Below are 57,671 nucleotides of genomic sequence, written 5' to 3' on the forward strand. Positions count from 1 at the left end.
CCCACCGCCCGCCCGCGCCCGCCCGCGGCCGGGGCGGCCCCCCCCCGCCCCCCCCCCCCCCCCGCCCCCCCCCCCCCACTACAGGGCGGGGCGGCCTGTTCAGGGAGCCTGCCGCGGGAACTTCAGCTCGCCACGCGCGCTGCCCATGCGGAACGGAATCGAGCGCAGCACCAGCCCGGTATTGGCCTGCACCACGAAATGCAGGTGCGGGCCACTGCTGTGGCCGGTGTTGCCGGACAGGGCGATCACTTGCCCGGCAGTCACGCTCTGCCCGGGGCGGACCTTGGCGCTGCCGGCTTGCAGATGTGCATACAGGGCCATGCTGCCGTCGCTGTGCAGTATGCGCAGCAGGCTGCCCTGCTCGCGGCTGTCGACCACCTGCATGACCCGACCATCCCGTGCGGCCGACACCGGGTTGCCTTCGGGCAGGGGGAAGTCCACCGCGTACAGGTTCTGCGCATCGGTGTGGCTGTAGTGCCCGGCGAAGGCCTGGCTGACCCGAACGTTGGCGCTCTGCAGTGGCAACAGATAGAGATGATCCTCCGGCCGCGCTGCCGGGTCGCCAGGAAACGCGTCCAGGGCCAGGCGCAGTGGATTGCCGTCATCTGCCAGCCATAACAGGCTGCGCTTCTCACCTGCGGCGAGCACGGTAGCGGCCGGTACCCGACTGTCGCCGTGCAGTCGGACCTGTACCGGACCAGCGGTCAGGTTGCTGACCACGGCGCTGCGTCCACCTGCGCGTGCCTGTAGCTGCAGGCTGGCGAAGGCGTCCGAGCTGGACGTCGCAGGCGCCGGTGTCGATGCAGCAGGCAGCCCCCACGCATCACGCCAGCGGCTGCTCGGGCTGGCTTCGACGTCGCTGGCGCACAGTAGCGCCAGTGACAGCAGTACAGGAATGGTGCGGGGCACAGTGAGGGGTCCTTGATGCAGGGCCTGATTGTGCCTGTTTGGTTGCCCTGGAAACTTATTCATCTCTTTATGCGAATAAAGCGATTGACAGTCGGGAAAGGGGCTGGCAATGTAGCATCACCATCGAGACCGGCAGAGGGACAGGCCCTTTGAAGCCGGGGCAACCAGCGGACGCGCAAGCGGCTGCGTTTGGTGCCAAATCCTGCGGTGACCTCCGTGTCCGCCGAAAGATGGTTCGTTCCGTACCGCGTGTACGGCGAACACGAGCTCCGCGAAAGCTCGATGGCCGCTCCTTATCGGATACCGCCATGAGTTTCGCCACCGCAACCGCAGTCCAGCTTGCCCCCATCGCTCTCATCGACCGTGCCGACAGCAGCAGTGCCGCTGTGCGCGGCGAGATCGAGGTGCAGCTGCGCATGCGTCACGCAGGTCAGCGTGCGCTGCGCCTGCGCTATGAGCTGGTCGGCGCGGCGGGTGCGCCGGTGGTGCTGGTGGCAGGTGGTATTTCCGCGCACCGGCATCTCGCTGCAAATGCGGGCTACGCCGAAAAGGGCTGGGTCGAAGGTCTGGTTGGCGCTGGCCGCGCGCTGGATCCTGCGTGTCGTCGCTTGCTTGGATTTGATTTCATCGGCGCCGATGGTGAGCTGGATGCGCCCATCGATACCGCCGATCAGGCCGATGCCATCGCTGCCTTGCTCGATGCACTGCATATCGAGCAGTTGCACGGCTTCGTCGGCTACTCCTATGGCGCCTTGGTCGGTCTGCAGCTTTCCATCCGCCATCCGCGACGCCTGCACAAGCTAGTCGCGGTCAGCGGCGCGCATCGTCCGCATCCATACGCATCGGCCTGGCGCGCACTGCAGCGACGCGCAGTCGCGCTGGGTCAACTGCAATGTGCAGAGAGCCACGGTCTGGCGCTGGCACGTCAGTTCGCCATGCTCAGCTACCGCACCCCGGAAGAATTTGGTGAGCGCTTCGACGCGCCACCGGAAGTCGTCAATGGCCGCGTGCGTGTCGCCGCCGAGGATTACCTCGACGCCGCCGGCGCGCAGTACGTGGCCCGCACCCGCGTCAACGCCTACCTGCGCCTGTCCGAATCCATCGATCTGCACCGGGTTGATCCGGCTGCCGTCAGCGTGCCGACCCTGGTGGTCGCGGTCGAAGGTGACCGGCTGGTGCCGCTGTCGGACCTGGTTGCGCTGGTCGAAGGCCTGGGCCAGCGCGGCAGCCTGCGTGTGCTGCGCTCGCCCTACGGCCACGACGCCTTCCTCAAAGAAACCGATCGCATTGACGCGATCCTCGCCACTGCCCTACGCCTGCCCGGAGAAACCGCATGAGCCTGTCCCACACTTCCGATATCTCCTGCAGCCGGGCCACCGCCGCGGTGCGTGCGGGCATCGACCGCGATACCGCCTACGGTGCGGTGACGCCGCCAATCGTGCTGTCGTCGAATTTCAGCTTTGATGGCTTTGGCAACAAGCGTCAGTACGACTACACCCGCAGCGGCAACCCGACCCGCGACCTGCTTGGCGAAGCATTGGCCGAGCTGGAAGGCGGTGCCGGCGGGGTGATCACCGCGACCGGCATGGGCGCGATCAATCTGGTGTTGAACGCGCTGCTGGAACCGGGCGAGCGACTGGTGGTGCCGCATGATGCCTACGGCGGCAGCTGGCGCCTGTTCAATGCGCTGGCCAAGAAGGGTCATTTCGAGCTGATCACCGCCGACCTGACCGATCCGCGCTCGCTGGCCGATGCGCTGGCGCAGTCGCCCAAGCTGGTGCTGATCGAAACCCCGTCCAATCCGCTGTTGCGCATCACCGATCTGCGCTTCGTCATCGAGGCTGCACACAAGGCCGGTGCCAAGGTGGTCGTGGACAACACTTTCCTGTCACCGGCGCTGCAGACGCCGATCGCCTTCGGTGCCGACGTGGTGCTGCATTCCACCACCAAGTACGTCAACGGCCACAGCGATGTGGTCGGTGGTGCGGTGATCGCGCGTGATGCCGAAGTACACCAGCAACTGGTGTGGTGGGCCAATGCGCTGGGCCTGACCGGTTCGCCGTTCGATGCCTTCCTGACCCTGCGCGGCCTGCGTACCCTGGATGCACGTCTGCGCGTGCACCAGCAAAACACCAGCGCCGTAGTTGAATTGCTGGCTGCCAGCGATGCCGTGTCCAATGTGTACTACCCGGGTTTGGAATCGCACCCGGGCCACGCGGTGGCGGCTCGCCAACAGAAGGGTTTCGGCGCGATGCTGTCATTCGAGCTGGCCGCTTGTGAGGGTGAAGATCCGTATGCAGCAGTGCGCGCTTTCCTGGATGGCCTGCATTACTTCACCCTTGCCGAGTCGCTGGGCGGCGTGGAAAGTCTTGTCGCGCATCCGGCAACCATGACCCACGCTGCAATGAGCGCCGATGCGCGAGCAGCGGCCGGCATCAGTGAGTGCCTGCTGCGCCTGTCGGTGGGTATCGAGTCCAGCGAGGATCTGGTCGCCGACCTGCAGGCCGGTCTTGAGCGTGCTGCCAAGGTGATTGCCCAAGCGCAGCTGAGCGCTGGCAACTGTAAAAAAACGGTGGATGCATGAGCGCGGTACTGCGTCCGCTGGAACAGCCGCAGGCGCGGCTGGTGTTGTTGGGGACGGGTACGGTCGGCTCGGCCTTTGTTGCGCGCTACCAGGCGTTGCAACAGCGGCAGCTGAGCCTGCCATCGCTGCATGTGGTGGCCAACTCGCGTATCGCCCTGGCCTGTGACGATGCGCCGGATGCGGCGCTGTCGCGTGCACGTGATGCGCAGCGGCAGGGTTACGAGCCGGTGCATCGAGAGGAAGTAGGGCGGTTACGGGTTGGTGACATCGTGGTTGATGCCACCGCCAGTGAAACCGTCGCAGCTGACCATGCACGGTGGTTGGCGCAGGGCATCCATGTGGTGACGGCCAACAAGCTGGGCAATGGCACGGGCCTTGCCCGCGCGCAGCAGATTGACGCCTCGGTTACGACCGGCAACGCCCGCTATGGCGATGCGGCCACGGTGGGTGCGGGCCTGCCGCTGTTGCGCAGCATCCGTGCACTGGTTGCCGGTGGCGACCACGTGCATGCAATTGAAGGCGTGCTATCCGGGTCGCTGGCTTGGCTGTTCGACCGTTATGACGGCAGCCAGCCGTTCTCCGCCTGTGTACGCGAAGCCGCCGCCGCCGGTTACACGGAGCCGGATCCGCGTATTGATCTGTCCGGCGAAGATGTACGCCGCAAGCTGCTGATCCTTGCACGTGCGGCGGGTGTGCCGCTGGAGGCCGATCAGATCAAGGTCGACTCACTGGTGCCAACGGCACTGGCGGCGCTGTCCTCCGAAGAGGTGGACGGATCCCTGTCGGTGCTGGACGCGCCCTTGGCCGAACGCCTGCAGCAGGCACGCTCGCAGGGTTTGAAGCTGTGCTTCGTGGGCCGGCTGGATGCGCAGGGTGCAAGCGTTGGTCTGCGTGCACTGCCGCAAGGCCATGCCCTGGCCGGCGGCAGCGGCACCGACAACCGGGTGGCGATCCACAGTGATCGCTACAACACCCAGCCGCTGCTGATCCAGGGGCCGGGTGCGGGTGCCGAAGTCACTGCGGCAGCGTTGCTGGATGATGTGCTGAACATCGTCAATCGCTGAGTGTCGATGCAGCACCCGTGGTGTGCTGCATCGGGGATTCATTGCCGACCCAAGCCGGGAGCTGGGCAGCTCGGCATCGGCTTGTACTTGCGAAGATGCCGAGCGGGCGAGAACCCTGCCATTCGCCGGTAGTGGTGCAGCTTTCAGGCCTTATGATGCAGGGGCGCTGGCGTCATGGGGCCTGCGTTGCCATTGCGCGCAGGTCGCACGTCGCTGGTTTTTTCCTCCCACAGGTGTGTTGTGTCCAAAGGTATTCTGGTTTCGCTGGCAGCTTCCCTGCTGTTCGGCTTGATGTATTACGCCAGCCCGCAGCTGGCGCCGCTGCAAGGCGGCGAGATCTTTGGCTGGCGGGTGTTGTTCGCGGTGCCGTTGATCGCGCTGATGTTGCATGTGAGCGGTGAGAAGACCCTGATCGTCGATACCCTGCGACGCGTGCGGGTTGAGCGCCGGTTGTGGTGGGCGTTGCCGTTGTGCGCGGGCATGGTCGGAGTACAGCTTTGGCTGTTTCTGTGGGCGCCGCTGCATGGCCGCGCGTTGCAGGTATCGATGGGCTACTTCCTGCTGCCCTTGGTGATGGTATTGCTGGGGCGCGTGGTTTACGGCGAGCGCCTGACGGCCCTGCAGAAGTTGGCCGTGGCCAGTGCCGCCCTCGGCGTGGGCTGGGCCTTGCTGCGCAACCATGGGCTGTCCTGGGAAATGCTGCTGGTTGCGCTGGGTTATCCGGCCTACTTCCTGTTGCGTCGGCATCTGCGTATCGGTCACCTCGGCGGGTTCTGGGTGGAACTGGTGCTGTTGCTGCCGGTGGCCTGGTGGGCGGCGATTGGTGATGGGCATCAGCTGCTGGCAGCGTTGGCGCAGAAGCCGGCCTTGTACGTATTGATTCCGCTGCTCGGGGCGATCAGCGCGGTGGCGCTGATGTGCTACATGCTGGCCTCGAAGATGCTGTCATTCAGCCTGTTCGGCCTGCTTACCTATGTGGAGCCGGTACTACTGATGCTGGCGGCCTTGCTGTTGGGTGAGAGCGTCGGTCACGGGCAGTGGCCGACCTATGTGGCGATCTGGCTGGCAGTGGCGCTGTTGGCCCTGGAGGGCGTGTTGAAGCTGGGCAGGCGCGGGGCCTGAGTGCTCAGCTGCGTTTGGCTCTGGCGGCAAGATGCTGCAGGACGGCGTCTCGGCTCATGCGCGCGCCGTTGCTGTCGACGGCGGTGAAGTCGACCCCGTTTTCCCAGAGCTGCGGGGCGAACAGCACCGCAACATCCTCGGACGCGGTCTGCGATTGCAGGTTCAACAGCCGCTGGTTGAAGCCGGCCGCACGCAGCCATGCGTTGTAGCTGGAGTTGTGCTCGGTAGCGAACTGGACCTGGTAGTGGCACTCCTTGCGCTCAGCCTCTTCAGGGCGCGCATCACACTGCGGATTCCACTGGTGCAGGCCGATCACCGCGTCGGCTTCCAGCTGCCGTTGGTTGGCGGCAGCCCAAAGCGCCACGCACATGCTGGCGCAGTGCGAGCGGACCCGCACGGTGAGGTTGTTGCGGTTGATCAGCCGAGCTGCCTCCAGTCCCGGGTTGGCATAGCCACCGCCGCTGGTGATATCGATGCGACGCACGCTGGGGTTGGCATCCAGCATTGCCTTCATCTCGCTGGCGAAGTTCCGGCCGACGCTGCCCTCGATGCGCAGCACGTTGCCGCCTTCCTGTACCGACATCTGCGCCTCGTCGATGTTCGCCATCGTCGTGGACTTCTCGCCCTGGATCACCAGCGCTGCAGGGCCTGCGTGCGGCGATGCGGCGGCAGCCGCTGCGACATCGGGTGCTGCTGTGGCTGTATCCGTTGCTGGAGGGGCCGGCTTGCGATTGCCAAAGTAGTACGCCAGCAGCAGTAGGACCACCGCGGCAAGCACCAGCTTGATCAGTGTTGCCATGCCGTTGCCGGGCGCTGCGGTACGTGCTGCCGAACGTGGGCGTCGTAGCGGTAACTGCTCGCCAGATTCCTTTCCGCCGTGCATCTGCTTCCCCTGAAGCTGCATTGTGATGGGCGATTCTGGTGTACCCGCGCGCGCCAATGCAATATGCCGTGAACGAGCTGTCGGCGGTTCGCACGTTGCCGCAGGCATCGGCGGAGCAGCCTGCGGCGTCGCGGCTGCTTTCATGGCGGCAGGAGCATCGGCAGGCACCAGCTACGGACGGGCTGGCACCTGCGCTGGGGCGCATCAGCACTCGATGACGTTGACGGCAAGGCCGCCACGGCTGGTTTCCTTGTACTTGTCCTGCATGTCGCGGCCAGTGTCGCGCATGGTCTTGATCACCTTGTCCAGCGAGACCTTGTGCTTGCCGTCGCCGCGCATGGCCATGCGGCTGGCATTGATCGCCTTCACCGAGCCCATCGCGTTGCGCTCGATGCAGGGAATCTGCACCAGCCCGCCGATCGGGTCGCAGGTCAGGCCGAGGTTGTGTTCCATGCCGATCTCGGCAGCGTTCTCGATCTGCCCGGGGTTGCCGCCCAGTGCTGCCATCAGGCCGCCAGCGGCCATCGAGCAGGCCACGCCCACTTCGCCCTGGCAACCGACCTCGGCGCCGCTGATCGAGGCGTTTTCCTTGTACAGGATGCCGATGGCGGCAGCCGTCAGCAGGAAGTTGAACACGCCCTGCTCGTTGCTGCCCGGGCAGAAGCGGTCGTAGTAGTGCAGCACCGACGGAATGATGCCGGCTGCACCGTTGGTGGGCGCGGTGACCACGCGGCCACCGGCGGCGTTTTCTTCGTTGACTGCCAAAGCGTACAGATTGACCCAGTCCAGCGTGGTCAGCGGGTCGCGCATCGCGGCCTCGGGGCGCGATGACAGCTCGCGGTACAGGGTGGGTGCGCGGCGGCTGACATTGAGGCCGCCGGGCAGGGTGCCTTCGGAACGGATGCCACGGGTCACGCAGGACTGCATCGCATCCCAGATCTCGCGCAGGCCGGCACGGATATCTTCCTCGCTGCGCCAGCACTTCTCGTTTTCGTACATCATCTGGGCGATGCTCAGGCCGCTGCGTGCAGCCTGCGCCAGCAGCTCGTCGCCGCTCTTGAACGGGTAGGGGATCGGCGTCTGGTCCGGCACGATGCGGTCATCGGCCGCGTCGTCCTCGTTGACCACGAAGCCGCCACCAACCGAGTAGTAATCACGGGTGGCGATGACCTGGTCGTCGGCATCGTAGGCGGTGAAGCGCATGCCGTTGGTGTGGTATGGCAGCTTCTGGCGCTTGTTCATGGCCAGGTCGCGCTTCTCGTCGAAGGCGATCTCGCGCAGGCCCATCAGCTTGATGCGCTTGCTGCTGCGGATGCGTTCCAGCGTGGCCGGGATGATGTCCGGGTCGATCTCGTTGGGGCGATGGCCTTCCAGGCCCAGCAGCACTGCCTTGTCGGTGCCATGGCCGCGGCCAGTCAGGGCCAGCGAGCCGAACACTTCGGCGCGGATGCGCACGGTGTTGTCCAGCTGGCCCGGATCCAGCAGCCAGCGGTGGACGAAGCGCTCGGCCGCGCGCATCGGGCCGACGGTGTGTGACGAACTCGGGCCGATGCCGATCTTGAACAGGTCGAACGTACTGACGGACATGCTGATTCTGCGTACTGCGTTGAGATGGCCGCTATTCTACGGGTTCATTGCTGCAGGCCATGTCTGCAGCGCAGCATTCTTTGCACAGGTGACGAGTGGGACTGACTCTTTATCAACGTGATGATTGCCATCTGTGCGACCTGGCGCTGGCGGTGCTGGCGCAGGCGCGGGCGCCGGAATTCGAGAGTGTGTTCATCGATGACGATGGGGCGCTGGAGGCTACCTACGGCGCGCGCGTGCCGGTGTTGCGCGATGCGGCCGGCAGGGAGTTGGAGTGGCCGTTTGATGCGGCAGTGTTGGCCGCGTGGTTGCCGCCACACCTGTAGTGCCGAGCCACGCTCGGCTGGGGGGGTACCGGTAAAGCTTCTGCCGAGCATGGCTCGGCACTACATTCCCCTCTCCCGCGTGCGAGAGAGGGGTTGGGGTGAGGGCAGCTTCTTACTTGGCGTTTAGCTTGACGATGGTGCTGATCGCGGTTTCGTTGGGGATGGTCTTGGTGTCAGCCCAGTCGCCACCACCCACGCCGAAGTCCAGGCGCTTGACCGTGGCCTTGCCGGTCAGCACCGGCTGTGTGCCCGCTGCCCAGGTGAATGTCAACGTGACCGGCTTGCTGACGCCGCGCAGCTCCAGCGTGCCGTCGGCGGCGTACTGGTTGTTGCCCAATGCGCGGAAGCCATTGGCGGTGTAACGGGCCTGGGCGAACTGTGCGACGTTGAAGAAATCCGCGCCCTGCAGGGTGGAGTCTCGGTCGGTATTGCCGCTCTTGGCGCCGACCAGCGGGATGGTCACGTCCAGTTTGCCGGCAGCCGGATTGGCCGGATCGAAGCTGACCTGGGTCTGGAAGCCGGGGAAGCTGCCGGTGAACACTTCACCGTCATACTTGGTCGCGAACACCAGGATGGAGCCGGCGCCCGGCGCCTGCTGGTAGTCGGCGGCCATGGCCGGGGCGATGGCGAGCATGCCGGCCAAGGCGGCGGCAACAGCGGCGGGGGAGGTGAGCTTGATGTTCATGCGGAATCCTTTTGCGGAAGGTTGAGCCAGCCTTGCGGCAGCATGCGTGCCAGCGTGGCATCGCGTAGATGAATGTGGTGATAGAACGCGGCGCCGGCATGCGCCAGCACCAGCAGGATCAGCGCCCAGAAGCCCCACTCGTGGATGGCATGGGAGAACTGGCTGGCCTGCTCGCTGGGGGCAACCAGCTTGGGCATTTCGACCAGCCCGAACAGCTTGAACGGACGCAGGCCACTGGCCGAGTCGTACAGCCAACCCGACAGCGGGATGGCGAACATCAGCACGTACAGCAGCCAATGCGTGGCCGAGGCAATCCGCTCCTGCCAGCTCGGGGTGCCGGGTACCGGCTCGGGCGCACCGGCGAACAGGCGCCACAACAAGCGGACAACTACCAGCACCAGTACGGTGATGCCGATGGATTTGTGCATGGTGTAGATCCAGAAGTACTTGGGCGTCTTCGGGAACTCGCCCATGGTCAGGCCGACGATGCCCAGCGCCAGGATCAGCAGGGCGATCAGCCAGTGCAGGCTTTTGCTGAGGCTGCCCCAACGTTGCGTGGTGTTTTTCAGGCTCATGGGTGTTTTTCCGTTTCTGTTGCTGATTTCAGGGCCGCGTCGGCGGCGTCTTCTAGGCTGGTGTCCGGCTCGGGTGTCGGTTCGGTGCTGGCAGGCGGTGCTTCGGCACCGGCATCACGCACGGCTTCGGCCTCGATGCGCAGCTCGACCTTGTCGCCGATCACCGAGGGCCAGGCGTTGATGCCAAAGTCGGCGCGGCTGAGCGTGGTGGTCGCCGAGAACCCGGCGGTACGCCGGAACGGCGGCAGCGGGTGGCGCTTGAGGGCATTGAGGGTGACGTCGAGCACTACCTCCCGGCTGACCCCGCGCAGGGTCAGCAGGCCGGACACACGGGCGTGGTTGGCATCAATCGGCTCGACCCGGCTGGAAACAAAGCGTGCCTGCGGGAACCGCTCGCCATCGAGCAGGTTGCGCGCCAGCGTGGCCTGGTTCCATTTGTCATCGCCCAGGTCCAGCCGGGTGATCGGTACCGCAACGTCGAGTCTGGCATTGGCCCAGTCCTGCGGGTCGAAGTCGAGTACGCCCTCGCTGCCGGAGACCGTGCCCAGCGCGTGCGAGAAGCCGGCATGTTCGATGGAGAACAGCACCCGGGTATGCACCGGATCAAGCCGGTAGCGTTCATTGGCAGCAGTGGCGGCAAAGGAGAGCAGGCCGCAGGTCAGCAGTAGCAGGCGTGGCAGCAAGGTCCGGCTCCGGGTCGGGATAGGGGATTCTAGGCGGATGCAGGTGATGGTTTGTGCGCATATTGCGCAACGGTTTGTTACGTAGTCGGCTCGGGTGACTTTGCCCGGGACAGGGGCCGGCGCTAAAGTCGCAGCGATTGGGGTGATGCATGTGGGGCCGCGATGGGGAGTGTCGGGCGTTGATGAGAGGGATTTTTCGGGGTGCACGGCTGACGGTGCTGGCGTTGCTGCTGTTGTGGCCGTGCTGGGCGGTGGCGCTGGATCTGGCTGAAACGCCGCGCATGCGGCGTCTGGGTGTGGCTGAAGGCCTGCCGTCGCGGACCGTGCTTGCGCTGGGCCAGGATCGTCAAGGCTATGTCTGGGCAGCCACCGATGACGGCCTTGCGCGCTACGACGGCACCCAACTGCGGGTATGGCGGCACGACCCGCAGGTGTCGGGCTCGCTGCCGGGCAACACCTTGGAAACCATGCTGATCGATGCACAGGACCGGGTCTGGGTGGGTGCCAACGGTGCCGGGCTGGCGATGCTGGATGCCAACCGCCAGCGCTTCACCCGCTTCGCCGAGCTGGAGGCCATCTGCAAACAGCAGGTCTGGGCGTTGGCCATGCAGGGCAGCGACCTGTGGGTGGGTACCAGCGGCAGCGGTATCTGCCTGCGGCATGCCGATGGCCGGATCAGCCGCTATCAGCATCAGCCGGATGATCCGCGCAGCCTGCCTGACGACACCATCTACGCCTTGCTGCCCGGCAAGGACGGAAGCATGTGGATCGGTACCACCAGTGGCCTTGTGCGCTGGCGGCGGGGTGACGGCTTTGCGGCTGTGCGTTCGCCACTGCTCGAAGGCAAGGATGTGATCCGCCTGAGCGGCGACCGCGATGGCGGCATCTGGGTAGGCACCGATGCCGGCCTGTACCGGGTACTTGACGACGGTACGGTGTCGGCTGCGCCATGGCCGCAGGCGGCGCAGGCGCGTGCGGCCGTGGTCCTGCATGACCGCGATGGGCGCTACTGGATGGGCAGCTCCTCCGGCCTGTATCGCGGCGATGCGCACAACCTGCAGTTGCTGGATGGTGACGGTGGCAGCGGCTTCCTGACTGCCAACAGTGGTGTGCTGGACCTGCTGCAGGATCACGAAGGCGGCATCTGGACCGCCATGTTGACCCAGGGCATGGCTTATCTGCGCCCAGACTGGTCGCGGTTTTCCAGCCACTACCAGCTCAACGGAAAATCGCTGGAGAGCCTGTACCTGATCAATTCCGTCGCCGACGGCAAGGGCTTTCTGGTGGTCGGCGGCCATGGCCTGTACCAATTGGATGCGGCCGGCAAGCTGTCGCAGCTGGCCGGCGATGCGCAACTCGGCCCTGGCAGCATCTGGTCGGTGCAGCGCGGCAGTGATGGGGTGATCTGGCTGGGCCGCGCCGGTGGGATCACCCTGTACCGGCCATCGGATAGGCAGGTGCGGCGGATCGATCTGGGCGTTGGTGACGATCCAACCCAGCGCGCGGATCTGATGCGGCTGGCGGCCGACGGCAGCATGTGGCTGTCCATCATCAATTACGGCCTGCAGCACCGAGCGGCCGATGGTCGCTTGTTGGCGGACTATCCGCAGGGAACGGTCTCCGGCCTGCCCGAAAAGCTGGTTGAGCAGCTGCGACAGGGCGCCGACGGCAGCCTGTGGTTGGTTGGCGGCGGCGGCGTGCAGCGTTTTGATGGCCAACGCTTTGTCGTCGTCCCAGGCGTTTCGGAGGGAATGGTGTATGACCTGGTGTTCCTCGCCGATGGCAGCGCCTGGTTGGCGCGTGATGGCGCGTTGGAACATTACGCTCATGACGCGGATGGTTTTTCCCTGCTACAGCGGTTGAGCGCCGATGAAGGGGTGCCGGCAGTAGCGATGGGGGGGCTGGTAGTGGGCTGCAGTGGCCAATTATGGGCAACCACGACCCGCGGACTGCTGTGGTGGCAACCGGGTGCGGCGCGGGTGCGGGTACTGGAAGAAGGTGATGGCCTGACCGATACCGAGTTCACCGCCCGGCCACCCGCACATGCGGGTTGTGGGCGGGCCTTGGCGGTGTCTGCGACAGGCCTGCTCAGCTTCAATCCTGATGCCAAGATCACCGCGCCGGTGGGCTCGCAACTGGTGATCGAGTCGATCGGCGTGCGTCGCGACGATGCTGCACGCGAGCAGCGGTTGAAAGGGGCATCGATTCACCTCGGTCCTGAGGATCGCGATCTGCGGGTGACCGGACGCCTGCTGTCCTATGTCGATCCAGCGCGGCACCGTTTCCGCGTCCAGATCGAAGGTTACGATCAGAACTGGGTGGATCTGGGTAGCGATGGTGAACGCCTGGTATCGCGCCTGCCTGCCGGCAGTTACCGGATGCAGGTGCAGGGTGCAGCCGCTGATGGTCCATGGACACCACCACAGACATTGCAGATCGAGGTCGCACCATCGTGGTGGCGCAGCAACTGGGCACTGGCGGCATGGGCGTTGCTGCTCGGAGTGTTGGCGGCGGCAGCGGTGCTTGGATACCGGCGGCGTGAGCGTCGGCGCAATGAATGGCAGCTGGCGCTGCACAAGCAGGAATTGGCCGAACAGGCCTCGCAGGCGAAAACCCGCTTCCTGGCGACCTTGGGCCATGAGGTGCGCACGCCGTTGACCGGTGTCCTGGGCATGAGCGAGTTGTTGCTGAGCACCGACCTGGACGAACGTCAGCAGCGCTTTGCCGGTGCGATCCAGCAAGCCGGCACGCACCTGCTGGCCTTGGTCAATGACGCGCTGGACCTGGCACGTATCGAAGCCGGCAAGCTGGAGCTTGATAATCGTCCTTTCGACCTCGGCCGCCTGCTGCAGGAAGTGAGTGCTCTGATGGCACCGATGGCGGAGCGTCGCGGGCTGGTGTTCGAGGCTGCTGTGCCGTTTGCGACGCCAGTGATGGTGGTGGGTGATGCCATGCGCCTGCGGCAGATCCTGATGAATCTGCTGGGCAATGCAATCAAGTTCACCGAGCGTGGCAAGGTCGCGGTGGGCGCGCAGCTGCTGCCAGGGCATGGCGGCATCTGCCTGAGCGTCAGCGATACCGGGCCGGGCATCAGTGCCGAGCAGCAGAGTCGTTTGTTCCAGCGTTTTGAGCAGGCTGATGGCAATCGCACCGCATCGCGCTACGGTGGCAGTGGCCTGGGCCTGGCGATCTGTCAGGAACTTGCAATGGCAATGGGCGGCAACATCCGCGTCGAGAGCCGTCTGGGCGAAGGCGCCTGCTTCGTGCTTGAAGTGCCGTTGCCATGGCAGCACGCGGCCAGCGCCGGGGCTGCCGCTGCCGAGCCCGCGGTCGCGCTGCGGCCATTGAAAATACTGCTGGTTGAAGATGACCCTACCGTGGCCCAGGTGATTACCGGCCTACTGACCGCGCGTGGCCATCAGGTGATACATGCCGCACACGGCCTGGCTGCGTTGGCCGAGGTGGGTGAGCAGGCATTCGATGTGGGTCTGCTGGATCTGGATCTGCCGGCCCTGGATGGCATTGCGCTGGCCGACCAGCTGCGTGGTTCCGGCCACCGTTTCCCGTTGATCGCGGTCACCGCGCGCGCGGACGCGCAGGCCGAACAGCTGGCGCGCGCTGCAGGTATGAAGGGTTTCCTGCGCAAGCCGGTAACCGGGCAGATGCTGGTCGATGCGATCGCTGATGCGTTGGCGCCGGGACAGGCACAATAGTCGCCATCACAGGCGCGCCGTGCGGCGTAGCAGGAGGTTGGGTTTGATGAAATGGCTCGCAGGGTTGTTGCTGGGCGGACTGCTGCTGGTGCCAGCTGCGGCACCGGCTGAAGTGCCCGCAACACCGCAGCCACGGCAGTTGACCGTGGCCGATGGCCTGCCTTCCAGCAACATCAATGCCTTTGCCGAAGACCTCACCGGTTACCTGTGGCTGGCCAGCCGCGACGGTCTTGCCCGCTACGATGGCCGCAATTACCGAATCTGGCGGGCGGAGAACGGCCTGCGCGACAACGTGGTGTGGAGTTTGCACGCTGATAAAAGCAACCGGTTGTGGATCGGAACGCAGAACGCCGGCTTGGTGATGCTGTCGCCGGACCGGCTCAAGTTCACCTTCTTCGACCAGCAGACCTACCCGCAGATAGGCAGCAATACGATCTGGGCCATCGCCTCCACGCCCGACGGCAGCGTCTGGTTTGGTACCGCTACCGGTGGCCTGCACCGGCTCGATCCGGACGGCAATATCCGTCGCTTCATGCCGATAACAGGTGATGAGCACAGCTTGCCGGCGGCGGCGGTGACGTACATGACAGTCACGCCGGATGGCAGCCTCTGGGTGGGCACCAAGGGCGGTTTGGCGCGCTGGAATGGCGCAGGCTTCGACCGGGTCAGCAATGCACTGCTGCCTTCGCCGCGCATAAACGGTTTGAAGGTGGATAAACAAGGCCGGCTGTGGGTGGCCACCAATGAAGGCGTGGTCCAGCGCCATGCCGACGGCCGCTTCGAAGCGGCCACCTGGGCAGGGGCGGCGCCCGGTGATGTGTTCAACATGCTGCAGTATTCGGCCGATGGCAGCTACTGGCTGGATACCCGTTCCGGGCTGGGCCGCATCCGCAGCAATGTGGTGCGCAACGTGCCCTTGTACAGCGCGCAGGAACGCGGGATCGTCAAGCCCAACTGGTCCAGTGCCTACGAGGACCGCGAAGGCGGGCTGTGGTTCGCCAGCACCAACGCCGGTTTATGGCATCTGCCACCGAGCTGGCGGCAGTTCTCGGTGTTGTCGCGGCATCTGGACGATCCATCCTCGTTGCGCAATCCCTATGCGTTGGCCTTGGCACCATCCGCCTCCGGCGGTATCTGGGTGGTGGGTACGCGCGGTGCGTTGGATCGGCTCGACCCCGGTACCGGTGAAGTGCAACATCATTTGCAGGCGATTGATGGCAAAAACTGGCCGCAGTCGCTGGTTGAGGATGCACACGGCAAGGTCTGGATAGGCAGTCTGGACGCCCTGGTGCGCTACGACCCGGGTGACGGCAGCGTACAGCGCTGGCACGGCAATGATGGCAAGGACGCGGCGATGATCGGTGATGCCGACATCGTGCGTAGTTGCAACGGTGGCCGCATCTGGATCTATTCCGAAGACGGTGGCATGCAACAGCGCGATGCCGATGGCCATGTGCTGCTGCAGCTGAAGCCGGGCCAGGCCGGTGTACCGGAAGCCCTGATTGAAGACATGCAGTGCGGTCCCGGGGATCAGCTGTGGTTGGCGACCGGTACCGGCCTGCACGCCTGGCAGCCGCAGCAGGGGCGCTTTGCGCCGGTGCCGGGCGGGGCTGCAGGGCGCGTCTCCACTTTCCACGTCACCGATACCGGTGTGGTCTGGATTGCCGGCCTTGGGCGCATGGATCGCTATCTGTGGGATGGGCAGCGCATGACCCTGCTTGATCGCGTTGGTGTCGAGCAGGGCTTTCCGACGCTGGCTGCGACCGGCCTGCTGGTGGACGCCGAAGGCGTGGCCTGGGCGATCAGTGCGCGCGGCCTGATCCGTATTGATCCTGCCAACCGCTCGGTGCGCATGTACGGGGTGCACGACGGCCTGCCTGGGCAGGAGTTCCGCCGTCGCTCGCTGGTGCAGGCACGTACCGGCCAACTGGCCGGTGGTACGCCCGATGGTGTGGTGTTGTTCGACCCCAGCCAGGTGAAGCCTTCAACCCGCCGACCGCCGCTGATCATCGAGCGGGTCAGCGTGCGTCGTGGCGACAAGGAGCGTGACATCACCCTGGAATCGCCCTTGCAGATACTCGATGGCGACCGCGACCTGCGCATTGCCGCGCGCCTGCTGTCCTTCGCGGACTCGGCGACCAATACCTACCGCTTCCGCCTGGCCGGCTATGATCCGGACTGGGTGGACGTGGGCGCGTCCGGCGATCGCGTGTTCTCGCGATTGCCGCCGGGACGCTATCAGCTGGAAATACAGGCAGCCACTTCGGATAACGTCTGGTCGCCGGTGCAGACCCTGGCCTTCCGGGTGCAGCCGCCGTGGGCGCGTAGCCCGGCTGGGGTGATGACCTTCCTCGTGCTCGCCGTCGCCCTGATCCTGGGCGGCGCGTGGCTGTACCAGCGGCGTCTGCGCCGACGCAATGAATGGCAGCTGGCGCGGCACAAGCAGGAGCTGGCCGAGCAGGCATCCCTGGCCAAGACCCGTTTCCTTGCCACGCTTGGCCATGAGGTGCGCACGCCGATGACCGGTGTACTTGGCATGAGCGAACTGCTGCTGGCGACACCGCTGGATGAGCGCCAGCGTGGGTACACGCAATCGATCCGCCGGGCTGGCGAACACCTGTTGCGACTGGTAAACGATGCGCTGGATCTTGCCCGTATCGAAGCCGGGCGGCTGGAGTTGCAGAACCAGCCCTTGGAACTGCGGCAGTTGCTTGAAGACGTACGCGGTCTGATGGAACCGCTGGCGCAACGGCGTGGGCTGAAATTCGAATTTGACAACCCTGCCGCCCCGCGCACGCGCTTGACCGGCGATGTGATGCGTCTGCGGCAGATCCTGCTCAACCTGCTTGGCAATGCAATCAAGTTCACCAGCCATGGTTCGGTGAGCCTGCGCGTGCGCCTGCTGGAAGGGGGCAAAGGTGTGCGCTTCGAGGTCAGCGACACCGGCCCGGGTATCAGCGCTGAGCAGCAGCAGCGCCTGTTCCGCCGCTTTGAACAAGCCGATGGTGCGCGCACCGCTGCGCGCTATGGCGGCAGCGGCCTGGGCTTGGCCATCTGCAACGAGTTGAGCGTGGCGATGGGCGGCAGCATCGATGTGGAAAGCAGTTTGGGCGAGGGCACCTGTTTCATCGTAGAGCTGCCATTGGCCTGGGAAGTGCCGCCGACTTCGCTGGATGATGATGCCGCCGGCGGTGCCTGGATGAACCTGCCGGCGCAGCGGGTGCTGCTGGTGGAGGACGATCCGACCATTGCTGCGGTGATTCGTGGCTTGCTGGAAGTGCACGGGCATAGCGCGGTACATGCCGCGCATGGTCTGGCGGCATTGACGGAGCTTTCCAACCATGAGTTCGATGTGGCCCTGCTGGATCTGGATCTGCCCGGCATCGATGGTTTCGGGCTCGCGCGACAGTTGAAGGCAATGGGCTACGAGATGCCGTTGATTGCGGTGACCGCGCGCTCCGATGCCGAGGCTGAACCACTGGCGCGCGATGCTGGCTTTGCCGACTTCCTGCGCAAGCCGGTGACCGCACAGATGTTGCTGGAGGCTATCGCTGCTGTATTGGAGATGCAGCGCCGGCAGCAGGCGCAGGCCGCGCCCGACTGAAGGGTGGGTTTACTCGGCAACTTCTTCCACCGCCCGCGGGTGCGGGCGGTTGTCGGGCAGCTGCCAGAACACCAGGGTCGAGCTGAGTGTGATCGCACCGACGCAGATGAAGGTGGCGTGCAGCGCAGCGGTCGCGCCATGACCGCCCAGGTGGTCGCCAAAGGCCGCCAGCAGACTGCCAGCGGTTGCGGCGCCAAAACCTGTGGCGAGCATCATCACCATCGACAGCAGGCTGTTGCCGCTGCTGGCCTGATGCATATCCAGGTCGCGCAGGGTGACGGTGTTCATCACGGTGAACTGCATCGAATTGACCGCGCCGAAGATCGCCAGCTGGGTGAGGCGCAGCCACAATGGCTGCTCGGCGGTGATCAGGGCGAAGCTGGCCATCGCCAAGCCCACGCAGACCGTATTGATCATCAGGATGCGACGGTAGCCGAAACGTTCGACCAGGCTGACTGCCGCGCGTTTTGCGGCCATGCCGGACAGCGCCACCGGGATCATCATCATCCCCGCGGTCATCGGGCTCAGGCCCATGCCGACCTGCAGCAGCAAGGGAATCAGCAAGGGCATTGCACCGCTGCCGATGCGTGAGAACAGATTGCCGAGGATGCCGATGCGGAAACTGATCACCTTGAACAGACTCAAGGGGAACAGCGCATTGGGCGCGCTGGCCGCATGCAACCAGTAACCGGCAAGCGCAGCGATGCCGACCACGGCCAACAGCAGCACCAGCGCATGTGCGGAGTTGATCGCCGACACGCCATCCAGTGCCAGCGACAGGGCGATCATGCCGAATGCCAGCATCAGGTAGCCGGGCAGGTCGAAGCGCTGGTTCCGCTGGCCGTAGTGGTCGGGCATGATTTTCAGCGCGGCGACGAAGCCGATGACCCCGATCGGCAGGTTGATCAGGAAGATCCAATGCCAGGAGGCGACTTCCACCAGCCAACCGCCGAGGGTCGGGCCCAGCAGCGGGCCGATCAGTGCGGGGATGGCGATGAAGCTCATTGCCGACAGGAACTGTTCGCGCGGCACCGAACGCATCACCGCCAGGCGGCCGACCGGCAGCAACATCGCCCCGCCGATGCCTTGCAGTACGCGCGAGGCCACCAGCCATTGCAGCGTGGGTGACAGCGCGCAGGCCAGCGAGCCCAGGGTGAACAACACGATCGCGGCGAGGAAGGTGCGGCGCGTGCCGAAGCGGTCGGCGATCCAGCCCGAGGCGGGGATGAAGGTGGCCACCGCCAGCGCGTAGCTGAACACCACCGACTGCATCTGCAGCGGGCTCTCGCCCAGGCTGCGCGCCATCGCCGGCAAGGCCGTGTTGACGATGGTCGAGTCCAGCATCTGCATGAAGATGGCCAGCGACACCAGCCATAGCAGGGGTTTCTGGGTGGAACTGGCGGGCAGCGGACTGGGCGGAGCAGGGGACATCAAGACGACTCGCGCTGAGGCAGGCGCTTATTGTCCTCCGATGCGTGTGCAGATGCTGCGCACGCGGCCGCTCACCTGTAGTGCCGAGCCATGCTCGGCAGGGGCTTTACCCGTAGCAGCCGCTCACCTGTAGTGCCGAGCCATGCTCGGCAGGGGCTTTACCCGTAGCAGCCGCTCACCTGTAGTGCCGAGCCATGCTCGGCAAGGGCTTTGCCCGTAGCGGAGGGGTTACGTGTAATGCCGCTGCCGAGCATGGCTCGGCACTACAGGTAAAGAAAAGGCCCGGGTTGCCCCGGGCCTTCAAGCATCAGCGGCGGCTGAGGCGGTGCACCGCATCCACCAGCACCGCGACGTGCTCGGGGTTCATGTCCGGCGACATGCCGTGGCCAAGGTTGAACACATGGCCCTCGCGCGAACCACCATTGCCGGCGGCATAGCTTTCCAGCACCTTGCCGACTTCGCGGGTAATTGCGTCGGGCGAGCCGTACAGCGTGGTCGGGTCCAGGTTGCCCTGCAGCGCGACCTTGCCGCCGGCTGCGCGGGCGGCGTCTTCCAGCGAGATGGTCCAATCCACGCCGACGCCTTCAGCGCCGCTGGTGGCCAGCTCGGCCACGTACTGACCGGTGCCCTTGCCGAACAGGATCAGCGGGGTGCGCTCGGCGCCGTCGCCGCGCTTGAGCTCGCTGGCGATGCGGTTGAGGTAACGCAGCGAGAATTCGCGGTACATCGCCGGGCCAAGCACGCCGCCCCAGGTGTCGAACACCTGCAATGCCTGCGCACCGGCCGCGCGCTGCGCCGACAGGTAGGCGATGACCGCATCGGTCACCACGTCCAGCAGCTGGTGCAGGGCCTTGGGTTCGTTCAGCGCCATCGCCTTGATGCGGGCGAAATCCTTGCTGCCGCCGCCTTCGATCATGTAGCAGGCCAGCGTCCACGGGCTGCCGGAGAAGCCGATCAGCGGTACTTTGCCGTCCAGCTCGCGACGGATCAGGCGCACTGCGTCCATCACGTAGCGCAGCTCGGTTTCCATGTCCGGCACAGCCAGCTTGGCGACCGCGGCAACATCACGCACCGGGTGCTTGAACTTGGGGCCTTCGCCGTCGACGAAATACAAGCCAAGGCCCATGGCGTCGGGTACGGTGAGGATGTCCGAGAACAGGATGGCGGCATCCAGATCGAAGCGTTCCAGCGGTTGCAGGGTCACCTCGCAGGCAACTTCCGGGTTCTTGGCCATGCCCAGGAAGCTACCGGCGCGGGCGCGGGTGGCGCGATACTCCGGCAGGTAGCGGCCGGCCTGGCGCATCAGCCAGACGGGGGTGTAGTCCACAGGCTCGCGGCGCAGGGCGCGCAGGAAGCGGTCATTGCGAAGTGGGCTGGTCACATGGAACTCCTGGGGTAAGAACCGCAGGCGCGCTGCGGCGCACCTGCAGGAAATGCGGGATTCAGGGCGCGGGCTGGCCGGCGGTGAACATCACCTGGAAGCCTTTCTTGATCTGGCCATCGCGGGCCTTTTCGAAGGCATGGATGGCGTCGTCGTGCTGCAGGAACAGCTCGCGGCGCAGCTGGATGCGGCCACCGGTCTGGCCGCTCTCACGCAGCAGCTCCCAGCCGCCGAGCAGGTCGGGCACCAGGGAAAGCTGTACGTAGCGGGGGGCTTCTTTGCCGCTGGGCGGCTGTTGCAGTAGGACGCGCATGGCGGCGATTGTAGCCGGTGTGCGGGTTTTGGGCTGGTTTTGGGGTTTGCTGCGAAGTGCTACCCCTCCCCAACCCTCCCCTGCTGCGCAAGGGAGGGGGCCATCCACTGCGATCTGTCAGATCACGACCATGCCTGCTCTTCCCCTCCCTTGCGTAGCAGGGGAGGGTTGGGGAGGGGTAAGCCTTTGACTTGCCGCTCAGCCCAGCCGCAGCACATCCAACACCGCAGCCTCATCCACATCCGGCACCACCTCGGCCTTGCCGATGCCGCGCCACAGCACCAGTCGCAGGCGCCCGGCGATGTTCTTCTTGTCCAGCCGCATATGCCCAAGCAGCGCCTCGGCATCCAAGCCCGCGGGGATTGCCGTCGGCAGGCCATAAGCCTCCAGCAGCGCTCGCAGTACCTCGGTATCCGCCGCATCGGCCATGCCCAGGGCCGCCGACAGCTTGGCCGCCAACACCATGCCAACTGCTACCGCCTCACCATGGTTGAGGTTGTCGTTACCCGGTGCGCCGTAGCCCTGCGCGGTTTCAATCGCATGGCCGAAGGTGTGGCCGAGGTTCAGCAGGGCGCGTTCGCCCTTCTCCAGCGGGTCACGCGCGACGATCTCGGCCTTGTGCTCGCAGCTGCGGGCGATGGCCTGGGCCATCGCGCCGTCGTCGCCGGCCAGCAGTGCCTGGCGTTCGGCCTGCAGCCATTGGAAGAACAGCGGGTCGCGGATGGCGCCGTACTTGATGACTTCCGCCAACCCGGCACGCAGCTCGCGCAGCGGCAGGGTGCGCAGCGCTGCGGTATCAGCGACGACCGCGCGCGGCGGGTGGAAGGCGCCGACCAGGTTCTTGCCCTGCGGGATATCCACCGCGGTCTTGCCGCCGACCGAGGAGTCCACCATCGACAGCAAGGTGGTGGGCAACTGCACGCAGTCCACACCGCGCATCCAGCAGGCCGCCGCAAAGCCGGCCAGGTCGCCGACCACGCCGCCGCCGAGGGCGAGCACGCAGGCATCGCGGGTGGCGCCCAGGCTTGCCAGCGCGTTGATCGCGCCAGCGAAATTGTCCAGGGTCTTGGAGGCCTCGCCGGCTGGAATGACGTGCTGGCCGATCTTCAGGTCGGGGCGGGCGGCCAGCAGCGCGGTTTGCACCTGGGTCAGATACAGCGGTGCAACGGTGTCGTCGCTGACCAGCAGCACGTGACGGCCGCGGATGGCGCTGATCAGCGTTTCGGCCTGGGACAGCAGACCCGGGCCGATGTGGATCTGGTAGGGGTGTTCGCCGCCGACGGCGACGGTGCGGGTGGGGGCGGTCATACGGGTCGGTTCCAGAATCTTCCATTGCGCGGCAAGCCGGGTGACGGTGTGCGCGGTGGCGTCGGCGGGGGTGTAAAGGTCGGTATCGATGATCAGGTCGGCCACGTCGCGGTAAAGCGGGTCGCGGATTTCGGCCATGGCGTGCAGCACCTGCTCGCGGTCCTCACGCTGCAGCAAGGGCCGGGTCTTGTCGCGGTGCAGGCGAGCCAGCTGCGAGGCCACGCTGACTCGCAGGTAGACCACGAAACCGCGGGCGCGGATGCGCTCACGGTTCTCAGGGTCGAGCACGCTGCCGCCGCCGGTCGAGATCAGCTGGCCGTTGCCGTCCAACAGACAGGACAGGACCCGTTTTTCGTGGGCACGGAAGCCGGCTTCGCCGACGTTCTCGAAAATGGCAGGAATGCTGGAGCCGACGTCATCGACGATGGCTTGGTCGGCATCCACGAATGCCAGCCCGAAACGCTCGGCGAGGCGACGGCCGATGCTGGTTTTGCCGGCGCCCATGGGGCCGACCAGGATGAGATTGGGGGCGGGATTCATTGCTGGAAGATGCTAGCACCTCGTGTCAGTGCCTTAACACGGTAGCAGCCAAGCTCGGCAGCTCCACGAATGGTTCGTGGTGCAACCAAGGAGTTGGACATGTCAGTGGCGAAAATCATTGAAGTCAGCGCGTCCTCCAAAACCAGTGTCGAGGATGCGGTGCGCAGCGGCATCAAGAAAGTGGCCGAGACGGTCAAGGGCATCCAGGGCGCGTGGGTCAACGAGACCAAGGTTGTCACCGACGGCGACGGCAACATCATCGAATGGCGGGTCAACCTGCGGATCACTTTCCTGGTGCAATGATGCCGTTGCGGTAATCGCGCGGTGGGTGCCCGCTGCCCAAGCTGGGCACGCATCGGCAAGGGCTCGGCGGCGCCAGCGCCGTCGAGCCGTTCATGCGAAGCCGTTGTGGTGCGGCTGGCCGGGCCGCGTCAGCCCTGTTGGTCTGCCAGCGGCTGCCGTTGCGCATCCAGCGCAATCACCCGGTCGGCGATGCCGGGCAGGGTACGCAGCGCCTGTCGGCTGATGCGCTCGTAGAACTGCACGAAGCGTTCCAGTTGCGGCCTTGTCATGCTGCTGCGGCCAGGCGATGCCTGCTGCAGCGCCTGCTCCTGCTGCCAGCGCCAGTGCGGCACCACCGCGAAGCTTGGCGGTTGCAGCATCCACAGCCGGTCAAAACGCTGCCACAGGCCGGGGTAGTGCTCGGCCAGTGACTGGTTGCACCAGCGCCGCCAGCGACCATCGGCATCGGCCTCGCGTTCCAGCGCGTTCAAGGGCACCTGCAGCGCATCGTCGGCTTCTGCCGGCGTGCCCAGGAACCAGCCCTCGAACACCAGCAGGTCCAGCGGTTGCTCGATTTTCTTCCACTGTGCTTCCGGCACCCGTTCATCGGCGAGTTTGTCAAAGCGCGGCAGCAGGAAGCCTTGCCCGGCCTTGGCCGCATCCAGCGTGGCCATCGCCAGTGCCAGGTCATGCGTGCCCGGCGGTCCACGCGTGGCAAGCAAGGGATGTACGCGATCAGCAAGCCGTTGCCGCTGCGCACGGGTCAGGTAGGTGTCATCGATGGACACTGCCGCCGCACACAGGCCGCGCGTGCGCGCCAGATCCACGATCTGCGCGGCCAGCGTGGACTTGCCGCTGCCTTGCACACCACTGATTGCCAGTACCGGCGTGCCGTTGGTACTGGCCAGCGCATCGTCCAACGCCTGTGCGACCAGTGTCGGCGCAAAGCGGCGTTGGGAAAAACTGTGCGGAACGGGGGACATGCCGCCACAATAGCCCAAACACGTGCCCTACGAAGCAGGACCATGACCAATCTTTACGCAGAAGCGCTTTCGACTTTCGCCGCATTGTTTGAAGAGGCGAAGGCTGGCAAGGAGATCGATGCCACCGCGATGACGGTTGCCACCGCCGACATCGATGGCCGCCCGTCGGCGCGCACGGTGTTGCTGAAGGCCTTCGACGAGCGCGGCTTTGTGTTCTACACGCATCTGGACAGCCGCAAGGGCCGCGAACTGCACGACAACCGGGCAGCGGCGTTGTTGTTCCTGTGGCGCAGTCTGCGCGAGGCCGGTATCCAGGTGCGCATCGAAGGCGACGCGCAGCTGGTATCCGCCGCCGAATCTGATGCCTACTTCGCCAGCCGTCCGCGTATGAGCCAGATCGGTGCCTGGGCATCGGTGCAGTCACAGCCGCTGGCATCGCGCGAGGAGTTCGAGCAGCGATTGGCCAATTTCGAGGCCCGCTTTGAAGGTCGTGACGTGCCGCGTCCGGATGGCTGGGGCGGGGTGCGCGTGGTGCCGCGACGCATCGAGTTCTGGTACGGCGCCGACTTCCGCCTGCATGAGCGCTGGTGCTATGAGGCCGACGCGGCCGGTGAGTGGGGCAAGCGGATGTTGTTCCCGTAATGGCAAAGGGAGCATCGGCATGATTGGCCCGCGCCGCATTGTCTGTCTGACCGAAGAGCCGACCGAAACGCTTTACGCATTGGGCGAGCAGGACCGCATCGTCGGCATCAGCGGCTTCACCGTGCGGCCGCCCGAGGCGCGCCGCGACAAACCCAAGGTCAGCGCCTTCACCAGCGCCAAGGTCGGCGAGATCCTCAAGCTGAAGCCCGACCTGGCGATTGGCTTCTCCGACATCCAGGCCGATATCGCCGCCGAGTTGATACGCAACGGTGTGGAAGTGTGGATTGCCAATCACCGCAGCGTGGCCGGCATCATTGACTACATCCGCCGGCTTGGTGGGTTGGTTGGCGTGGCAGCGCGTGCCAATGCCTATGCGGACGAGCTGCAACGAGGATTGGATGCGATAGCCGGGCAGGCGGCAAAATTGCCGCAGCGCCCGCGCGTCTATGTCGAGGAATGGGATGAGCCCATCATCACCGGTATCCAGTGGGGCGCCGAGCTGGTGGAGATTGCCGGCGGCATTGATGTGTTTCCGGAATTATCGCGCGAGCCGCTGGCCAAGGCGCGCATCCTTGCCAATGGTGACCCGGTGATCGCGCGCAACCCGGACATCATCATCGGCTCATGGTGCGGCAAGAAGTTCCGCCCCGAGCGGGTGGCTGCACGACCGGGTTGGGAGGCAATCAATGCCGTGCGAGACGGTGAACTGCATGAGATCAAATCGCCGCTGATCCTGCAGCCTGGGCCGGCGGCCTTGACCGATGGTGTGCAGGCGATAGCGCAGATCATCAATCAATGGTCAAAGCGGGCAGGGGCCTTGTAGGAGTGGCGTAAGCCGCGAAGCTCACAACAGCCCAGCCGCCAATCAATCTGCAATCACGGCACAACTACCGGCTGTGGGAGCGGCGTCAGTCGCGAAGCCGGTGAAAGCTAACCGGCGACAATGTCTGATGACAAACAGCAGTACGGCTCAACCAGCATTGGCTTCGCGGCTTACGCCGCTCCTACAACCTCAGTGTCAGCCTCTCGGCGCAAGCCCGGTGTAGCGCGCACGTGGTCGTATCAAGGTGCCAAGTGCCTGCTGCTCCAACGCATGCGCCAACCATCCGGTAAGTCGTGCAGTGGCGAACATCACCAACGCATGCGCGCCTGGCAGTTCATGGACATAGCAGATAGCCCCCAGCATCCCGTCAATATTCGGTCGCTGTCCGCTGACTTCTTCGGTAGCAGCCAAAACCGCTTCCACATGCCGCATGCGCGGCGAATCACCGCTTAGCTCACGCAACTGACGTAGTACTTCGGCACCGCGTGGATCACCATCGGGATACAGCAGATGATTGAAGCCGGGTAGTTCGTCGCCGCGCCGCCAACGTTCGGCAATGAAGGCGGCAGGTGACCCACTGGCTTCGGCATCCACCAGCAAGGCATGCGCGCGCGCGGTCGCACCGCCGTGGCGTGGACCGGACAGGGCTGCCAATCCAGCACTCACCGTTGCATGTAGATGCGCGCCGGTTGAGGCAACCACGCGCGCTGCAAACGCGGAAACATTCAATTCGTGATCGGCGCACAACACCAGCGCCGAGCGCACCAGCTCAGCGAAGGCTGCATTGCCAGGCATCCACGCGTCGGCCAATAAGCGATGTACTGGTCGCGCGTCCGGTTCGGTGCCGACCAGCAAAGCTGCGTTCTGACGCAGCAGCATTGCTGCGACCTCGCGGCGTACCGAGGCGACGGCGTTGAGCGATTGGCGTTGTTCCAGTGCCAGCAGCGGGATGCACGCCATTGCGCGTTCCACCGGCGGAAGACTGCCATCAAGCGCCAAGCTGGCAATGCGCGACGGCCAGGAGGGCAGGGTGGTCGAAGCGAACGGGTCTTGCTCCTCGCACTCCCATAGCAGCCGCGCGATGTCTTCCAGCGTTGCGCCTGCCTGCGCGGCAGCCACGGCAGAACGGCCACGGTAATAGGGCGCATCCGGGCGGATCAGCGAGATGCGGGTTTCCAGCACCGGCAAGCCGCGATCCAGACTTTGTGCAGCGCCGCGTTCGGCGCCGCGCCCGGCCTGCTTGCGCTGCGCCAGGCGTTCGACTTCCGCCCGCAGGTACACCCTGCTGCGGGCGGATGTGCCCGGGCGCGAGCTGAGCAGGCCGCGGCTGACATAGGCGTATAGCGTGGCGGCGCTGATGCCGAGCAGGGCACAGGCTTCACTGGCGGGTATCAGTTCGGGATCGAGGGCGTCTGGCATGGCGTATTCAATAGGTTGATTTATTGAATCAAGATTGATCAATGCATCTGATGGTGACAGATTAGTCGTCACAGCGGAATGGCATGCTCGCCACCGCCCAGCCACAAGCCAGGAGCCATCCCATGAGTCGTTCTTCCGCCGGCGCTGCATTCCGCGCCGCACTGGCCGCCGAATCCCCCTTGCAGGTGGTGGGCGCGATCAATGCCAACCACGCCCTGCTGGCCAAGCGCGCCGGTTACCGCGCCATCTACCTGTCCGGCGGCGGCGTTGCCGCTGGCTCGCTGGGCCTGCCTGACCTGGGCATCAATACGATGGAAGACGTGCTGATCGACGTGCGCCGCATCAGCGACGTCTGCGACCTGCCGTTGATGGTCGATATCGACACTGGTTTCGGCCCGAGCGCGTTCAATATCGCGCGCACGGTGAAGTCGCTGATCAAGGCCGGCGCGGCTGCTTGTCATATCGAAGACCAGGTGGGGGCCAAGCGTTGTGGTCACCGTCCCGGCAAGGAAATCGTCTCGCAGGGTGAAATGGTTGATCGGGTGAAGGCTGCAGCTGATGCCAAGACTGACCCGGATTTCTTCCTGATCGCCCGTACCGACGCCATCCAGATGGAAGGTGTGGACGCCGCCATCGAACGCGCGCTGGCCTGCGTGGAAGCAGGCGCCGACGGCATCTTTGCCGAGGCCGCTTACGACCTGGAGACCTATAAGCGCTTCGCCGACGCAGTGAAGGTGCCGTTGTTGGCCAACATCACTGAATTCGGCGCCACCCCGCTGTTCAGTCGTGATGAACTGGCCTCGGCCGGTGTGGCGATGCAGCTGTTCCCACTGTCGGCATTCCGTGCAGCCAACAAGGCCGCCGAGAATGTTTATGAAGCCATCCGTCGCGACGGCCACCAGCGTAATGTGGTGGACAGGATGCAGACCCGCGAGGAGCTGTATGACCGGATCGGTTACCACGAATTCGAGCGCAGCCTGGACAAGACGTTTGCTGCGAAGAAGTGATTGATTGGGCTGCAGCAGGCGGCCCTCACCCCCAGCCCCTCTCCCGCAAGCGGGAGAGGGGAGCGAAAATCCCGCATCTGATCGAGGTTCACACCATGTCTGAATCCACCACCGCACCCGCGTTCAAGCCGAAGAAGTCCGTCGCCCTGTCCGGCACCGCCGCCGGTAACACCGCCCTGTGTACCGTTGGCCGCAGCGGCAACGACCTGCACTACCGTGGTTACGACATCCTGGACCTGGCCAACACCAGTGAGTTCGAGGAAATCGCCCACCTGCTGGTGCATGGCAAGCTGCCGAACAAGGCCGAACTGCGTGCCTACAAGGCCAAGCTGAAGGCGCTGCGTGGCATCCCGGCATCGGTGAAGGCCGCGCTGGAAGAACTGCCGCCATCGGCGCACCCGATGGACGTGATGCGCACCGGCGTTTCCGTGCTGGGCTGCGTGTCGCCGGAGAAGGACGACCACAACCACCCGGGCGCCCGCGACATCGCCGACAAGCTGATGGCATCGCTGGGTTCGATGCTGCTGTACTGGTACCACTGGAGCCACAACGGCAAGGTCATCGACGTGGAGACCGACGATGACTCGATCGGCGGCCACTTCCTGCACCTGCTGCACGGCGAGCAGCCGCGCGAGTCCTGGGTCAAGGCCATGCACACCAGCCTGATCCTGTACGCAGAACACGAATTCAACGCCTCGACCTTCGCCTGCCGCGTCATCGCCGGCACCGGCAGCGACATGTACAGCGCCATCACCGGCGGTATCGGCGCACTGCGCGGACCGAAGCACGGCGGTGCCAACGAAGTCGCCTTCGAAGTGCAGAAGCGCTATGAAACCCCGGATGAAGCCGAGGCTGACATCAAAGCCCGCGTCGAGCGCAAGGAAGTGGTGATCGGTTTTGGTCACCCGGTCTACACCGTGTCCGATCCCCGCAACAAGGTGATCAAGGACGTCTCGCGCGAGCTGTCGGCCGAGCAGGAAAACATGAAGATGTACGACATCGCCGAGCGTCTGGAGTCGGTGATGTGGGACATCAAGAAAATGTTCCCGAACCTGGATTGGTTCAGCGCCGTCAGCTACCACATGATGGGCGTGCCGACCGCGATGTTCACTCCCCTGTTCGTGATCGCGCGTACCGCTGGTTGGAGCGCGCACATCATCGAGCAGCGCATCGACGGCAAGATCATCCGCCCGAGCGCGAATTACACCGGGCCGGACGATCAGACCTTCGTGCCCTTGGATAAGCGCGCTTGATGAAGCCAAAGCCATCTCCGCCACAAGCGAGATGACGCCTGCACCATCTCCGCCACAAGCGAGATAAAGCCCCTCTCCCGCCTGCGGGAGAGGGGTTGGGGTGAGGGGAAGCTTCTAGCACGTACAGCGCGCTTCAAGCCCATAGAAAAAGCGAAGCAAAGCCGAAGCCAAAGCCAAAGCCAAAGCCAAAGCTCCCCCCATCCGCCCTTCGGGCACCTTCCCCCGCAAGCGGGAGAAGGGAAACCTCAGGTTCCAAGTGTTGCTGTGGGATTGCTGCAATTGCATGCATCCGCGAGCAATCCACCGCAACACCAGCAAGCCCAGACCCTCACAGGCCAGCCATGAATACCGATCACCGCAAACACCTCGCAGGCAGCACGCTCGACTACTTCGATGCGCGCGCCGCAGTCGATGCCATCCAGCCCGGCGCCTACGCCACGCTGCCCTATACCTCGCGCGTGCTGGCCGAAAACCTGGTGCGCCGCTGCAACCCGGCCACGCTCACCGATTCGCTCAAGCAGCTGATCGAGCGCAAGCGCGACCTTGATTTCCCCTGGTTCCCGGCACGCGTGGTCTGCCACGACATCCTCGGCCAGACTGCATTGGTCGACCTGGCGGGTCTGCGTGACGCCATCGCCGACAAGGGCGGTGATCCGGCCAAGGTCAATCCGGTGGTGCCGGTGCAGCTGATCGTCGATCACTCACTGGCCGTTGAATGCGGTGGCTATGATCCGGACGCGTTCAACAAGAACCGCGCCATCGAAGACCGCCGCAACGAAGACCGCTTCCACTTCATCGACTGGACCAAGCTGGCCTTCGAGAACGTCGATGTGATTCCGCCGGGCAACGGCATCATGCACCAGATCAATCTGGAGAAGATGTCGCCGGTGATCTACCAGCAGGGCGGGGTTGCCTTCCCGGATACCTGTGTTGGCACCGACAGCCACACCCCGCATGTGGATGCGCTGGGTGTGATCGCCATTGGCGTGGGCGGGCTGGAAGCCGAGAACGTGATGCTCGGCCGTGCCTCGTGGATGCGCCTGCCCGATATCATCGGCGTCAAGCTGAGCGGCAAGCCGCAGCCGAACATCACCGCCACCGACGTGGTGCTGGCGATCACCGAGTTCCTGCGCAAGGAACGTGTGGTTGGTGCCTACCTGGAGTTCTTCGGTGAAGGCGCTGCCGCACTGACCATCGGTGACCGCGCCACCATCTCCAATATGTGCCCGGAATACGGTGCAACCGCGGCGATGTTCTACATCGATCAGCAGACCATCGATTACCTGCGCCTGACCGGCCGCGAGGAAGCGCAGATCGCGCTGGTCGAGAACTACGCCAGGACCACCGGTCTGTGGGCGGACGCACTGGAAACCGCGCAGTACGAGCGCGTTGTTGAGTTCGACCTGTCCAGCGTGGTGCGCAACATGGCCGGCCCCAGCAACCCGCACAAGCGTCTGCCGGTGTCGGACCTGGCCGAGCGGGGCATCGCCGACGAAGCCAAGCTGCTCAGCGGCAAGGGCGAGGAAGCCGAGGGCCTGATGCCGGATGGCGCGGTGATCATCGCCGCCATCACCAGTTGCACCAACACTTCCAACCCGCGCAACGTGATTGCCGCCGCGCTGCTGGCGCGCAACGCCAATGCGCGCGGTTTGACCCGCAAGCCGTGGGTGAAGTCGTCGCTGGCGCCGGGTTCCAAGGCGGTGCAGCTGTATCTGGAAGAGGCTGGTCTGCTGCCGGACCTGGAGAAGTTGGGCTTCGGCATCGTCGCTTTCGCCTGCACCACCTGTAATGGCATGAGCGGCGCGCTGGACCCGAATATCCAGCAGGAGATCATCGATCGCGACCTGTACGCGACCGCAGTGCTGTCAGGCAACCGCAACTTCGATGGCCGCATCCACCCGTATGCCAAGCAGGCCTTCCTCGCTTCGCCACCGCTGGTGATCGCTTACGCCATCGCCGGTACCGTGCGCTTCGACATCGAGAAGGACGTGCTGGGTGTGGATGGGCAGGGCAACGAAGTGCGCCTGAAGGACATCTGGCCGAGCGACGCCGAGATCGATGCGGTAGTGAAGGCGGCGGTGAAGCCGGAGCAGTTCCGCAAGGTCTACAACCCGATGTTCAACGTCCGCGTCGAGCATGGCGAGAAGGTCAGCCCGCTGTACGACTGGCGCCCGCAGAGCACCTATATCCGCCGCCCGCCGTATTGGGAGGGTGCATTGGCCGGTGAGCGCACGCTGCGCGGCATGCTGCCGCTGGCGGTGCTGCCGGACAACATCACCACCGACCACCTGTCGCCGTCCAACGCGATCCTGCTGTCCAGTGCCGCGGGTGAGTACCTGGCCAAGATGGGCCTGCCCGAAGAGGACTTCAATTCCTACGCCACCCACCGCGGCGACCACCTCACCGCGCAGCGCGCCACCTTCGCCAATCCCAAGCTGTTCAACGAGATGGTGCGCAACGAGGACGGCAGCGTGAAGCAGGGCTCGCTGGCGCGGGTGGAGCCGGAAGGCAAGGTCATGCGCATGTGGGAAGCGATTGAAACCTACATGGAGCGCAAGCAGCCGCTGATCATCATTGCCGGTGCGGATTACGGCCAGGGCAGCTCGCGTGACTGGGCCGCCAAGGGTGTGCGCTTGGCCGGTGTTGAAGCGATTGCCGCCGAAGGCTTCGAGCGGATTCACCGTACCAACCTGATCGGCATGGGCGTGCTGCCGCTGGAGTTCAAGCCCGGCACCAACCGCAACACCCTGGGCATCGATGGCACCGAGAGCTACGACGTGATCGGCCTGCGAACCCCGCGTACCGATCTGACCCTGGTCATCACCCGTCGCAACGGTGAAGTGCTGAAGGTGCCGATGACCTGCCGTCTGGATTCGGACGAGGAAGTCGCGATCTACGAGGCCGGCGGCGTGCTGCAGCGGTTTGCGCAGGACTTCCTGGAATCGGCAAACGCATGACGCCAGAGCCCCTCTCCCGCGCGCGGGGTGAGGGGGCCTGCAAGCGAACCCCTGGTTCGCGGCCCCACGAACGCCCTTGCGCCAGCGCAAGGGCCGGGGCGCGGAGCGGGGGTTGGGGTGAGGGCAGGGGCGGCGCGTGCTGTCTCCGAACCTCCATTTCAAGATCGAAGCAAGGAAACCCGCACCATGTCCCACATCCCCCAGATCAAGATCCCGGCAACCTACATGCGCGGCGGCACCTCCAAGGGCGTGTTTTTCCGCCTGGAAGATCTCCCGGCCAGCGCCCAACAGCCGGGTCCGGCACGTGACCACCTGTTACAGCGGGTAATCGGCTCGCCAGACCCGTACGCCAAGCACACCGATGGCATGGGCGGCGCCACCTCCAGCACCAGCAAGTGCGTGATCATCTCGCCCAGCAGCAAGCCTGATCACGATGTGGATTACCTGTACGGGCAGGTGTCGATCGACACCGACTTCGTCGACTGGTCCGGTAACTGCGGCAACCTGTCGACCGGTGCGGGCGCGTTCGCGCTGCACGCTGGCTATGTCGATCCGGCCCGGGTCCCCGAGAACGGCATCTGCGCGGTGCGTATCTGGCAGGCCAACATCAACAAGACCATCATCGCCCACGTTCCCATCACCAACGGCCAGGTGCAGGAAACCGGTGATTTCGATCTCGATGGCGTCACCTTCCCGGCAGCAGAAATCGTGCTGGAGTTCATCGACCCGGCCGATGAGGGCGAAGGCGAGGGCGGCGGCGCGATGTTTCCCACCGGCAACCTGATCGACGAGCTCGATGTGCCGGGTGTTGGCAAGCTGCAGGCGACGATGATCACCGCGGGTATTCCCACGGTCTTCATCAATGCAGCGGACATCGGCTACACCGGTGCCGAGCTGCAGCCGGCCATCAATGACGACAAGGCGGCGTTGGCGAAGCTTGAAGCGATCCGTGTCGCTGGCGCGCTGCGCATGGGCCTGATCAAGACGCCGGAAGAAGCTCTCAAGCGTCAGCACACGCCCAAGGTAGCCTTCGTGGCGCCGCCGCTCGACTACGTCTCCAGCGGCAGCAAGCAGATCCACGCCGCCGACATCGACCTCAATGCCCGTGCCATGTCGATGGGCAAGCTGCACCACGCGATGATGGGCACCGCCTCGGTGGCCATCGCCACGGCAGCGGCAGTGCCGGGCACGTTGGTCAACCTGGCCGCCGGTGGTGGCCAGCGTGATGCGGTGCGTTTCGGCCATCCCTCCGGCACGCTGCGCGTGGGTGCCGCGGTCGCGCTGGTTGATGGCCAATGGACCGTCACCAAGGCGGTGATGAGCCGCAGTGCCCGCATCCTGATGGAAGGCTGGGTCCGTGTGCCGGGTGATGCGTTCTGAGTTTCCATGTCTTGCTGGTATGGACGTCAAACGCGGTGAGGGTCGCTGAAATCAGCGGCCCTCTTCTTTTTGGCGGTAGTGGAAACTCGGAAGGATCAGGTGCCGCATGGCGGACCAGCTTCCAGACGAATCCCCTGTAGAGGGCTCATCGCTACACAAGTCCTTACATGCCCGCTGGTTATACTCCGGCGATCTGCGGGAGGACGCCATGGGTAACAGGATGTTGAAGCATATGCGTTGGGCTGCGGCCGCCTTGGTGGCGCTGGCCTTGGTTGCAGGATGCAGCAGGAACGAAACCGGGCAGCTGCCCGGGGCCAGCGGTGAGGCGATCCAGACCAAGCAGGAAGAGGTCAAGGGTTTCGCCATGCTGCGCGCCTACCCTGACCAGAAGGGTGGCGACGGCCTTGCGCTGGCGGTGGAGTTCTCGCGCCCGCTGGTCGGCACCCAGGACTTCGACAAGTTGCTGCGCTTCGAGGAGAAGGTTGGCAACGAGGACAGCAGCTGGTCGCTGTCCGATGACGGCAAGACCCTGCGCTATCCCTATGTGGAGGCGGCCAAGGAATACACGCTGATCATCTCTGCCGACCTGCTGGCCGCTGATGGCAACCGGTTGGGCACGGAAGTGAAGCAGAAGGTCTTCACCGGCGAGCTGGATCCTGCGGTTGGCTTTGCCTCGCAGGGCAGCGTGCTGCCGGCGCGCGAGAGCCGCGGCCTGCCGGTGGTTTCGGTGAACGTGCCGGAGGTGGATGTCGAGTTCCTGCGCGTGCGCGAAAAGGACCTGCCCAGCTTCTTCAGCCAGTACCAGCGCGGCGGTCGCCGTGGCAGTTGGGAGCTGGACAGCGAATACGGTGACAAGACCCCGCTCAACCAACTGGCCGAGCCGGTCTACGTCAACCGCTTCATCCTGGGTGGCAAGCAGAACGAGCGGGTGCTGACCTATCTGCCGATCCAGGACGTGAAGGAGCTGCAGCAGCCCGGCCTGTACTTCGCGGTGATGAAGCGCACCGGCAGTTTCGACAACGAATTCGATACCTCGTTCTTCACCGTCAGCGACATCGGCCTGCATACCCGTGCCTACAAGGACAAGCTGTTCGTCCATACCGCTTCGTTGGCCGACGGTTCGCCAGCCAAGAAGGTCGAGCTGAAGGTCATCGACGGCAAGGGCGAGGTCATCCTCCGTGGCCAGACCGACGGCAACGGCAATGCTTTGCTCAACTACACCCTGGATGCCGCCCACGTGCTGGTTGCCAGCAGCGGCAGCGATACCACCATGCTGCCGTTCAACCAGCCGGCGCTGGACCTGAGCGAGTTCGCCGTGGCCGGGCGCCAGAACGCCAACTTCGACGTATTCGCCTGGTCCGGGCGTGACCTGTACCGCCCGGGCGAGACCGTGCGCATCTCCGCGCTGCTGCGCGACAACGACGGCAAGACCCTGGCCGGGCCGGCCACCGGCGGCCAGCCGGTGTTCCTGCGGCTCAAGCAGCCGGACGGCAAGACCTTCCGCGAGACCCGCCTGCAGCCGGGCGAGCAGGGCTATTTCGCGTTCGAGCAGACCATCCCGGTGGAAGCACCAACCGGGCGCTGGACCGTCGAGTTCCGTACCGATCCGGCCAGCAAGGAAGCGGTGCAGGGCATGACCCTGCGCATCGAGGAATTCCTGCCCGAGCGGATGAAGCTGGACCTGGCCAGCGCACAGAAGACGCTGAAGCCGGGCGAGGCGCTGAAGCTGCAGGCTGATGCGGCCTATCTGTATGGCGCACCGGCCGACGGCAACCGCTTCACCGCGCGAATGGCGGTGGCGGTGGAGCAGCACCCGGTCGAGTCGATGCCGGGCTGGTTCTTCGGCGACCCGACCGTGCAGTTGCCGCGCGAAGCCAATGATGTGATCGATACCACCCTGCCCAAGGACGGCAAGCTGCGCGAAGACGTTGCGCTGCCGGCCGAGGCGGGCAAGGGCACTACCGTGGCTGCGCTGCTGTCTGGCAGTGTCTACGAAACTGGCGGTCGCACCGTTACCCGCACCTTGAAACGGGTAATGTGGCCGGCACCGGCGCTGGTCGCCGTGCGCCCCTTGTTCAACGATGCCGATGGCGCCGATGCCAATGCCAATGCGCGCTTCGAGCTGATGCGGGTGGATGCCGATGGCAAGCCGCAGCCGGCCAAGGGCCTGAAAGTCACCCTGGTGCGCGAGTTGCGCGACTACCACTGGACTTATACCGACAACCGCTGGGATTACGACTTCACCCGCCGCTTCGAGAACAAGGAAACCCGCACCATCGACGCCGGTGCGACCTCAGCCCGCTTCGACTTCCCGGTCGAATGGGGCGAGTACCGGGTGGACGTTTTCGATCCGGCCACCGGCCTGACCATGCGCTATCCGTTCCGCGCCGGTTGGAGCTGGGACGATCAGAACCGTGGGCTGGATGCCCGCCCTGACAAGGTCAAGCTGTCGCTGGACAAGACCGCTTATCGCGCAGGCGACACCGTCAAGGTCACGCTGACTCCGCCGCATGCCGGTCGTGGCGTGCTGATGGTCGAAAGCGATCGCATGCTGTACGTGCAGGACATCGATGCCAAGCCGGGCAGTACCTTTGAAATCCCGGTGACCAAGGACTGGGAGCGGCACGATGTCTACATCACCGCACTGGTGTTCCGTGGTGGCAGTGCGCCCAGCAAGATCACCCCGGCGCGTGCCGTCGGCGTGGCGCATGTGCCGATGGACCGTCGCGACCGGCGGGTCGCGGTCGGTTTGATCGCGCCCAAGCAGATGCGTCCGGAGCAGCCGATGACGGTCACTGTCAGCGCGCCCGAACTGGCCGGCAAGCCGGCGCACGTCACTGTCTCGGCGGTGGATGTGGGCATCCTCAACATCACCCGCTTCCCGGTGCCGGATGCGCCTGGGCACTTCTTCGCGCAGCGTCGGCTGGGCGTGGATGCCTATGACATCTATGGTCGCGTGATCGAGAGTTTCGAGGGCAATAGCGGCAAGTTGAAGTTCGGCGGCGACATGGCCTTGGCGGCCTTGCCGCAGGCCAAGCGGCCGACCGCGCGCGTGCAGACCGTGGACCTGTTCTCTGGCCCGGTGGCGCTGGATGCCAAGGGCAATGCGCGGGTGCAGCTGCAGGTGCCGGATTTCAACGGCACCTTGCGCGTGTCGACGATGGTTTATTCGGCCGACCGCTACGGCAACCGTGATGTGGAGACGCTGGTGCGTGCGCCGATCCTGGCCGAAGCCAGCATGCCGCGGGTGATGGCACCGGGCGACCGCAGTACGGTCACCCTCGACGTGCAGAACTTCACCGGCAAGCCCGGCGAGTTCAATGTGCGTGTGGACGGTGAAGGCCCGCTGGGCATTGGCGAATCGACCCGCACGGTGCAACTGGCGGCGGATGCCAAGAGCACGCTGAGCTTCCCGCTGACCGCGCAGGAAGGCTATAGCGTGGCCAAGGTGCGGGTGCGGGTGGACGGCAATGGCTTCAAGGTGGACCGTCGCTACGAGCTGCCAGTGCGTGCGGCGTGGCCGTCGGTGCTGCGCTCGCAGACCCGCACGTTGGATCCGCTGGCGCCGATCACCCTGGACAGCAGCTTTGCCAATGGGCTGATGGGCGGTTCGGTCAATGCGCGCATGCTGGTCAGTGCCTTGCCGCCGATCCCGTTCGCATCGGCCCTGCAGGGCGCCTTGAACTATCCCTATGGCTGCGCCGAGCAGACCACCAGCAAGGGGTATGCAGCGCTGATGCTGGATGAGGCGACGTCGGCGATGCTCGGTGCCGATGGTCTGGACGCCAAGGTCCGCCGCGAGCGCATGGAAGGCGCGTTCGGCCGGCTGGCTTCGATGCAGGTGTCCAACGGCAACTTCTCGATGTGGGGCGATGACGACTACATCAATCCGGCACTGACGCCGTATGTCGCCGAGTTCCTGCTGGACGCCAAGGACGCCGGCTTCGCGGTGCCGGAAAACGTGCTGCAGAAAGCGTTGAACCGCATCAGCGAGGACCTGCTCAGCGGCGGCAACCAGTTCTACGGCAGCGATAGCCGCGATGGGCTGAAGTTCGCCAACCAGGCCTATTCCGGCTATGTGTTGGCACGGGTAAACCGCGCGCCGCTGGGTACGCTGCGCACGCTGTGGGACAACGAGCGCAGCAAGGCGGTGACCGGCCTGTCGCTGGTGCATCTGGGTGCGGCCCTGGCGATCCAGGGTGATAGCAAGCGTGGTCAGGCAGCGATTGCCGCAGGCTTCGCCAAGTCCACCGCGAGCCGTCCGGAGTACTTTGGTGACTACGGCACCCGCCTGCGAGATGAGGCCTTGATGATCGCGTTGTTGCACGAACGCGGGCTGTCCAAGCCGGAGTACGACGCGCGCGTGATTGATCTCGGTCGTACATTGGATGTGCGCCGTGGCAGTGGCTTGATGTGGCTCAGTACGCAGGAGCAGGTGGCGCTGGCGCGTCTTGGCAAGGCCTTGATGGCCAACCAGAAGAAGCTGGTGTCCGGCGAACTGGCGGTTGGCGACAAGGTCGAGGACATCAGTGCTCGCAAGGCCTTTGGTCGCGTGTTCGACATGGCGCAGCTGGCGCAGGGCGTACGGTTCTCGCCGCAGGGCGAGGCACCGATGTTCGCCAGCCTGGACATTGCGGGCATCCCGCGTCAGCCGCCGGCACCGGACAACAGCGTGATCGGCATCGAGCGTTCCTGGTTCGGCACCGACGGCAAGCCGTGGACGCCGCGTCCATTGAAGGAAGGCGAGGCACTGATCGTGCGCCTCAGCGTCACCTCCAACTCGAACATGCCCGATGCATTGCTCACCGACCTGCTGCCGGCTGGCCTGGAAATCGAGAACTTCAATCTCGGCGATGCCAAGCAGTGGGCCGACGTGGTGGTGGGTGAGGTCAAGGTGAGTGACCGCTCCAGCGCCGCCGACGTCAAGCACGAGGAGTTCCGCGACGACCGCTATGTGGCTGCATTGAAGCTGTCACGCGGCAGTACTGCCCACGTGTTCTATCTGGTGCGTGCGGTCACCCCGGGTACCTACATGGTGCCGCCGCCGTTGGCCGAGGACATGTACCGTCCCGACATGCGCGGCGTGGGCCGTTCCAGTCCGAGCACCATCACGGTGGTGCAGCCGTAACCGGCTCCTGCTTCCTCCCTTTGCCAACGGCAAGGGGAGGGCTGGGGAGGGGGAAGCTCTTCCGCGGCCAAGCCGTTCCGCCCCAGCTCCACAGGCAATGTCTGAACAATCATCCCCATTGAAAACGCGCGCCTCCCGGCTGAAACACGTTGGCACCCGCGTGCGCGCCGTCTTTACGCTCCGCAACCTGCGCTGGGCGCTCGCCGCCCTGCTGACATTGCTGCTGGTGCTGGACCTGGCATTCCCGCTACCACTACCGAGATCACGCGATACCAGCACCTTGGTGGTCGCGCGTGACGGCACGCCGCTGCGCGCCTTCGCCGATGCCGAAGGCGTGTGGCGTTACCCGGCAGACGCGAAGACCATCTCGCCGCTGTACCTGCAGGCCTTGTTGACCTACGAAGATCGCTGGTTCTGGCGCCACCCCGGCATCAACCCGTGGGCGCTTGCACGCGCCGGCAAGCAGATGCTGCTGGAACGGCGCATCGTCTCCGGCGGTTCCACGCTGACCATGCAGGTCGCGCGCATCCTCGATCCGCACACGCGTACGCCCTGGGGCAAAGTGAAACAGCTGCTGCGTGCGCTGCAGCTGGAACTGCATCTGAGCAAGTCGCAGATCCTCGATCTGTACCTGGAGCGCGCACCTTACGGCGGCACCATCGAAGGCGTGGAAGCGGCCAGTTGGGCCTATCTGGGCAAGTCGGCCACGCATCTGTCGCAGGCCGAGGCCGCATTGCTGGCGGTGCTGCCACAATCCCCGAGCCGGCTGCGCCCGGATCGCCATCCCGAGGCCGCGCAGCGCGCCCGCGACAAGGTGCTGGCACGCATGGCTGAGCTCAAGGTGTGGTCGGCCGATGATGTGGCCGACGCGCGTATCGAGCCGGTGGTCGCGCGCTCACTGCAGCAGCCCCTGCATGCCGCCTTGCTGGCGCAGCGCATGCGTAGCACCTATCCGCGTGTTCCGCAGATCGAAACGAGCATCGACAGCGGCCTGCAACGCACGCTGGAAGAACGTGTCTCTTCCTACTTCTCACAGCTGCCCGAACGCACATCTGCCGCACTGCTGGTGATGGACAACACTACGCTGGAGGCGCGCGCCTATGTCGGCTCGGTCACCTTCGCCGACAAGGCGCGGCTCGGCCATGTGGACATGGTGCAGGCCTGGCGCTCGCCAGGCTCAACGCTCAAACCGTTCCTGTATGGCATGGCCCTGGATGACGGCCTGATCCATTCGGAAAGCCTGATCGTCGATGCGCCGCAGAATTTTGGTGGCTACCGGCCGGGCAACTTTGATGCGGCGTTCAATGGTCCGGTCGGCGCGGCAACGGCGTTGCGGCTGTCCTTGAATGTGCCCTCGGTGGATCTGCTGGACCGCGTTGGGCCATCGCGATTTGCGGCGAGGCTGGGCAATGCCGGCATCAATCTGCGTTTTCCGCACGGCACCCAGCCCAGCCTTGCGCTGATTCTCGGTGGCACCGGTGCTCGGCTGGAGGATCTGGTCGGCGCGTTCTCGGCGTTGAATCGCGAGGGTATCGCCGGTCGCGTTCGATACACGCCGAAAGACCCACGCATCGAGCGCCGGTTGGTTTCACTGGGTGCGGCTTGGATCGTGCGTGATGTGCTCGAATCCAATCCGCGCCCCGGTTACGGAGTAGACACTTTCGATACAGGCAACCGACCGCGCGTCGCATGGAAGACTGGCACCAGTTACGGCTACCGAGATGCCTGGGCGATTGGCAGCACACGCTCCTACACGGTCGGCGTATGGGTTGGTCGTCCGGATGGCACGCCGTTACCCGGCCAATACGGCGCGGTGACGGCCTTGCCGCTGATGTTCGAGGTCATCGACAGCCTGCCGCGCCAGGCCGCTGACAACGCAGTGCGGGCACGGCCAGACAGCGTCAGCGAGGTCGAGATCTGTTGGCCGTTGGGCATTGCTGCCGAACAGACGCCAGCAGCGATGTGTCAGCGCCGTTTCCCCGCCTGGGTGTTGGACGGCGTGGTGCCACCAAGCTTCCCGGAGCGCGAGGCGCGGCTCTGGCAGTCAGGGCGCATGCGTTTCCAGGTGGATGCGAAGACTGGCCAGCGGCTGTCGCCCGGTTGCGAAGGCCATCCGCAGATCGAGGACCGCGAGATCGCACGTTGGCCTGCGATGGCCTCGCCGTGGCTGACCGTGGCACAGAGGCAGGCGCAAAGCCTGCCGCCATTGGCATCGGACTGCGCCGATGACGGGCGGCAATCCGATGGTGTACTGCACATCGAGGGCTTGAATGACCTGGCCACGCTGGCTAGGCCGCCGGGCGCCCAGCACGGCCCGCGCCTGCAGCTGCGTGCCTTGGGCAGCGAGGCGACGATTGAATGGCTGCTCGACGGCCGCTGGATCGCCCAGACGCAAGGCAGCCGCACCTTCACTCGCGATTTCAACGATGCCGGCGAACACACACTGACGGCGTTGGCAGCCGACGGCGCATGGACGCGCGTACGCTTCCGCGTAGCCAACTAACAACTATGTAGTGCCGAGCCATGCTCGGCAGAAGCTTTCCAAACAAAGCCCTGTAGTGCCGAGCCATGCTCGGCAAGGGGCTTTCCAAGCAAAGCCCCTGTAGTGCCGAGCCATGCTCGGCAAGGAGCTTTCCAAGCAAATCCCTGTAGTGCCGAGCCATGCTCGGCATGGGGCTTTCCAAGCAAAGCCCCTGTAGTGCCGAGCCATGCTCGGCAGGAGCTTTCCAAGCAAAGCCCCTGTAGTGCCGAGCCATGCTCGGCAGGAGCTTTCCAAGCAAAGCCCTGTAGTGCCGAGCCATGCTCGGCAGGAGCTTCCCACGCAATCCGCGCTTGTGGGAGCGGCGTAAGCTGCGAAACAACAAATGAATCAGGTTGCAAAGCTCCCTGCAACTTCAGCGCTGTCAGCTTCGCGGTTTACGCCGCTCCCACAACGTTGGGACTGTTGGCAAAGCCCCAGCCGAGCATGGCTCGGCTCTACAACTCTGGGTTTGCTGGTAAGGCTTCAGCCGAGCATGGCTCGGCTCTACAACGTGGGTTTGCCGGTAAGGCTTCAGCCGAGCATGGCTCGGCTCTACCCAGCCGCCGGCTTACTCGCCGATCCAGCCTTCCAGTAGATCGGCGAACTCATCAGCATGCTCCTCCTCCTGCGCCAAGATCTGCTCCAGGATGCGCTTGGTGGTGGTGTCCTTGTCGCCGATGAAATTGATCATCTCGCGATAGCTGTCGATGGCAATGCGCTCGGCGATCAGGTTCTCGCGCACCATGTCGCGCAGGTTGCCGCCTTCCTTGTACTCGGCATGGGCGCGGGCGGTGAGGGTGTCCGGATTGAGGTCGGGCTCACCGCCCAGCTGCACGATGCGTTCGGACAGCAGGGCGGCGTGTGCCTGCTCCTGCTGCGCGTGTTCCAGGAACTCGGCTTTCACCGAGTCGGCCAGCATGCCCTTGGCCATGTAGTAGTGCCGGTAGTAGCGCAGCACGCACACCCATTCGGTGGCCAGCGCGTCATTGAGCAGTTTGATCACCGCCGTGCGGTTGGCACTGTAGGTCGGCGTTACCGCACCGTCCTCGATGCTCTTGCGCGCGTTGGCGCGCAGGGTTTTCCGATCAGTGATTCCTGCCAACTGCGTTGTTTTTGTCGACTTGGCGGCGGGCTGCTTGCTCATGGCTGGCCTTTCCTTCTATTGAATCCCTAGGTGGGGAGATGGGCGAGCACATGCTCAGCCCCGGATACCTCGAATTGTCCTGGCTGTTCGATGTAGGTAGCGCGGACCACGCCGTTCTCGATGTACAACGCAAAACGACGCGAACGGATGCCCATGCCGGACGCGCTGGCATCCATTTCCAGGCCCAACGCACGGGTGAAGTCGCCGTTGCCGTCGGACAGCATCTGCAGCCCATCCGGCACCGATTGGCTCTTGGCCCAGGCCTGCATCACGAACGGGTCATTGACCGCCATGCAGAACACTTCGATGCCGCGGTTGCGGAAATCCTCGAAGTGCTCGACGTAGCCAGGCAGGTGACGGGCCGAGCAGGTAGGGGTGAATGCGCCGGGAACCGCGAACAGCACCGCTTTGCGGCCATCGAACAGTGCATGGGTGTCGATCGTCTCCAGCCCTTCGCGCAGGCGTTTGAGGGTGACTTCAGGGATGCGATCGCCAACGTTGATGGACATGCAGGACTCCTAGACTGAATTTAAGTTTAAAGAGACGGGGGAAGCACCGCGTCAACAGCTTGAAAAGGCGGTCTTCACACAATACGTCGTGTGCATGGGAAAGGCAGCGCCATTCCGGCATGCCAGTCCCCTATCTTGCAGGAGGACATCATGAGCATCGTACGTTACCGCCAGTGGCCGACCCAGTCCGAGATTCATCAGTTGTTGTCGCCATTGCTTGAAACCGTCACCGGCAATACCGCGTCAGCATGGGTGCCGGCAGTGGATATCCGTGAGGAAGCCAATCGTTTCGTTGTTTCGGCCGACCTGCCCGGCGTTGACCCCGCCAGCATCGACGTGCAGATGGAGAAGGGTGTGTTGACCATCAGCGGCCAGCGCAGCGCACCGGAACTGGCCGAAGGCCAGCGACTGACCCGCAGCGAACGGGGCCAGGGTGTCTTCAACCGCCGTTTCGTGCTGCCGGACAGCGCCGATGCCGAGGGCATTGTTGCCCACAGCCACAATGGCGTATTGGAAGTGCGCATTCCCAAGCGCAGCGAGGCGGCACCGCGCCGCATCCAGGTGGTGCAGGGCCAGCCCAACGCCTGATGGCGTGAGCGAACTTCCACCTGCGCAGGCACCGTGGCCCGGTAGAATGGGGCCACGGCGCCTGCCGATTGCACGATGGCCCGTTGCCGCAAGGTGTCGGGCCAGCTTTTTTTCAGAGGTGTGAGGATGGAATTCAAGGATTACTACGCCACGCTTGGGGTTGAACCCAGCGCCGGTGATGCCGAAATCAAGACGGCCTACCGTCGGCTGGCGCGCAAGTACCACCCGGACGTAAGCAAGGAAGCCGGCGCCGAGGAGAAATTCAAGGCAGTCAACGAGGCCTATGAGGCGCTGCGCGATCCGGCCAAGCGCAAGGCCTATGACCAGCTGCGCGCGCAGGGCTATCGCCCGGGCGAGGAATTCAATGCCCCGCCGGGCTTTGGCGGCGGGCAGGGGTTTGATTTCGAGGAAGTGTTCGGCGGCGGCAATGCCAACGGCGGTTTCAGCGATTTCTTCGAGAGCCTGTTTGCTCGCCAGCGCGGTGGCGCAGGTGCGGGTGGGCGGCGTCCGGGCCCGGGTTTCGGTGGTGCCGGCCCGCAGCCGATGCGCGATACCCGCGCAAAGCTGTCGGTGCCGCTGGAGGCTGCCTACAACGGCGATAGCCTGCGCATCACCGTCGACGGTCGCCAGCTCGATGTGCGTGTGCCCAAGGGCATCCGTCCGGGTCAGGTGATCCGCCTCAGCGGGCAGGGCAGCGGCGGCGGCAATTTGATGTTGGAAGTTGAGTACGCCTCGCACCCGCAGTTCGAGGTGGATGGCCGCAATATTCTGTACACCTTGCAGGTGACCCCGTGGCAGGCCGCTTTGGGCACCAGCATCAGCGTGCCGACGCTTGGTGGTTCGGTGGAACTGAAGGTGCCGGCCGATTCGGACAGCGGCCGCAAGCTGCGCCTGCGTGGCCGTGGTTTGCCTGGCAGTCCGGATGGCGACCAGATCGTGGAGCTGGAAGTGATTGCGCCGGTGGCGAGCAACGAAGCCCAGCGCAAGGCGTACAAGGACCTGGCCAAGGCGTTTGGCGAGGACTGAGTGCGGTTCGGTTCGCGCTGTTGCTGTTGAAGAGAAGCAGGCTTTGCCCGCTTTTCTTTTTTTCTTTGGTTTATGTCTTCAGCTAGAAGCTTGCCCTCACCCCAACCCCTCTCCCGCAGGCGGGAGAGGGGCTCGGATTGCTTGCGCTCGCAGTGCACTGGCAGCCGACGCATTGCTAGCCCCTCTCCCGCGCGCGGGAGAGGGGTTGGGGTGAGGGCAAGCTTCCAGCAAGCAAACCCAAAGCAAACCCCAACCGCAAAAAACAAGAAAGGCGGGCAAAGCCCGCCTTTCCAAACAGCTTTCCCCAAGAAAGCAGCATCACCCAACCGGCGGTGCCTCGGCACTGAACACCTGCGCGATCACCGCCGACAGATCGCCTTCGGTAAACGGCTTGGTGATGTACGCCTTCGCCCCCTGGCGCATGCCCCACAAGCGATCGGTGTCCTGATCCTTGGTGGTCACCAGGATCACCGGGATGTGCTGCGTGGTCGCCTCGCGCTTGAGCGTGCGCGTTGCCTGGAACCCATTGAGGTTCGGCATCACCACGTCCATCAGCACCAGGTCCGGCAACACCTGCTTGGCAACCTCCACCCCAGAGGCGCCATCAGTTGCGGTGAAAATCTCATGCCCCAGCTTTTCCACAATGCGCTGGATGCCCATCAACTGCGATGGTGAATCGTCGACGATCAGGATACGCGCCATGTTTTTCCCCAAGTAGTGGCGGCAGTGTAGTGCTGGCGCGCCGCCGGCGTGAAGTGACGCGACTCACGCCGGCGCGACTTGAGGCCGATATCAGTCGATTCTTACGACGGTGCGGCCGAAGGATTTGCCTTCCAGCATCGTCGCGAAGACCTCGGGCAGACCATCCAGGCCTACCTCGCGGGTACAAATGCGGTCCAGGTGACGCGGCTTCCAGTCGCTGCCCAGGCGCTGCCAGACCTGCTCGCGGATGTCGCGGGCGGTGCCGGCGGAAGCCACGCCGAGCAGCGAGACGCCGCGGATGATGAAGGGCATCACCGTCATGTCCAGCTCGCCGGAGGCGGCCAGACCGGCCGACGCCACGTTGCCATAGGGGCTGGTCTGCGCCAGCAGGCTGGTCAGCATGCTGCCGCCGACATTGTCCAGGCCGCCGCCAAAGCGCGCTGATTCCATAGGCCGGGTCGTGGCCAAGGCATTGCGGCCGAGGATCTGGCTGGCACCGATGGCGGTCAGGTACTCCGCCGCCTCGGCCTTGCCGCTGATGGCATGCACCTCGTAGCCCGCCTGGCTGAAGATGTCGACCGCCAGCGAACCGACCCCGCCGGTAGCGCCGGTGACGGCCAGCGGGCCGAGGGCTGGCGTCTGCCGGTTGTCGGTCATGCGCAGCAGCGCCAGCGCGGCGGTGAAGCCGGCCGTGCCCAACACCATGGCCTCGCGCAGGCTGAGCTGGGGCGGCAGCGGGATCACCCACTTGGATTCCAGGCGCACGTACTGGCTGTAGCCACCGTCACGGGTCTCGCTCAGGCCGCAGCCGGTAGTCAGTACCTGGTCGCCCTCGCGGAAGGCCGGGTCGCTGGAGGCGACTACTTCGCCAGCCACATCAATGCCGCCAACCAGCGGGAAGCGGCGCAGGATCTTGCCCTTGCCGGTGCCTGCCAGTGCATCCTTGTAGTTGACCGAGGACCAGCGCGCGCGGATCACCACCTCGCCCGGGCTCAGTTGGTCCAGGTCCACTTGTTCAGGACCGCTGCGGTAGCCAGCGTCGTCATTGTGGATGCGGAAGGCGGTGAACGGGGCGGTAGGGGACATCGGTGGGCCTGCGTCGGAACGGGGGAGTGCAACCATAACTGTTGTGAAAAGGCCGGTCTGCCCTTATTCCTGTTCAGAGCAGGTGCCGGGCGGGGCCTGTACGCACACCGCGGACCCGCCTTGGCTGGTGCTCGCACCGCAGGATCGGCTACTTGGCTAGCTGATTGGCGGGCAAAACGTTCCGTTCAGGTAGCCCCGAACCTGTTCAGAGTCTGCCTTGTTAGAATCGGGATTCGATAGATGGTCAGGTCCTCGGCGGGAGCCCCCGCAGCCTGGCCCTTACAGATGGAGCATGCATGGCCTGGAATACACCCGGCGGCAACAGCGGTGGTGGTGCGGACAACAACCGCGCGCCGCGTACGCCACGTGGCGGCAGTGGCGGAGGTTGGGGTGGTGGACTGCCCGGTCCGCTGCGCGACCTGTTTGATGGCGGTATCTGGCGCTGGGTGCTGGTCGCATTGGGTCTACTGCTGTTGTTCTCCAGTTTCCAACTGATCGGCGAACAGCAGCGTGGCGTGGTCCTGCGCTTTGGTGAGTACTCGCGCATCCTGCAGCCGGGCCCCAACTTCAAGCTGCCGTGGCCGCTGGAATCGGTGGTCAAGGTCAATGCGACCCAGATCAAGACCTTCAGCAGCAACGTGCCGGTGCTGACCCGTGACGAGAACATCGTCAACGTGTCGGTCAACGTGCAGTACCGCGTGGACGACCCGCGCGAGTACCTGTTCGGTACCGTTGATGCCGACCAGATGCTGGAACAGTCCGCGCAGAGCGCCGTGCGTGAGCAGGTTGGCCGCGCTGACCTGAATACCGTGCTGAATAACCGTGGTCCGCTGGCCGTGGTGGCCGAGCAGCGCCTGCAGGCCTCGCTCAAGAGCTACAAGACCGGTCTCAGCGTGACTGGCCTGACCCTGCCAGACGCCCGTCCGCCGGAAGAAGTGAAGCCGGCCTTCGATGAGGTCAACGGTGCCCAGCAGGTCAAGGAACGCCTGATCAACGAAGCCCAGGCTTATGCCGCCAAGGTTGTACCGGAAGCGCGCGGCCAGGCCTCGCGTGCCCGCACCACCGCCGAAGGCTATAAGCAGGCCATCGTCGCCCGCGCCGAAGGTGACGCACGCCGCTTCACCCTGTTGCAGGGCGAGTACAAGAACGCGCCGGAAGTCACCCGCAAGCGTCTGTGGCTTGAAACCGTGCAGCAGGTGCTGGCCGAGAACCGCAAGGTCATCGGTGGCGATGGCCGTCAGCTGATCTACGTGCCGATGCCGGCCGATGCCAGCAAGACCGGCAACGCCCCGCAGCTGACCCCGGAGATGGTGGCACCGGCCTTGCCGGCGGCAACCGACAGCATTCGCAACGCGGACCGTTCGGTCTCGCGCTCGGCATCGCGTGAGGAGGCCGGCCGATGAAAAATTCAGTCGTTATCGGCGTAGTCGTCGCAGTGTTGCTGGGCCTGCTGGGCTCGGTCTACGTGGTGCGTGAAGACCAGACCGCGATGGTGCTCAACCTGGGCAAGGTGGTACGTGCGGACATCAAGCCGGGCCTGCACTTCAAGGTGCCGCTGGTTGAAACCGTGCGGGTGTTCGACCGTCGCTTCCAGGTGTTGGATACCGCTCCGGCGCGTTACTTCACCGCCGAGCAGAAGGACGTCAGCGTCGACTTCTTCGCCATTGGCAGGATCTCCGACGTGCGCGCCTATTACCGCGCCACCGGCGGCGACAGCAAGATCGTCAACGCCCGCCTCGCACCGATCATCACCGATTCGCTGCGTAACCAGATCAACTCGCGCACCTTGCAGGCGCTGGTATCCGGTGACCGTGGCGAGCTGATTGCCGGCCAGCTGAAGTCGATCAACGAGGCGATTGCAGCCTTGGGCATGGAGATCATCGACCTGCGCATCAAGCAGATCGACCTGCCGACCGACAGCCAGGTGATCGCCGACGTCTACGAGCGTATGCGCGCCCAGCGTAAGCAGGAGGCCGCCAAGCTGCGCGCCGAGGGCGAAGAGCAGTCGCTGACCATCCGCGCCCAGGCCGACCGCGAAAGCACCGTGATCGTGGCCGAAGCCGAGCGCGATGCGCAGCAGCTGCGCGGTGAGGGCGACGCCCAGGCCGCGTCGATCTACGGCAAGGCCGGTTCGGCCGACCCGTCGTTCTACGCCTTCTACCGCAGCCTCGAGGCCTACCGCGCCTCGATGACCGACGGCAACGGCGTGATCGTGCTCGACAAGAACGACCCGTTCCTGCAGTACATGAAGAGCGATCGCTGATCGCTCGGTTTGGGCCTTGCTCAAGCCCCTCTCCCGCATGCGGGGTGAGAGGGGCTGCTTGCGAACCGTCGGTTCGCTGCCCATCGAACGCCCTTGCGCCAGCGCAAGGGCCGGGGCGCGGAGCGGGGGTTGAGGTGAGGGCAGCCTCTGGCTCTGTAGTGCCGAGCCATGCTCGGCAGAAGCTTTCCCGACAAAGCCTGTAGGAGCGGGCGTAAGCCGCGAAGCAGGTAGCGCTGAAATCACAGGCTGGGCTGCAATCTGGTGAGTCCCGGGCTTCGCGGCTGACGCCGCTCCTACAACTGTTATCCCGGTATTGCCCCTGCCGAGCATGGCTCGGCACTACAGGTTCGGCTATCTCAGCAAAACTCTTGCCGAGCATGGCTCGGCACTACCCGGTTTTTGAAGACTCTGACGCATGCAAGACCTCTTTTCCGCCCTCTGCCTCGTGGCCATCATCGAGGGCCTGTTCCTGTTCATCGCGCCGCTGGCGTGGAAGCGGATGGCCGCGCAGATGCTGGATCAACCTGCTGCCTCCCTGCGCGGAATGGGCGCTGCGGCGCTGCTCATCGGCTTGGCGGTCCTGTGGTGGGTCCGCCACTGAACCAAACCCTGACGCCCATACCAACCTGTAGCTTCGGGGGTGGTAGCTGTCAGTCAAAACCCGGATAATCCACAAAAGCCGGTCGGGCTTACTCCTCCTGGAGTGCCCCGTTCGGCTTTTTCCGTGTATGGCCCTGGCGTTTGCCGGATGCTCCCCGATGGGGCGTCCATGATGGCGGACCGCAGCGCAGCGCACGGCCCCGTCCGCGGCCCCGATGGCCGCAGCAAACTCAGGAGTTACCCGTCATGGGTCAATCAGTTGTCGTTCTCGGCGCCCAGTGGGGCGATGAAGGCAAGGGCAAGATCGTCGATCTGCTGACCGAGGAAATCGGTGCAGTTGTGCGTTTCCAGGGTGGTCACAACGCCGGCCATACCTTGGTCATCAACGGCAAGAAGACCGTCCTGCACCTGATTCCGTCAGGCATCCTGCGCGACGAGGCGCTGTGCCTGATCGGCAATGGCGTGGTGATTTCCCCGGCCGCACTGCGCAAGGAAATCGAAGAGCTGGAAACCGCTGGCGTCGAAGTGCGTTCGCGCCTGAAGATCTCGCCGGCAGCGCCGCTGATCATGCCGTACCACATCGCCCTGGATCAGGCGCGTGAGAAGGCCGCTGGTGGCAAGGCCATCGGCACCACCGGCCGCGGCATCGGCCCGGCCTATGAAGACAAGGTTGCACGTCGCGGCATCCGCATCGCCGACCTGCACTATCCGGAACAGCTGGCTGAAAAGCTGCGTGCCGCGCTGGATTACCACAACTTCGTGCTGACCAAGTACCTGGGCGTGGAGCCGGTCGATTTCGACACCGTGTACCAGGAAGCACTGGCCTTCGGCGAATACGTCGAGCCGATGAAGTCCGACGTCGCCGGCATCTGCCATGACCTGCGCAAGCAGGGCAAGCGCGTGCTGTTCGAAGGCGCCCAGGGCGCACTGCTCGACATCGACCACGGCACCTACCCGTACGTCACCAGCTCCAACACCACCGTCGGTGGTGCACTGGCCGGTGCCGGCGTTGGCGCCGATGCCATCGACTATGTGCTGGGTATTGCCAAGGCTTACGCGACCCGCGTTGGCGGTGGCCCGTTCCCGACCGAGCTGGACGATGAAATCGGCCAGGGCATCCGCGACCGTGGCGCCGAGTACGGCGCGTCGACCGGCCGTCCGCGTCGCTGCGGTTGGATGGACATCGTCGCGCTGAAGCGCGCCGTGGCCATCAACGGTATCTCCGGCCTGTGCATCACCAAGCTCGATGTGCTCGACGGCATGGAAAAGCTGAAGGTCTGCATTGCCTATGAATACCGCGGCAAGCGTTCCGAATACGCACCGCTGGATGCGCAGGGCTGGGAAGAGTGCACCCCCGTGTACCTGGAGTTCCCGGGCTGGAGCGAAAACACCCACGGCATCACCGAGTGGGACAAGCTGCCGCCGGCCGCGCGTGCCTACCTGCGTTCGCTGGAAGAACTGGCAGGCTGCCCGGTGTCCATCGTCTCGACCGGCCCGGACCGCGACCACACCATGATCCTGCAGGATCCGTGGGGCTGATAGCCGCGCCGTGATGTAACAGCCAACGCCCCGCGAAAGCGGGGCGTTGTGTTTCGGGGCATTACCGACAAGGCCAAACCCGTAGTGCCGACCCATGGTCGGCAGGGGCATTACCGATAAAGCCCAACCTGTAGTGCCGACCCATGGTCGGCAGGTGCATTACCGGTAACGCCCATTGCCGACCATGGGTCGGCACTACAGGCAGCGCAGCACTGGCTAGAATGGCTGGGCACGCCCCCCGCTGCCAGCCTGACTGACCCGATGCGTATTGATCCTGCCGAAATCGAAGCCCTGTTCGACGCCATTCCCAGCGTGCTGTTTTTCGCCAAGGACATCGATGGGCGTTACACCCACGTCAACATGACGATGATGCAGCGCTTGGGCATGAAGTCGCGCAGTGACGCCATCGGCAAGCGTGCCGACGAGTTGTATCCGGTCGGGATGAGCGAGGCCTACACCGAACAGGACGCGCGGGTGCTGGCCGGCGAGGTGATCGAGAACGTGATGGAGCTGCAGCTGTTCCCCAACCAGCAGCCGGGGTGGTGCCTGACCTGCAAGCGGCCCATCGTCGAGAACGGCAAGGTGGTCGGATTGATAGGCATCTCGCGTGACCTCGGCCAGCGCGGTGGTCTGGAATCCCAATACGAACCGCTGCGGCTGGCACTTGATTACCTCAATACGCATTACGCCGAAAACGTGCGCATGCAGACCTTGCTGGATATCACCGGCTTCTCGTTGTCCAAGCTGGAGCGCTCGTTCCGCAAGGTGTTCCAGATGACGCCGCAGCAGGTGCTGACCCGCCTGCGCATCCAGATCGCACTGCACCTGCTGCACGGCGATGACAGTGTGGCCAGCATCGGCCAGGCCTGTGGTTTCAGTGACCAGAGTGCATTCACCCGCAAGTTCAAGGCTGAAGTGGGCATGGCGCCGCGGCAGTACCGGGCGATGATTGCCGAGCGCGCGCAACAGGACGCCGCCCGCGTCGGGCTATGACTTCCGGGAGTGTTGGGGGACGGTAGACGGGCAGATGATGGAAAGTTGGTGGGCCTCAAGCCCATGTCTTTTCGTCAGGAGCTTCGATGCGCCGTTCCCTTGTTGTCGCGATCAGTCTTGCCCTTTCCAGCGTTGCCACGCCTGCTGTCTTTGCTTCCGAGCCAACAGCCGGCGCTGCGGCCCGCAATGAAGCCACCACGCAGCTGCCGCGCACTGCGCGCCCGGATCATTACCGGGTGGAGATCACGCCGCACGCCGCACATATGCGCTTCGACGGCAAGGTCAGCATTGATCTGGAAGTGCTGCAGCCCACCAACAGCATCGTGTTGCAGGCAGCGGGCATGCGCTTCGGCAAGAGTCAGCTGCAACCCGCCGGCGGCAAGGCGATGCCGGCCACGGTCAGCGTGGATGAGGCCAATCAGACCGCCAGCTTTGTGGTGGCCAACCCGCTGCAGCCGGGCCGCTACACGCTGAGCATCGATTACAGCGGCACCATCAACACCCAGGCCAATGGCTTGTTCGCGCTGGATTACCCGGTAGCCGATGGCAGCAAGAAGCGCGCGCTGTTCACCCAGTTTGAAAATTCCGATGCACGCCGCTTCATTCCGTCCTGGGACGAGCCGGGCTTCAAGGCGACGTTCGATTTGAGCGTGACCGTGCCGGAAGCCGAGATGGCGGTCAGCAATATGCCGGTGGCCAGCAGCAAGGCGCTGGGCAAGGGTTTGAAGCAGGTGGTGTTCCAGACCACACCGAAGATGTCGACCTACCTGCTGTTCTTCTCCAGCGGCGAGTTCGAGCGCGCCACCGTCAAGGAAGGCGACACCGAGATCGGCGTGATTGCGCAGACCGGTAAGGTCGAACAGGCGCAGTTCGCGCTGGAAGGCAGTGCGGAAGTGTTGCGTGAATACAACGACTATTTCGGCGTGAAGTATCCACTGCCCAAGCTCGACAACGTCGCTGCACCTGGCGGCAGCCAGTTCTTCAGCGCGATGGAAAACTGGGGTGCGATCTTCACCTTCGAATATGCGCTGCTGCTGGACCCGGCCGTGTCCAGCGTCTCCGACAAGAAGGCGGTGTTCTCGATTGCCGCGCATGAGATCGCGCACCAGTGGTTCGGCAATCTGGTGACGATGGCGTGGTGGGATGACCTGTGGCTCAACGAAGGTTTCGCTTCATGGATGGAGGCGCGCACCACCCGCAAGCTGCACCCGGAATGGGACATCAACAACGTCGATGCCGCACATACCAGCCGCGGCGCGATGGGCCGCGATGCCTACGTCACCACCCATCCGATCGTGCAGCACGTGGCGACGGTGGAGCAGGCCAGCCAGGCCTTCGACGGCATCACCTATGGCAAGGGCTCGGCGGTGATCTCGATGTTCGAGGACTACGTCGGCGCGGATGCATGGCGTGATGGCGTGCGCCGTTACATCGGTGCCCATGCTTACGGCAATGCAGTCACCGATGACCTGTGGGCCGAGATCGACAAGGCGGCACCGGGCAAGCGCTTCATGGAAGTGGCGCATGATTTCACCCTGCAACCGGGCGTGCCCTTGATTCGTGCCAACAGCAGCTGCGTCGCCGGTAACACCCAGGTGAAGTTGAGCCAGGGCGAGTACACGATTGATCGCAAGGACAAGCAGCCGCTGCATTGGCGCGTGCCGGTGAGTCTGCGGGTGGGCAATGGTGAGGTGGTGCACACGCTGGTCGATGGCGACACCAACGTGCAGTTGCCGGGATGCACTGGGCCGCTGCTGGTCAATGCCGGGCAGAAGGGCTATTACCGCACCTTGTATGCGCCGACGCAGTTCAAGGCGCTGAGTGCAGGCTTCGACAAATTGCCGGTGGTCGACCAGCTCGGCGTGATGATGGATACCAGTGCACTGGCCGCAGCCGGCCTGCAGCCCGATGCGGATCTGCTCGATTTGATCGCGAAGATCAGTGCCGATGCGCCCATCGATCTGTGGGACATGGCGTCCGGCACACTGAGCGGGATCGACGGCATGTTCGACGGCGATACCGCGCGGCAGGCCGCCTTCCGCAGCTACGCACGTTCGCGTTTGTCGCCGGTATTTCAGTCGCTGGGTTGGGACGGTCAGGACAGCGACTCGGCGCAGACCAAGGAGTTGCGTAGCGGGCTGATCGGCACTCTGGCGGCGTTGGACGATGCGCAGGTGGTTGCCGAAGCGCAGCGCCGCTTTGATGCCTTCCTGGCCAAGCCGGATTCACTGTCGCCGGACCTGCGCAGCAGTGTGCTGGGTGTGGTGGCGCGCAATGCCGACGCGGCAACCTGGGACAAGCTGCACACGCTGGCCAAGCAGGAGACATCTGCAATGGTGCGTGACCAGTACTACGGATTGCTGGCCCTGCCCAAGGACAAGGCGCTGGCACAGCGGGCATTGGACATGGCGCTGACCGAGGAGCCGGGTGCGACCAACAGCGCGGGCATGATTGGTGGCGTATCGCACGAGCATGCGGACCTGGCCTTCGACTTCGCTGTTGCCCACCGCGAGAAGGTGGACACCCTGGTCGACAGCACCTCGCGTGCGCGTTACTACCCGGGCCTGGGCCGCAGTGCCGACAACCTGCAGATGGTGGACAAGATCAAGGCATTTGCCGATGCACACATCGCACCGACCTCGCGACGTGATGCGGAGACGGTGATTGCCGGTATCCAGACCAAGCTGCGGTTGCGTGCAGAGCGCAAGCCGCAGGTGGATGCCTGGTTGAAGCAGAAGGGGTATTGAGGCGCTGCAGCGGAGGTGCAAGTGCAGCTTTGAAGCTCCTCTCCCGCCTGCGGGAGAGGGGTTGGGGTGAGGGGAAGCTTCCAGCTGAGCAAAGTCAAAAGCCCCCCTCATCCGCCCGTTGGGCACCTTCTCCCGTAAACGGGAGAAGGGAAGGCCAGAGCCAGAGCCAAAGCCAAAAGCCAAAGCCAAAGCACAAGCTAAAGCTAAAGCTAAGGCTAAAGCTAAAGCTAAGGCAGAAGCCTAAGCAGAAGCCTAAGCCTAAGCAGAAGCAGAAGCAGAAGCAGAAGCAGAAGCCACAAAGCCAAAACCTTGCCCCGCTGTTTGCGGTGACCAAGAAAGACCAGCTGCTCCAATCTCCCAATCGTCACAAAAAAACAGCCGACTTTCGCCGGCTGTTTTCATTTGCGCATCAGGCAATCAAGCCCCGATCACGCCTCGACATCTTCCTTGTACGCATCCACCGGGATGCAGGCGCACATGATGTTCTTGTCGCCGTACACGTTGTCGACGCGTGCAACCGGCGGCCAGTACTTCTGCAACTTGAGCGACGGCAGCGGGAACGCTGCCAGCTCACGCGGGTAGGCATGCGTCCACTCGCTGGCCGACACTGCACCGGCAGTGTGCGGGGCGTGCTTGAGCGGGTTGTCCTCGCGGTCCAGCTTACCGTCTTCGATGGCCTGGATTTCCTCGCGGATCTGGATCATCGCGTCGATGAAGCGATCCAGTTCGTGCTGCGATTCGCTTTCGGTCGGCTCGACCATCAGCGTACCGGCAACCGGGAAGCTCAGGGTCGGGGCGTGGAAGCCGAAGTCGATCAGGCGCTTGGCCACGTCCTCGGCGCCGATACCGGAGGTCTTCTCCAGCGGACGCACGTCGAGGATGCACTCATGCGCCACCAGACCGTTACGGCCGGTGTACAGCGTGGCGTAATGCGGGGCCAGGCGCTTGGCGATGTAGTTGGCGTTGAGCAGCGCAACCTGGGTTGCCTTGCGCAGACCAGCGGTGCCCATCAGGGTGATGTACATCCAGCTGATCGGCAGGATCGAGGCGCTGCCGAAGCTGGCTGCGCTGACCATGCCGACCGGGCCGTTGTCGCCGAGCTTGCCCGGCAGGAACGGGGCAAGATGCGACTTCACCGCACACGGGCCAACGCCCGGGCCGCCGCCGCCGTGCGGGATGCAGAAGGTCTTGTGCAGGTTCAGGTGCGACACGTCCGAGCCCCACTTGCCGGGCTTGGCCACGCCGACCAGGGCGTTCATGTTGGCACCGTCGGTGTACACCTGGCCGCCGTGCTTGTGGATGATCTCGCAGATCTCGACCACTTCTTCCTCGAACACGCCGTGCGTGGACGGGTAGGTCATCATGATCGCAGCCAGGCGGTCACTGTACTTCTCGGCGTTGCGGCGGATGTCCTCGACATCGACGTTGCCGTTGCTGTCGGTCTTGGTCACGACCACGGTCATGCCGCACATCTGTGCCGAGGCCGGGTTGGTGCCGTGCGCCGAGTCCGGGATCAGGCAGATGTCGCGATGGCCTTCGTTGCGCGAGCGGTGGTAGGCGCGGATTGCCAGCAGGCCGGCGTATTCGCCCTGCGCGCCGGAGTTCGGCTGCAGGCTCACTGCGTCGTAGCCTGTGCACTCGACCAGCATCGCTTCCAGGCCGTCGATCAGTTCCTTGTAGCCCTGGGCCTGATCCGCCGGTGCCAGCGGGTGGATGTTGGCGAATTCCGGCCAGGTCACCGGGATCATTTCGGCGGTGGCGTTGAGCTTCATGGTGCAGCTGCCCAGCGGGATCATGGTGCGATCCATCGCCAGGTCCTTGTCGGCCAGCGAACGCAGGTAGCGCAGCATCTCGTGCTCGCTGTGGTGCGTGTTGAACACCGGGTGGGCGAGGAACTCGCTGCTGCGCAGCAGGCTCTTCGGCAGTGCGTCGGCGGTGCTGGCATCCAGTGCATCCACATCGACGCTGGCGCCGAACAGCTGGCCCAGCGCGACGACGTCGGCGCGGGTTGCGGTTTCGTCCAGGCTGATGCCGACCGAGCCGGCATCGATGATGCGCAGGTTGATACCGGCGGCTTCTGCCTTGGCCTTCAGCGCAGCCGAATCAACGCCGGTGATGTGCAGGGTGTCGAAGAAGTCGTTGCCGACCGCCACGCCCTTGCCACGCAGCGCGGCGGCGAGGATCGCGGCCAGGCGGTGGGTACGGCGGGCGATGCGCTGCAGGCCTTCCGGGCCGTGGTAGACGGCGTACATCGAGGCCATCACGGCCAGCAGCACCTGTGCGGTACAGATGTTGGAGGTGGCCTTCTCGCGACGGATGTGCTGCTCGCGGGTCTGCAGGGTCAGGCGGTAAGCGGCCTTGCCTTCGGCGTCGACCGAGACGCCGATCAGGCGGCCCGGCATTGAGCGCTTGTAGGCGTCACGGCAGGCCATGAAGGCCGCGTGGGGGCCGCCGAAACCGAACGGCACGCCGAAGCGCTGGCTGTTGCCGACGGCGATATCCGCGCCCCATTCGCCGGGGGCGGCGATCAGGGTCAGTGCCAGCAGGTCGGTGGCCACGGCGACCAGGCCCTGGCGGGCGTGCACGGCCTCGACCAGCGCCTTGTAGTCGCCGATGTTGCCGAGGCTGTCCGGGTACTGCAGCAGCACGCCGAAGGTGTCGGCGCTCAGCGCGTCAGCCGGCTTGCCGATCAGCAGTTCAATGCCCATCGGCTCGGCGCGGGTGCGCAGCAGTTCCAGCGTCTGCGGGTGCACGCTGTCCTGCACGAAGAAGACCTTGGACTTGGACTTGGCCGAACGCTTGGCCAGGGTCATCGCTTCGGCGGCGGCGGTGGCTTCGTCCAGCAGCGAGGCGTTGGCGATTTCCATGCCGGTCAGGTCGGCGACCATGGTCTGGAAGTTGATCAGCGCTTCCATGCGGCCCTGCGAGATCTCCGCCTGGTACGGCGTGTACGCCGTGTACCACGCCGGGTTCTCGAGGATGTTGCGCAGGATCACGTTCGGCGTGTGGGTGCCGTAATAGCCCTGGCCGATGAAGCTGCGCAGTACCTTGTTCTTGTCGGCGATGGCGCGGATCTTGGCCAGCGCGTCGACTTCGGTCAGCGACTCGGGCAGCGCCAGCGGCGCCGGCGACTTGATCGAGCCCGGCACGATGGCATCGGTGAGCGCTTCGAGCGAATCGTGGCCAACGGTGCGCAGCATCTGCGCGATTTCAGCGTCGTTGGGGCCGATGTGGCGGTCGACGAACGCGGAGTGGTGTTCGAGTTCGCGCAGCGAAGGGGTGTTCTGGGTCATGGCTGACGTCCGGAGAAGGCATGCAGGGCAGGGGCGGTGAGCCAGGCTCGCCTTGCCGCCGTCCGGTTGCCGCGCACA

41 protein-coding genes, 1 pseudogene and 1 riboswitch are annotated in these 57,671 nt (G+C 64.7%); of the genes and pseudogenes, 24 read left to right on the forward strand and 18 right to left on the reverse strand.

Features of this window, described 5'->3' with window-relative positions; all coding sequences use genetic code 11:
• Positions 1-99 precede the first annotated feature (99 nt).
• Positions 100-909, reverse strand: coding sequence for a M23 family metallopeptidase (locus tag ACVOLS_RS08920; RefSeq protein WP_481545344.1), 810 nt, complete (start codon positions 907-909; stop codon positions 100-102).
• A gap of 117 nt (positions 910-1,026) precedes the next feature.
• Positions 1,027-1,146: riboswitch (SAM riboswitch) on the forward strand.
• A gap of 71 nt (positions 1,147-1,217) precedes the next feature.
• Between ACVOLS_RS08920 and metX the strand changes: the two genes are divergently transcribed.
• The 4 genes from metX (at position 1,218) to rarD (ending at position 5,679) form a co-directional block, all read left to right on the forward strand.
• The gene (gene metX, locus ACVOLS_RS08925; RefSeq protein WP_481545345.1) at positions 1,218-2,246 is read left to right on the forward strand and encodes a homoserine O-succinyltransferase MetX; all 1,029 of its coding nucleotides are present in this window, start codon (positions 1,218-1,220) and stop codon (positions 2,244-2,246) included.
• Positions 2,243-3,493 carry an O-succinylhomoserine (thiol)-lyase gene (locus tag ACVOLS_RS08930; RefSeq protein ID WP_481545346.1) on the forward strand — a complete coding sequence of 417 codons (1,251 nt, stop codon included), beginning with the start codon at positions 2,243-2,245 and terminating at the stop codon, positions 3,491-3,493. Before metX ends, ACVOLS_RS08930 begins: the two co-directional genes overlap by 4 nt.
• Positions 3,490-4,557 (forward strand): homoserine dehydrogenase family protein, encoded by a 1,068-nt coding sequence (locus ACVOLS_RS08935; protein WP_481545347.1) that lies wholly within the window; start codon positions 3,490-3,492, stop codon positions 4,555-4,557. The genes ACVOLS_RS08930 and ACVOLS_RS08935 overlap by 4 nt, the downstream gene beginning before the upstream one ends.
• 240 nt (positions 4,558-4,797) lie before the next feature.
• Positions 4,798-5,679, forward strand: coding sequence for an EamA family transporter RarD (gene rarD / locus ACVOLS_RS08940; RefSeq protein ID WP_481545348.1), 882 nt, complete (start codon positions 4,798-4,800; stop codon positions 5,677-5,679).
• Positions 5,680-5,683: 4 nt separating this feature from the next.
• Here the strand turns inward: rarD and ACVOLS_RS08945 are convergent, their stop codons facing one another.
• Positions 5,684-6,478, reverse strand: coding sequence for a hypothetical protein (locus ACVOLS_RS08945; RefSeq protein WP_481545349.1), 795 nt, complete (start codon positions 6,476-6,478; stop codon positions 5,684-5,686).
• Between the two features lie 288 nt (positions 6,479-6,766).
• Entirely contained in the window at positions 6,767-8,149 is a 1,383-nt protein-coding gene (locus ACVOLS_RS08950; RefSeq protein WP_481545350.1) for an L-serine ammonia-lyase, read from the reverse strand.
• Between the two features lie 95 nt (positions 8,150-8,244).
• Between ACVOLS_RS08950 and ACVOLS_RS08955 the strand changes: the two genes are divergently transcribed.
• On the forward strand, positions 8,245-8,475 hold the full coding sequence (locus ACVOLS_RS08955) for a glutaredoxin family protein (RefSeq protein WP_481545351.1): 231 nt from the start codon (positions 8,245-8,247) through the stop codon (positions 8,473-8,475).
• A 112-nt stretch (positions 8,476-8,587) separates the two neighbouring features.
• Here ACVOLS_RS08955 and ACVOLS_RS08960 read toward each other — a convergent pair whose 3' ends face one another.
• The 3 genes from ACVOLS_RS08960 to ACVOLS_RS08970 are packed head-to-tail and all read right to left on the reverse strand — an operon-like array spanning position 8,588 to position 10,418.
• Positions 8,588-9,160 carry a YceI family protein gene (locus tag ACVOLS_RS08960; RefSeq protein WP_481545352.1) on the reverse strand — a complete coding sequence of 191 codons (573 nt, stop codon included), beginning with the start codon at positions 9,158-9,160 and terminating at the stop codon, positions 8,588-8,590.
• Positions 9,157-9,735, reverse strand: coding sequence for a cytochrome b (locus ACVOLS_RS08965; protein ID WP_481545353.1), 579 nt, complete (start codon positions 9,733-9,735; stop codon positions 9,157-9,159). Before ACVOLS_RS08965 ends, ACVOLS_RS08960 begins: the two co-directional genes overlap by 4 nt.
• Positions 9,732-10,418: a YceI family protein gene (locus ACVOLS_RS08970; protein WP_481545354.1), complete on the reverse strand. Its 687-nt coding sequence runs from the start codon at positions 10,416-10,418 to the stop codon at positions 9,732-9,734. Before ACVOLS_RS08970 ends, ACVOLS_RS08965 begins: the two co-directional genes overlap by 4 nt.
• A gap of 182 nt (positions 10,419-10,600) precedes the next feature.
• On the opposite strand from ACVOLS_RS08970, the gene ACVOLS_RS08975 reads away from it, so the two are divergent.
• Together ACVOLS_RS08975 and ACVOLS_RS08980 are read left to right on the forward strand one after the other, a co-directional pair.
• Positions 10,601-14,131, forward strand: coding sequence for a hybrid sensor histidine kinase/response regulator (locus ACVOLS_RS08975; RefSeq protein WP_481545355.1), 3,531 nt, complete (start codon positions 10,601-10,603; stop codon positions 14,129-14,131).
• A gap of 46 nt (positions 14,132-14,177) precedes the next feature.
• Entirely contained in the window at positions 14,178-17,735 is a 3,558-nt protein-coding gene (locus ACVOLS_RS08980; protein WP_481545356.1) for a sensor histidine kinase, read from the forward strand.
• 9 nt (positions 17,736-17,744) lie between these two features.
• On the opposite strand, the gene mdtD is transcribed toward ACVOLS_RS08980, so the two are convergent.
• From mdtD to ACVOLS_RS09005, 5 genes and pseudogenes are all read right to left on the reverse strand, one after another.
• Positions 17,745-19,166: a multidrug transporter subunit MdtD gene (mdtD, locus tag ACVOLS_RS08985; protein ID WP_481545357.1), complete on the reverse strand. Its 1,422-nt coding sequence runs from the start codon at positions 19,164-19,166 to the stop codon at positions 17,745-17,747.
• A 307-nt stretch (positions 19,167-19,473) separates the two neighbouring features.
• Positions 19,474-20,547, reverse strand: coding sequence for a uroporphyrinogen decarboxylase (gene hemE / locus ACVOLS_RS08990; protein ID WP_481545358.1), 1,074 nt, complete (start codon positions 20,545-20,547; stop codon positions 19,474-19,476).
• Positions 20,548-20,608: 61 nt separating this feature from the next.
• Positions 20,609-20,860 carry a WGR domain-containing protein gene (locus ACVOLS_RS08995; RefSeq protein WP_282265842.1) on the reverse strand — a complete coding sequence of 84 codons (252 nt, stop codon included), beginning with the start codon at positions 20,858-20,860 and terminating at the stop codon, positions 20,609-20,611.
• A gap of 198 nt (positions 20,861-21,058) precedes the next feature.
• Positions 21,059-22,168, reverse strand: a complete 1,110-nt coding sequence (aroB, locus tag ACVOLS_RS09000; protein WP_481545398.1) for a 3-dehydroquinate synthase — start codon at positions 22,166-22,168, stop codon at positions 21,059-21,061.
• 15 nt (positions 22,169-22,183) lie between these two features.
• A pseudogene (locus tag ACVOLS_RS09005) lies at positions 22,184-22,708 on the reverse strand (shikimate kinase); the annotation flags it as partial.
• Between the two features lie 99 nt (positions 22,709-22,807).
• Here ACVOLS_RS09005 and ACVOLS_RS09010 point away from each other — a divergent pair.
• On the forward strand, positions 22,808-23,011 hold the full coding sequence (locus ACVOLS_RS09010; protein ID WP_057629454.1) for a dodecin family protein: 204 nt from the start codon (positions 22,808-22,810) through the stop codon (positions 23,009-23,011).
• A 128-nt stretch (positions 23,012-23,139) separates the two neighbouring features.
• Here ACVOLS_RS09010 and ACVOLS_RS09015 read toward each other — a convergent pair whose 3' ends face one another.
• On the reverse strand, positions 23,140-23,973 hold the full coding sequence (locus ACVOLS_RS09015; RefSeq protein ID WP_481545359.1) for a kinase: 834 nt from the start codon (positions 23,971-23,973) through the stop codon (positions 23,140-23,142).
• A gap of 9 nt (positions 23,974-23,982) precedes the next feature.
• On the opposite strand from ACVOLS_RS09015, the gene pdxH reads away from it, so the two are divergent.
• Both pdxH and ACVOLS_RS09025 read left to right on the forward strand, forming a co-directional pair.
• The gene (gene pdxH / locus ACVOLS_RS09020) at positions 23,983-24,615 is read left to right on the forward strand and encodes a pyridoxamine 5'-phosphate oxidase (protein WP_481545399.1); all 633 of its coding nucleotides are present in this window, start codon (positions 23,983-23,985) and stop codon (positions 24,613-24,615) included.
• A gap of 22 nt (positions 24,616-24,637) precedes the next feature.
• A complete protein-coding gene (locus tag ACVOLS_RS09025) occupies positions 24,638-25,438 on the forward strand; it encodes a cobalamin-binding protein (RefSeq protein ID WP_481545400.1) in 801 nt (266 codons plus the stop codon).
• A gap of 195 nt (positions 25,439-25,633) precedes the next feature.
• On the opposite strand, the gene ACVOLS_RS09030 is transcribed toward ACVOLS_RS09025, so the two are convergent.
• Positions 25,634-26,857: a citrate/2-methylcitrate synthase gene (locus ACVOLS_RS09030; protein ID WP_481545360.1), complete on the reverse strand. Its 1,224-nt coding sequence runs from the start codon at positions 26,855-26,857 to the stop codon at positions 25,634-25,636.
• A 122-nt stretch (positions 26,858-26,979) separates the two neighbouring features.
• Between ACVOLS_RS09030 and prpB the strand changes: the two genes are divergently transcribed.
• The 6 genes from prpB (at position 26,980) to pbpC (ending at position 41,085) form a co-directional block, all read left to right on the forward strand.
• Entirely contained in the window at positions 26,980-27,864 is an 885-nt protein-coding gene (gene prpB / locus ACVOLS_RS09035; protein WP_481545361.1) for a methylisocitrate lyase, read from the forward strand.
• A gap of 95 nt (positions 27,865-27,959) precedes the next feature.
• Complete coding sequence (gene prpC, locus ACVOLS_RS09040) at positions 27,960-29,117, forward strand: bifunctional 2-methylcitrate synthase/citrate synthase (protein WP_481545362.1); 1,158 nt, start codon at positions 27,960-27,962, stop codon at positions 29,115-29,117.
• A 341-nt stretch (positions 29,118-29,458) separates the two neighbouring features.
• Positions 29,459-32,074, forward strand: coding sequence for a Fe/S-dependent 2-methylisocitrate dehydratase AcnD (gene acnD, locus ACVOLS_RS09045; protein ID WP_481545363.1), 2,616 nt, complete (start codon positions 29,459-29,461; stop codon positions 32,072-32,074).
• A gap of 186 nt (positions 32,075-32,260) precedes the next feature.
• Positions 32,261-33,454: a 2-methylaconitate cis-trans isomerase PrpF gene (gene prpF / locus ACVOLS_RS09050; protein ID WP_481545364.1), complete on the forward strand. Its 1,194-nt coding sequence runs from the start codon at positions 32,261-32,263 to the stop codon at positions 33,452-33,454.
• 208 nt (positions 33,455-33,662) lie between these two features.
• Entirely contained in the window at positions 33,663-38,582 is a 4,920-nt protein-coding gene (locus ACVOLS_RS09055) for an alpha-2-macroglobulin family protein (RefSeq protein ID WP_481545365.1), read from the forward strand.
• Positions 38,583-38,679: 97 nt separating this feature from the next.
• On the forward strand, positions 38,680-41,085 hold the full coding sequence (gene pbpC / locus ACVOLS_RS09060) for a penicillin-binding protein 1C (protein ID WP_481545366.1): 2,406 nt from the start codon (positions 38,680-38,682) through the stop codon (positions 41,083-41,085).
• A gap of 586 nt (positions 41,086-41,671) precedes the next feature.
• On the opposite strand, the gene ACVOLS_RS09065 is transcribed toward pbpC, so the two are convergent.
• Positions 41,672-42,247, reverse strand: a complete 576-nt coding sequence (locus tag ACVOLS_RS09065) for a ferritin-like domain-containing protein (protein ID WP_481545367.1) — start codon at positions 42,245-42,247, stop codon at positions 41,672-41,674.
• 26 nt (positions 42,248-42,273) lie between these two features.
• A complete protein-coding gene (locus ACVOLS_RS09070; protein ID WP_481534261.1) occupies positions 42,274-42,756 on the reverse strand; it encodes a redoxin family protein in 483 nt (160 codons plus the stop codon).
• 150 nt (positions 42,757-42,906) lie between these two features.
• Here ACVOLS_RS09070 and ACVOLS_RS09075 point away from each other — a divergent pair, with 150 nt between their 5' ends.
• Positions 42,907-43,344 (forward strand): Hsp20/alpha crystallin family protein, encoded by a 438-nt coding sequence (locus ACVOLS_RS09075; RefSeq protein WP_481545368.1) that lies wholly within the window; start codon positions 42,907-42,909, stop codon positions 43,342-43,344.
• A gap of 126 nt (positions 43,345-43,470) precedes the next feature.
• Complete coding sequence (locus ACVOLS_RS09080) at positions 43,471-44,370, forward strand: DnaJ C-terminal domain-containing protein (RefSeq protein ID WP_481545369.1); 900 nt, start codon at positions 43,471-43,473, stop codon at positions 44,368-44,370.
• 318 nt (positions 44,371-44,688) lie between these two features.
• Here ACVOLS_RS09080 and pilH read toward each other — a convergent pair whose 3' ends face one another.
• Together pilH and ACVOLS_RS09090 are read right to left on the reverse strand one after the other, a co-directional pair.
• The gene (pilH, locus tag ACVOLS_RS09085; protein WP_481545370.1) at positions 44,689-45,072 is read right to left on the reverse strand and encodes a twitching motility response regulator PilH; all 384 of its coding nucleotides are present in this window, start codon (positions 45,070-45,072) and stop codon (positions 44,689-44,691) included.
• 90 nt (positions 45,073-45,162) lie between these two features.
• Positions 45,163-46,158: a YhdH/YhfP family quinone oxidoreductase gene (locus tag ACVOLS_RS09090; protein ID WP_481545371.1), complete on the reverse strand. Its 996-nt coding sequence runs from the start codon at positions 46,156-46,158 to the stop codon at positions 45,163-45,165.
• A gap of 296 nt (positions 46,159-46,454) precedes the next feature.
• Between ACVOLS_RS09090 and hflK the strand changes: the two genes are divergently transcribed.
• The 6 genes from hflK to ACVOLS_RS09120 all read left to right on the forward strand — a co-directional run bounded on the left by hflK (position 46,455) and on the right by ACVOLS_RS09120 (position 54,300).
• The gene (gene hflK, locus ACVOLS_RS09095; RefSeq protein ID WP_481545372.1) at positions 46,455-47,561 is read left to right on the forward strand and encodes an FtsH protease activity modulator HflK; all 1,107 of its coding nucleotides are present in this window, start codon (positions 46,455-46,457) and stop codon (positions 47,559-47,561) included.
• Positions 47,558-48,421, forward strand: a complete 864-nt coding sequence (gene hflC / locus ACVOLS_RS09100) for a protease modulator HflC (protein WP_481508788.1) — start codon at positions 47,558-47,560, stop codon at positions 48,419-48,421. The genes hflK and hflC overlap by 4 nt, the downstream gene beginning before the upstream one ends.
• Positions 48,422-48,836: 415 nt before the next feature.
• On the forward strand, positions 48,837-49,022 hold the full coding sequence (locus tag ACVOLS_RS09105) for a DUF2065 domain-containing protein (protein ID WP_481545373.1): 186 nt from the start codon (positions 48,837-48,839) through the stop codon (positions 49,020-49,022).
• Between the two features lie 245 nt (positions 49,023-49,267).
• Positions 49,268-50,560 (forward strand): adenylosuccinate synthase, encoded by a 1,293-nt coding sequence (locus ACVOLS_RS09110; RefSeq protein ID WP_481545374.1) that lies wholly within the window; start codon positions 49,268-49,270, stop codon positions 50,558-50,560.
• Positions 50,561-50,821: 261 nt separating this feature from the next.
• Positions 50,822-51,553, forward strand: a complete 732-nt coding sequence (locus tag ACVOLS_RS09115) for an AraC family transcriptional regulator (RefSeq protein ID WP_481545375.1) — start codon at positions 50,822-50,824, stop codon at positions 51,551-51,553.
• Positions 51,554-51,639: 86 nt separating this feature from the next.
• Entirely contained in the window at positions 51,640-54,300 is a 2,661-nt protein-coding gene (locus tag ACVOLS_RS09120; protein WP_481545376.1) for a M1 family metallopeptidase, read from the forward strand.
• Positions 54,301-54,728: 428 nt separating this feature from the next.
• Here the strand turns inward: ACVOLS_RS09120 and gcvP are convergent, their stop codons facing one another.
• Positions 54,729-57,593, reverse strand: coding sequence for an aminomethyl-transferring glycine dehydrogenase (gene gcvP / locus ACVOLS_RS09125; RefSeq protein WP_481545377.1), 2,865 nt, complete (start codon positions 57,591-57,593; stop codon positions 54,729-54,731).
• Positions 57,594-57,671 lie beyond the last annotated feature (78 nt).

This window comes from Stenotrophomonas sp. STEN038, assembly GCF_056759895.1.

Bases quoted from the DNA above. Each gene is read 5' to 3' on its own strand.
- ACVOLS_RS08935 (WP_481545347.1), top strand. From the start codon at position 3,490: ATGAGCGCGGTACTGCGTCCGCTGGAACAGCCGCAGGCGCGGCTGGTG.
- mdtD (WP_481545357.1), bottom strand. From the start codon at position 19,166: ATGTCCCCTGCTCCGCCCAGTCCGCTGCCCGCCAGTTCCACCCAGAAA.
- ACVOLS_RS08930 (WP_481545346.1), top strand. From the start codon at position 2,243: ATGAGCCTGTCCCACACTTCCGATATCTCCTGCAGCCGGGCCACCGCC.
- ACVOLS_RS09115 (WP_481545375.1), top strand. From the start codon at position 50,822: ATGCGTATTGATCCTGCCGAAATCGAAGCCCTGTTCGACGCCATTCCC.
- prpF (WP_481545364.1), top strand. From the start codon at position 32,261: ATGTCCCACATCCCCCAGATCAAGATCCCGGCAACCTACATGCGCGGC.
- ACVOLS_RS09120 (WP_481545376.1), top strand. From the start codon at position 51,640: ATGCGCCGTTCCCTTGTTGTCGCGATCAGTCTTGCCCTTTCCAGCGTT.
- gcvP (WP_481545377.1), bottom strand. From the start codon at position 57,593: ATGACCCAGAACACCCCTTCGCTGCGCGAACTCGAACACCACTCCGCG.
- ACVOLS_RS09070 (WP_481534261.1), bottom strand. From the start codon at position 42,756: ATGTCCATCAACGTTGGCGATCGCATCCCTGAAGTCACCCTCAAACGC.
- ACVOLS_RS08995 (WP_282265842.1), bottom strand. From the start codon at position 20,860: ATGCGCGTCCTACTGCAACAGCCGCCCAGCGGCAAAGAAGCCCCCCGC.
- ACVOLS_RS09080 (WP_481545369.1), top strand. From the start codon at position 43,471: ATGGAATTCAAGGATTACTACGCCACGCTTGGGGTTGAACCCAGCGCC.
- acnD (WP_481545363.1), top strand. From the start codon at position 29,459: ATGAATACCGATCACCGCAAACACCTCGCAGGCAGCACGCTCGACTAC.
- ACVOLS_RS08965 (WP_481545353.1), bottom strand. From the start codon at position 9,735: ATGAGCCTGAAAAACACCACGCAACGTTGGGGCAGCCTCAGCAAAAGC.
- aroB (WP_481545398.1), bottom strand. From the start codon at position 22,168: ATGACCGCCCCCACCCGCACCGTCGCCGTCGGCGGCGAACACCCCTAC.
- pilH (WP_481545370.1), bottom strand. From the start codon at position 45,072: ATGGCGCGTATCCTGATCGTCGACGATTCACCATCGCAGTTGATGGGC.
- prpC (WP_481545362.1), top strand. From the start codon at position 27,960: ATGTCTGAATCCACCACCGCACCCGCGTTCAAGCCGAAGAAGTCCGTC.
- ACVOLS_RS09110 (WP_481545374.1), top strand. From the start codon at position 49,268: ATGGGTCAATCAGTTGTCGTTCTCGGCGCCCAGTGGGGCGATGAAGGC.
- ACVOLS_RS09105 (WP_481545373.1), top strand. From the start codon at position 48,837: ATGCAAGACCTCTTTTCCGCCCTCTGCCTCGTGGCCATCATCGAGGGC.
- ACVOLS_RS09075 (WP_481545368.1), top strand. From the start codon at position 42,907: ATGAGCATCGTACGTTACCGCCAGTGGCCGACCCAGTCCGAGATTCAT.
- ACVOLS_RS08945 (WP_481545349.1), bottom strand. From the start codon at position 6,478: ATGGCAACACTGATCAAGCTGGTGCTTGCCGCGGTGGTCCTACTGCTG.
- ACVOLS_RS09010 (WP_057629454.1), top strand. From the start codon at position 22,808: ATGTCAGTGGCGAAAATCATTGAAGTCAGCGCGTCCTCCAAAACCAGT.
- ACVOLS_RS09055 (WP_481545365.1), top strand. From the start codon at position 33,663: ATGGGTAACAGGATGTTGAAGCATATGCGTTGGGCTGCGGCCGCCTTG.
- ACVOLS_RS08980 (WP_481545356.1), top strand. From the start codon at position 14,178: ATGAAATGGCTCGCAGGGTTGTTGCTGGGCGGACTGCTGCTGGTGCCA.
- ACVOLS_RS08950 (WP_481545350.1), bottom strand. From the start codon at position 8,149: ATGTCCGTCAGTACGTTCGACCTGTTCAAGATCGGCATCGGCCCGAGT.
- pbpC (WP_481545366.1), top strand. From the start codon at position 38,680: ATGTCTGAACAATCATCCCCATTGAAAACGCGCGCCTCCCGGCTGAAA.
- ACVOLS_RS09090 (WP_481545371.1), bottom strand. From the start codon at position 46,158: ATGTCCCCTACCGCCCCGTTCACCGCCTTCCGCATCCACAATGACGAC.
- hflK (WP_481545372.1), top strand. From the start codon at position 46,455: ATGGCCTGGAATACACCCGGCGGCAACAGCGGTGGTGGTGCGGACAAC.
- prpB (WP_481545361.1), top strand. From the start codon at position 26,980: ATGAGTCGTTCTTCCGCCGGCGCTGCATTCCGCGCCGCACTGGCCGCC.
- ACVOLS_RS09065 (WP_481545367.1), bottom strand. From the start codon at position 42,247: ATGAGCAAGCAGCCCGCCGCCAAGTCGACAAAAACAACGCAGTTGGCA.
- hflC (WP_481508788.1), top strand. From the start codon at position 47,558: ATGAAAAATTCAGTCGTTATCGGCGTAGTCGTCGCAGTGTTGCTGGGC.
- metX (WP_481545345.1), top strand. From the start codon at position 1,218: ATGAGTTTCGCCACCGCAACCGCAGTCCAGCTTGCCCCCATCGCTCTC.
- ACVOLS_RS09030 (WP_481545360.1), bottom strand. From the start codon at position 26,857: ATGCCAGACGCCCTCGATCCCGAACTGATACCCGCCAGTGAAGCCTGT.
- ACVOLS_RS08960 (WP_481545352.1), bottom strand. From the start codon at position 9,160: ATGAACATCAAGCTCACCTCCCCCGCCGCTGTTGCCGCCGCCTTGGCC.
- ACVOLS_RS09015 (WP_481545359.1), bottom strand. From the start codon at position 23,973: ATGTCCCCCGTTCCGCACAGTTTTTCCCAACGCCGCTTTGCGCCGACA.
- ACVOLS_RS08975 (WP_481545355.1), top strand. From the start codon at position 10,601: ATGAGAGGGATTTTTCGGGGTGCACGGCTGACGGTGCTGGCGTTGCTG.